Consider the following 57,399-nt stretch of genomic DNA (forward strand, 5'->3'; position numbering starts at 1 on the left):
GCACCAGGCATGCCGCATGCTGCTTGAACTCCGGGGAAAACGTACGTCTCTGCTTGCTCATCAAACACCTCTCCATGGCGAGCATTCTCGCCTAAATCAGTGTCCGGGTACATTAAACCACTACACTTTGCCGCAGGAATGCGTGACCGTGTAGGCGTAGGAACTGGTGGCCGTCCCGACGAGAATACGCACTAGGCGCTATTTCCGACCTGGCTGAGTGCGTCAATGCGGATTCGTCAATCGATGAGTTCGCTGCAACGAATGTATTGCGCCAAGACGGGGTTCTGTCGAAGCTACCAGACGATGGCGAGGCGCGAAGCAAAGTCGTAGCGGAAATTCAGCGCACCCTGAGTCAGTTCGCCAAGAACGTATTGCATCCTGAAGCAAAAGTCCGAGACGTCGTGGGGCCTTTGCTAGATTTGGAGCTTTTTGATGTGGATAGCAGGTTCTACAACGCGTATCGGGATGAGACGGCGGTACCGCCACCTCCTGCCGTCAAGTCTCAAGAAGATGTGGAAGACAGGCGCAAGCGTGGATGGGATGCATTGTTCAGAACGCCTTGGAAAGAAATTTGTAAATACCGAGCCTATTTGAGGGGAGAAATGGAACTGGCTACTCACCAGGTCGTTAAGGGATCGGAGTTCAAGCACGTAATGGTGGTTATGGACGATACGGACGCCGGTGGCTTCCTTTTTGCGTATGAGAAAGTTGTCGGCGGTCAGGCGCCGGGCAAGAGCGATTTGAAAAATATGGAAGAAGGTAAAGAAACTTCTATCGACAGGACACTGAGATTGCTCTACGTCACATGCAGTCGGGCTGAGGAAAGTCTTGCTCTGATTCTTTGGGCAGCAAATCCAGGAGCGGCTATTGATGCGGTCAAGGCGACGGGTTGGTTCCTCGAGGGAGAGACCCAGGGGGTGTAATAATTGAAGAGCCGCCAGTGACTTACACTGGTACTTTACTCGTCAGCGCCAATGGGGCGGAATGGTCAGTCCGAGCACTCGCGAAATATTTTCGAGCGCGGCGATAATTTCGCCGTGGCGATTCTTGTCATAGGCATCGCCAGAATCCCGCTGCGATAGAATGATTTTCAACTCAGGAAGATTGTGCAGGTCCAATGCATAGAGATTCCTCCACGTCAACTCACCAAACAATTTGTATACTACTTCAGTGCCGTCTCGATCACTAACCAATCGCTTCGGTCCAAACAACTTTAGTAGTTTCTCTTCAGCCTCATCTTTCGTTTCGACGGTATGTAAATGTTGCAATGGAGCTCCAACGGAGAGAGTTGATTCGATGCCCCGGCGCGGAGAAACTCCGTCCCGCCGAGCAGATTGTCCGGAATTTTGATTGTCGGGATCCAGGCTGTCAACAACCATTGATCGGTTTGATCAGGGCAAGTGGGGCGGGCAAAGCCCGTCCCGCCCTTCATAGCGTACCTGCCAATCCCAAACTAGGATCGAGATCGGGCCCGACGCTATCTCACGTCGAAGCCATTCATTTCAAAACCGAGAACAGCTTCTTCAGGTAGCTGCTGGCTCCGTCCTCCATGAAGAGTACATGGCGACTTTCCAGCTCGGCCTTCTTCGCCGTGTCTCCAACGTTTAGCAGGTCTGAGAACTTGGTAGGTGAAAGGACGAAAGCATTCAGAACAAGCGGCGGCTCACCCGCTTTGGTTTGTCCCGCTAGCGTGGCCTCCAGTGTTTTCACTTCCTTATAGAGACCCAACTTTGGGTGAGACAAGTCGAGATTGCGAAGCCCTTTAGGATCGACAAAGGTCAGCCATTGCTTACCGCTTGTGTCATCCACCAGCCAGAGCAGGAAATCTGGATAAAAATTCCCCGCTAGCGCGAAGCCCAAACCCTTCTCTTCACGATCAGCATTGCGTAGCAGGTACAGGCTGCGCTCTCCAATCGCTTGCTTTCCGTCAGCAGAGTTGTAGAACGCTTCCAGGTCGCGAACGAAGTCAATCTCACTCTGCGCATCGAAGGCCAAGGGGCGGAGTTTTAGTGGCACCGCATCCTTGTCCACCAAAGACAAAAGAGGATAGTACAGATGGCGGTCAAAGCTGATCGCGACCATGCTATTCGCTTCCCATTGGCTGGCTTCTCCGATCTTTCCGTCCGCTACAAGCTTTTTCAGCGCTTCCAGCTTTGCCAAGTACGTCAGGCCATCGTCTGTGTTCTCGATCTCGATCTGATAGAGTTCGAGCATTGATCCGTGATTTTCATCCATGTAGATGATGTCGTAGAACTGGCCTTCGTAACCGCTCTTCAGAGCTTTGTAGAAGCGGTCTGTGTAGTCGGTCAGTAGCCTTATCAGGATGTCCTCATGTTTGCGGATGTCAGCGAAGGTGGTCACGCTCAGCTCCATCGCAGGGATGAACAAGGTGTACCAATCGTTCGCGTCAGCGCAGAAATCGATCAGCTTCTGGCGCTCCAGCCGCAGGTTACTCCAGCTTCGTTGCAACTTGTAGTCCTGCAAGGCCAGATAGATGCGATCCCAATCAAACATAGGGAACAAGTCCGTTTTCAGTTTGCCTTTGTTTCTAGCCTCCGTGGTAGCGATTACCCCCCTGTCCTTGCTAGACAGTGCCTCCACTCGTGGATACAGGTCGAGCACCACGTGGGGCGCTTTGATCTTTCCCTGAAATTCCGCTGGGATTTCGTACAACCAGGGGAAGTGAGTTCGCTTGAAACCCAGCTTTTGGTTGTCCTTGTAGCCATCCTTTAGTGCAAGCGTCTTAAGCGTCCCCTTAGGAAGGTTGGCTTTGGTCGGGAAATCTAGTTCTAAGACTTCGTCACTTGGAGTAATGCCCTCCTCGCGCAGGTAGTCTTTAAACGCTGCCATATAACTAGCGCGCACGCCAAAAACGTTGAGCGTCTCAAGTCTATCCAAGTGCATTCCCTTAGGGCGATCTTGCGGCAAGGTGCGCTTGAGGGAAAAGCCTTTTCCCTTTAGACGCACGCCGCGCCCGAACAATTGGATGATCTGCGAGCCTTCACCCTGGCCCATGTTCAGTAACCCCATTGTCGAAACACGCCAACTGCTCCAACCTTCCGTGAACTTACGTGATCCGATCAATAGGTTGAGGCCGCTTTCCTTGTTGTTTAGTGTGCCGAAGAGCGCACCGCCAAAGTCGTCTCGTTCGCTGTCGAATGCTTTCTCACCCTCTGCTTTCACGAAGAAGCCCGCGTCGTCACCTATATTAATAAGACCGAATGGTTCTGCGTCACCTATTCTCAACGCCAGTTCGCCCTTGCTGCTCTTAATGTTGACCAGCTTCAGGCGCTGTTTGGCCGCTGCATTGAACACGCGCCGCAAAATATCTGCGTATAGCTCGTCCGTCTTCCCAGAAAATTCCATTAAGGCGGTAAAGCGCCCGCTGAAGATATTATTGCCCTTGGCATCCAGAATCTGCGCCCTATCAGCAATTAGGTCGGCCAGCCACTTCTTGATCTGCACGTCATCATTAACGAAGGAAGCAAGGAAGTTCACAACATCCAAGATGTCCGATTCCTCGCCCAATACAGTGTTGCCTACAAATACCCACAGCGGCTTTTCGATGTTGAAGTCGGCAAGTTTGTCACGGTGTGTGCTCCATAGCCAAAGCTGCTGGTAGAAGGCGAGCAGGCAGGCAGTGAAGTATTTTTCCGCGTTGTCCGTCTGTTCGTAGGCTTCGCCGTTCATGTTGAGGATTAGCGATTCCTTACCGTAACCGTCTTCGTAGAAAAACTTGTACGAGTAGTCGAATAAGATGCATTTGGCGTAGATCTCACGCGTGGCGGTGATACGCGCACGGCGCTTCTCCTCGCCAGTCAGTGCTAGTTGCGCCAACTGACTATCGTCCAGTTTCTTCAAACTGGTTGTTTCGAACAGCATCTTGGAGCGTTTCTTCTGGATGTCCTCCTCCGCCGCAGCTACCGTCACACCCTTAGCAACGGCTTGACCGAATGTGGCTGAGTACTCGAAAGCAAAACCTCCACGGACCAGAGCGTCACGCCGCGCCATCCAGGCGCCTGCAGCCGTTCCCGTACCGCGATGCCCTTCGTCCACCAGCACTAGGTTGTTCCCCTCGAAGGCGTCCACGGCAACGGTCTTGTCCCCCATCTCGTCACCCAATTTGTTGATATCGATGATCTCAATGGTGCCGCGCGCCGGGCTCTGCGCTTTATTGAAAAACTGCGAAAAAGCGAAGCCCGACAGGTGAAGCTCCTCCAAATGCTGGCGCGACAGACCTTCGTTTGGCGTGAGCAGAATTATTTTGCTAGGGTAGTGGTCACTTCGACCAGCCTGGAAATAGTGCAGGTACTGTCTTATGTTGACATGCAGAAGGAGTGTCTTACCACTACCGGTGGCGTTCCAAAAAGCGACCTTATTCAGGTCGTCCGCATCGAAATCGCGAAACGGCTCCGCTCCCGCCTCTGTACGGTATCGCGCCATCTCGTCGTTCAACCCATCGAGCAAGTCCTGGCGGCGATTGAAATACCAGTCCAGATAAAGTTCAGTGAACAGCAGCGAGAGGTACTGGAAGTACTTCATCTGCAATTCATGGCCTTCCAACTTGTTACGCTGGTGGGTGATGGCCTGCCAATGGCCTACGAGGTTTAGGTCGTAGCGCCGCAGGTCGCTTTCGGGCACACGATTGGGATCGAAGAGGCCACGAACCAGTTCGTGGAAGAACATTGTTTGGCCGTCCTCGTCAATACCCTCGAAGCGGTCATCGCCCAATCGCGTCTTCAGAGCGCTGAGTGTGCCTCCTTGGAAGAAGCCTAGTACCCAACGGTTTAGCACCAGTTCCTGATGGAAGCTACGCTTCTTTCCTGCGCCTTTCTTGATGGTTCCGCCACCTGTTGCGGCTGTGCTTTTAGGAGCTCGAGCCATCACGCCCCCTCCACCGAGAACATGTGCCCAAGGAACTCAGGCTCGATCTGGCGGAGTTTGAGCGTACGTGTCGAGCCGCCTTCCTCAGCGGTCTGAGTCAGCACTGTCGGGATATTGTGGTCTCCATTGATGTAGACAACATCAAATTCATTGTCCGCTGGATTGATTGCAAGCTTGTCACACAACCTATTAACACCTTCGTAGTCCAGCAACTCACAGTCGCGCCACAGAACGAGACAGCTCTCACCGCTGGGAAGTGTGCCAGTGATGGTAGCGAAGCCTCGTTGCGGCTGGGAGTCAATGTTTTTCACTCGCAGGCCGATCAGGTAGTTAAATGTTTCAATCAGATCGATCTTGCGCGGCTCAAAGGCGCCAGCCGAATCTACAGCCACATTCAAGGTGTAGTCGAAGGGCTTTTTGAAGTCTGAAATTGACAGCAAGGAGTCACGACTTTCCACGTCCAGCATGTAATTCAACAGGTAGTCTTCTTGAGCTTGCTGCGGCAGTGCGTTCAATAGATCGCCCTGCGCAGAGGTGCGACGCAGTTGAAGATTGTTGAGGGTGTCTTCATAGCTTTCAAGCCTGATGACTTTAAGACAGTAAGAGACGCCTGTCTCGGGGGCAGTCGGACGGCCCTCTTTCCAGCGGGCGGAGTAGATGGCCTTTATGGCTCTCGATTTCGTTACAGTCTCGAAGTACTCGCCCTGCTCGACAAGAATGAAGCCGAGCTTTGCTTCCGAACCTGCCGCTTCCGCTTCACGACGTAGTTCGATTACTGCATGAGCAGTTGTGCCACTACCGCCGAAATAATCGAGCACTATTGCATCTTCGTCCGCTTGGGTAGCTAGAGTAATGCATTTTTTAACCAAATTTATCGACTTCGGAAAATCGAAGCGCTTCTCGCCGAGCATATCGATTAGCAAGCTATTACCATAATTTCCAGCATCGAATTCACCACCGCTCCAGACTGTCTTCGGAACGGTTTGTTCATGGGTGACGAATAAATCCCACTCTTCGCCAACTTTGATTGCAGCAATGCGGTCGAGGTTCTGACGAATTGAGTCAAGTCCGAAATTCCAGCGGCGTTCGACACCCTCTTGGTCAATTGGCCATATTTCGATGCGTCCATCCGGGAAAGCTACATTCTTACCGGTGGGGCTGAAGTCTTCATCCGGCACCGTACCGACGTCAACAACTTTGCCATCTACGATATAGATCGGATAGAACGAAAGTCGTCGGTCAATACGTCGTGAATTCTCGCCCCACCTGCGCATTTTGCGTGGGGTATCGTTTTTCTCCAGAGTCCGCGCAACAGTGGACAGTCCGTCACGTGTTAGGAACAACGCGTATTCGTGAGTTCGATTGAAATTGCGGGTAATGGAACCCTTCGGATTATGAACGACCGTAACTTTTGAGAGTGTATGTTCCGGTGCAGTCTGCTCCAATACGGTGCACAAATTGACCATTTCGGAATCATCGATTGCCACGGTTTTCATGCCGTCGAACTGAAGGAGATTCATGCCTTTACGCAATCGGTCTTGCATCAAGCTCATCCAGGACGAATGCTTGTACTCATTCTTATAAAGAATAGGCGTGGAGTTGGTGTTGTACGGCGGATCAATGTAAATATACTTGATCTTCTCCCGGTACTTCTCTTGAAGAAGGTTCAGAGCTTGGAAATTATCGCTGTGAATAAGTACGCCGCTAGTAGCTTCATCAATAGACTCCACTTGACTAAGCAGCCTGGCCTTGAATTCTGGCGAAAAGAGAGCGGTATCAACCATCAGATACAGCCTGGTTTTTAGATCATCAGCCGTACCTGCCCCAGTACCATCCCACATACCGAATTGTTTCCACTGCCCCCATTGGCGCTCATTCGCCACAACTTCCGGCCACAATTCTTCCGGCACTCTGTCCAAGGTGATGCAGTAGTGACTGGATACTACAAATTTTTTCTTCAACCACAGCTTCTTCTGAAAATCCTCTAGTTGCGCAAGGAAGGTGATCAGTTCTTGCGCAATGGAGCGTAAGCATTGGATAAGCCGCAGTGATTTTTCGATATTGGCAATTGAGTCAGCATTCTGCACATCGTCGAGGTGCATTACTTCGTTCTTAACGTAAAAATCCAGCTCACGAAACAAGAAACCACCCAAGTCCTTATGGATGAAGTAGTCGGCGGTGTTTCTGGTGGTGTAGTCGGCCAGGTGCTTTTCCAGCAGCGTGCGCTGTGGATTCTTATCTGTCGGTGCACGGTTACCCAAACTCAGCCAGCGCGATTTCACGGTCGCATCGGCTAGCACGATTTCCACAGCTTTTTTTACCAGTGCCTCCTGCTTTGTGCCCTTGGGTTGGGGCAAATATTCGAAGCGTACGATCAGTGCCTTTCCGTTCGTTCCGTCTACTTCTTCCACCGGCAGGATAACTTCCTCGTATTCATCGCCGTTATCATCGACGCGCGAGAGAGTCTTGTTCTCGGCTAGCGCGAAGCGACGCTCCTTGTCGTTGTCTTTACGGTTATCCTTCGCTGTGTCGGCAGCTACCAGACGGAAATGCACAGTACGTCCATCGTCGAGCTTCAAGCTGTAATTACTGAAATTCTCGCCGCTCTTGGTGTAATACTGGTCCTTGTTGGCCCAGTGAAGCATCACTTCCTCACCAGCGTAGGGAATGGCGTAGGTGTCGCCCTTGTACCGACGCTGACTAATGAAGTCCCCTTGCTCGTAGTAGCGTGAAAAGAAGGTCAATAGGTGTGAGAACGCTGCATTCTCATGCTCGCTCTCACCTGTAGTGGCAGCGTACAGGCGAGCGCGCAGATCCTTTACTTTGGGAAGGTCATCTGGATTTGCACCGAGTGCCTGTGCCTGTTTAATGGCTTCGTCCAGGTCTCCCTGAATTTGGTGTGCGTTGGCGGCGTTACCTGCCGAAAGAGCGGCTTGTACTTTCTCGGGCAATCGATTTTCCAAGTACTCGTTGATCTCGCCGGCACGGGCATTGAGGACGCGATAGATGCCGAAGTCGAGCTCAGGACGGTCGATTTGGAAAATCTCGCGCAGCTTGGCGACGAGTTCTTGGAATTTTGGGTTGTTCTTACTGGTCATGGCTTGCCCAATTTCGGAATCCTAATGAATCGTGTGTTTATGTGTGTTCTAGATGACTTGCCAGCGAATGCTGAACAATGTCTCGTTGCTCGTTTTTTCTTGCAGCCTCTGCTGAAGAGTTGAAATCAGCTCGTCGCGCTTTGCGATGATTTCGTCCTCGACAGCGAAGATCGCTTGCCTCTGGTGGCGCTGCTTCCGCTCCAGTTCCGAGAGCTCGCGTTGGATGCCATCCTGCTCCTGCAATGTAGAGGCCTTGCGCGCGTCACGCTTCAACTGCGCGATGCGGGCTTTGGTGTTCTTCAATGCATCCTCTGCGGCCAGCAGTTTGTCATCAGCCCAGCGCTCTAATTTATCTCGCTCCTCATTGAACAGGCGCTGATTGCCCTCCAGTACATGCGCTATGGTAGCGGCGACGGCTCGCTGGCTGTTAGCGATCAATGATTCCGGCGGCGTAGTGTGCAGAGCGACAGGCATTTCCGCCGACGGAATTGTCATCAGCTTTTCGCAGGTTTCCTGATCCAACGGTTCACCATCGTCGGTAACGCCGGAGAACAGCAATGCTTCGGTCCTGTCGTAGGCCAACACTTCCAGTCGAGCCAACGTAAGCCAGCCAGATTTCCCACGCAGCTTCTCGATTACGGAAATGCGTGCGCCATGCTTGCTGTAATCCAGGCTTACCGTGGCGGTGGGCGTATGGGCAGCTAGGCCGGAAGCGATGCTCCACTCGCCCAGCGGGTGGCTTAGTCGGTAGGCGTGGGCCAGCATGTCAGGCTGTGCACCGCCACGAATGAGCTGGTAGCGTCCAGGCGAAATGCCACTAGGTGGCTCACCAAGAGAAAACGCGTACGACGGCTCGTCGAATTTCGCGCGATCGCTAAGGGCATAACGAGTGACACCCCAGAACCAACGGCCTAGTTTATCAAGCCGAGCTTCCGCTTCGTCCAAACGCAGTTTGAGGCGGTCATGGACGTCTTCGTCGAAGTTTTCCAGCAACTGCGCCTGAGTTTCCTTAATGCGTCCAGCTATGACTTCTTCCAGCTCCGTCTGCAGCTTGTTGAACGCGGACTCAATCTGCTCCGGCTGACGGCAAGTATCGTAGATCTGGAGTACGCGCTTTTCGAAGTCAAGGCCACCTTCGATACGCCCCAGCACTTCGTCGCTTGCGCCGAACACGCCGGAAAATAGACTGAACTTCTCGGTGAGTAGTTCTAGCACGCGCTGATCTGCTTGGTTGCGTGTGTTGAGGAAGTTAATGACTACTACATCGAAGCGCTGACCGTAACGGTGGCAGCGACCAATGCGCTGCTCAACGCGCTGCGGGTTCCAAGGCAAATCGTAGTTGATGATGAGCGCGCAGAACTGGAGGTTGACGCCCTCTGCTGCGGCTTCGGTGGCAATCATGATCTCGGCACCGCTACCATCGTCCTTTCGGAAATGGTCGATAAGCGCGGTGCGCTTGTCCACCTGTGGCGAGCCCGTGACGCGGTCCGTACCCTTGAATTCCTCCAGCCAGCGATGGTAAATGGCGGCCGACTCTTCGTGAGCGTTTGTGCCGGAGAACAGCGCCAGCTTGCCTACGTAACCATTGGCCGAGAGAAAGCGATGCAAGTATTCCTGGGTGCGCCTTGACTCCGTAAAGATGATAGCTTTACGCGGGGCACCTAGTTCGGCCATCTTGCCAAATCCCAGTGCAAGTCCTTTGAGCAGGGCCTGAGCCTTAGTGTCGGTTTGCAGCGCACGAGCTGAATCGATGAAGGCAGTCAACTCCTCTATCTCTGCACTGATGGCATCGAAAGTCGCGTCTGAATCGGGCTTGTCGATCTTGACCGCATTTGGCGCGAGATCAACAGCAGCGATATCGTCCCGGGCTTCCTCTTCAAGATATTCCTGCTCCAGATCGTCTTCAGCGATGAGCTGCTCGATCAACGCGGTTCCGTCGTCTTTTGGCACGCCTCCCGCCAACAATCCTTGCAGCCGCTCGCGGATGGTGGCTAGAGTGGCAGCAACTGCGTGCGAGCTGGAAGCCAGCAGCTTACGCAGAATAAGCGCAGTAAGGTGACGCTGCTGTTTGGGCAGGGCGTAAGAATCGTCCTTTTGTAGGAATGTTGAAATGCGCTCGTAGAGCGCCTGCTCGTCATCTGTAGGGTTGAACGGTTGGGTCAACGCTTTGCGCTCGGTGTACTTGATGTACTCTAGCACGTCACGCCGCAAGGTTCGTTTGGTAAAACTCGCTATGCGCTCCCGCAGCTCGTCCATCCCCGAAGTGCTGTTCAAGAACTGCTTCCGGAAGGCAGCCTCATCGCCAAAGAGGTGATCGTCGATCAGTGTAGAGAGGCCATATAGTTCCATCAGCGAATTCTGGAGCGGTGTAGCGGTGAGCAGCAGCTTCTTGCGGCCTTGCAATGCGCGCTTAAGTGCCTGCCCGGTGCGGTTGCTGGTCCGATGCGCGTTGCGCAACTTATGCGCTTCGTCGATGATCACTACGTCCCATGGCACGGCGCGCAACTCAGCCTCCAGCCTGGCAGCGAACTGGTAGGACATGATTATGACCGCCTTGCCAACCAATCCCTGCAAGGTGGTAAGGATGTCGCCCGTAGACTGTTTGCGCATAGAGACCGCATCCACCACAGTCGATGGTACGGCGAATTTGTCCTGCAGCTCCTGCGCCCATTGTTTGCGCAGACTGGCAGGGCAGATGACCAGAAGTCGTCGACGACGTTCTGCCCAATATTGGCAGACGACCAATGAAGCTTCGATGGTTTTACCCAGGCCAACTTCGTCGGCGAGAAGCACGCCTTCTTGCAAAGGGTTACGCAGTGCGAACAGGGCCGCCTCGATCTGGTGTGGATTTAGATCAACACTGGCGTCGAAAAGCGATTGGGAAAGCCGGCCTACGCCGTCGGCAGCATGCCGCCTCGTCAGCTCATGGGCGTAGTACTTGGCGTGGTAAGCTGAGATCAATATGCGGACTCCGCCTTATCTAGACGGATAGCGACCAAGGCCTGATTCAACTTACTGACGTGCAGCAACACTTCTTGGGTGATAGACATTGCTTGCTCCTAATCAAATCTAGTTTTGATAGTTGTTTTGATAGCTCGCAATGAATTACAATCAATCTTCCCAATAAAATCAAACACTTACTATTAACTTGTGGCGGAAGCGGTGAGATTCGAACTCACGAACGGCTCACACCGTCGGCAGTTTTCAAGACTGCTGCCTTCAACCACTCGGCCACGCTTCCTAAGTGTGCAGCATTATACAGATTTCTGGGGGCAAAACCACCCGTATGCCGATCAGGCCGCGCGGCTCGACTGGTCGGGCAGCCAATTTTCCCGCAAGGCGCGCTCAAACGCTTCCGCTTCCAGCGGTTTGGAGAAGAGATAGCCCTGCACTTCATCGCAGCCGGAGTTCTTCAGGAACGCCAGTTGCTCCACCGTTTCGACGCCTTCGGCAATCACTTTATGCTTGAGTTGCTGGGCGATGCTGATGATGGTGTTCGCAATCGCGCAATCGTTGGTGTCGGCCGGGATGCCGACGGTGAAGGAGCGGTCGATCTTCAGGGTGTCGATCGGGAAGCGCTTCAGGTAGGACAGCGACGAGTAGCCGGTGCCGAAATCATCCAGCGACAAGGTCACCCCCATGGCCGTGATCCGGTCCATGATGCCGATCACCCGGTCAATATTGTTCATCAGCGTGCTTTCGGTGATTTCCAGCTCTAGCCACGATGGTTCCAGTCCATAGCGCTTCAAGGTCTCGCTGACACGCCCCGGCAAGGCCGCAGTAAACTCGCGCGCAGATACATTGACCGCCAGCCTTATCGCCGGCAAGCCCGCATGCTTCCACGCCTGCGCCTGCGCACACGCCGCTTCCAGCACCCATTCGCCGACCTGCACCACCAGTCCGGTCGCTTCCGCCAGCGGGATGAATTCGGACGGCGGCACCAGCCCACGCACCGGATGGCGCCAGCGCACCAGCGCTTCGGCGCCGATGATCTTGCCGTCGGGGATGGCGTATTTCGGCTGGTAATGCAGCAGCAATTCACCATTGCCCAGCGCGTTGCGCAAGCCGGTTTCGATGCGCATGCGCTCTTGCATGCCCTGGTTCATGTCCTGGCTGTAGAAGGCGATGTGGTCGCCGTCCTCGCCGCCCTCCTGCTTGGCGCGGTACATGGCGATGTCGGCCAGCCGCAGCAGGGTTTCGGCGTCGCTGCCATCCTGCGGGTAGACGCTGATGCCGATGCTGCCACCGACGCGCAGGTCGTGGCCTTCGATGATGATCGGTTCGTTCAGCGTGGCCAGCAGTTTTTGCGCCACCATGCTGGCCTCGAAGTGCTGGCCGATGTCGAACAGGCCGACCGCGAATTCGTCGCCGCCCAGCCGCGCCACCAGATCCTGGTCGCGCAGCACGGAGCGGAAGCGGCGCGAGACTTCCACCAGCAGTTCGTCGCCGATGGCGCGGCCCAGCGTGTCGTTAATCAGCTTGAAGCGATTGAGGTCGATGAACAGCACACAGCCATGCGCCTTGTTGCGCTGCGCGACCATCAGCGCCTGGTCAACCAGCTTGGTCAGCAGCGTGCGGTTCGGCAGGTTGGTCAGCGCGTCATAGTAGGCCAGATGGTGGATGCGTTCCTCGGCCGTCTTGCGTTCGGTAATATCGGTCAGGTAGGCGATCAGGCCAATCGAGCGGTCGTTGAGGTCGCACAGCGGCGAGAGCGACAGGCTGGCCCAGAACACCTCGCCGCTCTTTTTTTTGCGGCGCACCTCCATCAGCCGGCCGCCCTGCTCCAGGAAGGCGTCGTGGAAGCCGATGTCTTCATCATCGTAGAGGAACAGGATGTTGCGCCCCACCGCTTCCACTGCGGTGTAGCCGAACAGCCGTTCCGCGCCCTTGTTCCAGCTGATGATGAAGCCGTTCATGTCCATGGTCAGCACGGACTCGTGAATCTGGTCGAGGATCTGCGCCTGATGCTGCAGCTGCGCTTCTACCTGCACATAGGCGTGGGTGGTGCGCTGCGCCACCGAATGCACTTGCAGCACGCTGCCAGCCAGGCTGGCCAGGCTTGCCAGGTGCTGGCGGTCCAGCTCGCTGTAATGCTCGCGGCCGGACACCACGAAACGGCCGAAGAAATGCTGGTCGAAATAGATGTCCTGGCTCAGGCTGGGCACCGCGTCGTCATTGGCCGCCTGCGCAGCTTCCAGCGGCGGATGCAGCAGCAGCGACGCCGCATCGGCCGGGATGTATTCGCCCAGCGGGCTGTTCAGCACGGCGCGGACGATGCGCCCGAGTTCCTGCGTCAGCGCAGTGCCGCGCAGACGCAGCACCGCGTCGCACAAGGCCGCGCTGCTGCTCAGGAAATCGGAGACGGGGTGCGCGAGCATGGCTTAGATATTCCTGCTCACCTGAATCGCCCAGTGGTAAGCCTGTAGCTGGGCTTCCCAGTAGACTTCGTGGCTGATGCCGGCCTGTTGCAGCGCGGCGACGTCCTGCCGCTCCACCAGCTTGAGCAAATCGCCCAGCGGGCCGGCGCGGTCCAGCAGCGCCATGACCACGTCCAGATCGAGGCTGAGCGCGGCGACGATTTCGGTCATCGGCATGGCCAGCAGCACGTCCAGCAGCGAGAATACGCCGGCCACAAACGCCATATCCTGCTGATCGCGATCCCAGCCCTGCGCCTTGGCCAGCACTTCCATCATCGAAGCGCGCACAGCCGCTAACGGCAGCAGCGGATTGGCCAGGCCGTCATCCTGCTGGCGCGCGTACAGCAGCAGCTGCAGCCAGCGCTGCAACTGGCGGCGGCCCAGCACATTGATCGCCTGGCCGAAGCTATGAATCGGCGAACTCAGCGCGAACGCGGCCGAGTTCACCAGTTTCAGCAGGTGGTAGGCCAGCGCCGGATCCTGTTTCAGCAGCACTTCCAGCTCGCGCGAATCGGCGTCGCGCGCCAGCAGGCCCAGCAGCGCCAGCAGGCGCTTGCGCGAGGTGCCGTCGCCGACGTGGTTGTCCTGCGATGGGTGAGAAGCGAAGTCGCCGGCGAACCAGCTAAAGCCGGCCTTGGCGCAATCGGCGATACGTTCTTCGCTGTGCATGCCAGTCGCCAGATGCGGCCCTGGCTGGGCCACCAGCGCCAGCACCGGCGGCAGCGTCAGCGACGCGTCCACCATCAGCGAACGGGCGCCGCACATGGTGGCGGCCGAGCCTTCAGCCACGCCTTCCAGCATGACGCGGTAGCCGGCATCGGCGTACGCGGCGAGTTTTTTTTGCACGGCGACTTCGGTGCAAGCGGCAGCGGGCACGCGCAGGATGATGCGGCTGGCCGGCAGCGTCTCCAGCTGGGACTGCTCCAGCAGTTGCGGATTCGGTACGGGAAGGATGCAATCCATCGGCGCCAGCGCGGCAAACACGTCTGGCGTTTTTAGCAAGGTAAGCGCCGCCTGGAAGGCGTCGCCAGCGTCCGGCGATACCTCAAAAGTCAGTGCCACCCACTCATTCTGAGCGTTGGATACTGCTTGCAATTCCACCAGTGGAAACAGGCTGATTTCAGGCGCAGACATCAATATCTCATCAGGGTTGTGCGCGCCATCTTAGTTCAACAATTAACTTAAGGCAATCTAATACCAAAAAGATAGTAGAGCCTTGAGCAAGGTGACCAGTGCTATACCAATCCCCGGCGCGCTTCACGTTTTATTTTACACAATAGCAAGATTTCTGCGGTCGGAAAAGAATATAGCAGATATTGCCGTGCAAACACGTTCTATTAGAAATTGCTTAATGGTATTAGAGTTGTCTGTCGACTTTTTTGCCACACTGACTATATTGACACGGCTGTCAGTGTGCGTTCTGCACGGCAAATCGTATCAACTCCGCCTGGCCTTCGATGCCCAGCTTACGCTTGATATTCAGGCGGTGGGTTTCAACCGTGCGCACGCTTAAATCCAGCGCGCGGGCGATCTGCTTGTTCGACTCGCCATTGGCGATATGCCGCAGCACCTCGTGTTCGCGCGAAGTCAGCTGGTTATCCTGGTTCTGCGGCTGGGCCAGCTGGCGCGCCAGCGCGGCGCTGTAATAGATGCCGCCCGACATCACCGTCTCGATCGCCACCACGATGTCCTTGCCGGGCGCATCCTTCAGCACATAGCCGCGCGCGCCGGCCTGGATTGCCTGCGACACGTATTCCAGCTTGTCGTGCATCGACAGGATGAGCACCGCGATGCGCGGGAAGGCTTGCTTGAACAGCGCGGTTGCCTCGATGCCGTTGGCGCCGCGCATATTGATGTCCATCAGCACCAGGTCGATCGCATGGCGCGCGGCCTGCTCCAGCGCTTCGGCTGCGCCGCCGGCTTCGGCCACTACCTCGAATTGCGGCATCGCCTCCAGCCGCGCGCGCAGGCCGTCGCGCACCAGGGGGTGGTCGTCCACCAGCAGTATCTTGATCGTATTCGTCATATGTAATTAACTATTGTTAGCGGCGTAAGCCATCACCATGGTGCCATCGGTCGAGGACAGAATTTCGAAATGGCCGCCGATCGCGTCCATCCGCTCCATCATATTGCGTAATCCTATGCCGCGCTGCGGATGCAGGGCGATGCCCTCGGCGTCGAAGCCATGGCCATCGTCGCGGATGCGCAGCGTCACGCCGGCCGCCTCGCCGGTCAGCGTGATGTCAATGCGGCTGGCGCCGGCGTGGCGCTCGATATTGGTCAGCGCCTCCTGCGCCAGGCGGAACAGCACGGTGTTGGCCACATCGGGCAAGCCGTCGGTACAGCCGGACGCCTCGAAGTGTACCGGAGTGCCGCTGCTCAGCGTGTACTCCTGGCCCAGGTGATGCAGCGCGGCGGCCAGGCCCAGATCGTCGAGGATGGCCGGGCGCAGATTGTGCGAGATGCGGCGCACCTCGGCCATCACATTGCTGAGCTGGTCGGCGGCGTGCTCGAACACCGCCTGCGCGGCTTGTTGCTGCTCCGGCCTGGCGGAAGTCAGTCGTATGATGCCTGCCTCAATTTGCAGCTTGATCGACACCAGCCACTGGCTGATCCCGTCGTGCAGGTCGCGCGACAGCCGCGCCCTCTCTTCTTCCTGCGACTCCACCACCCGCTGCGCCAGCACCTTGAGCTTGGCGTCGGCCACCCGCAATTCACTGATATTCAGCGCCAGGCCGGAGCTGGCCACGGCCACCGCAGCGGCAATCGCAATTCCGGCAATCCACAGCATGGTGCTATGGATATTTGCCGACTGCTGGACGTCGATCTTGGCCAGCGCCTGGTCGACATCGTCGAGATAAATGCCGGTGCCCATCATCCATCCCCACTTGGGCATCGCGATCACATACCCCAGCTTGGCGACCGGCTTATGGGTGGATGGCTTGATCCACATATACCGCTCCAGCCCGCCACCGGCGCGGGCGCGTTGCAGCAGATTCTGTATGGTCAGCTGGCCATGCTGGTCGCGCAGGCCAAACAGATTCTGCCCGACCAGCTCAGGCTGGCGCGGATGCATCAGCGTATTGCCCTGCATATCGTAGAGGAAAAAATAGCCGTCATCGCCATAGCTGAGCGAAGACAGGATGCGCATCGCCTCCTCGCGCGTGGCCTGATCGTCGCGGCCGGAATCGTAGAGATGGGAAATCGAATGCGACGCCAGCGCCACGTAATGCTTGAGTTCAGCTTCCTTGCTGCTTAAATAGGCCTGCTGGATGGTGGCGCGCTGCTGCTGCGCCAGGAGCACCGACTGGTGCCGCACCGCCAGCGCGATCGCGCACAGTGCCAGGATCAGCGGCGTAATCGCCAGAAAAATCACTTTTTGCCGCAACTTCATCGGCCCGCTCCCTCATATTCTTGTAACCCGGATTCTACGCTCCCGGACGCCCGCCGGCCTACGTAGTGGTACGCAGCACGCTTGCGTAGTGCTGCGCTTGATCCTGTTATTCATTTGCTGAATACTAGACATAAGTTAGTCCGGGGTCCGTTCTGCCAAACGTACACGAGCTCGTGTACGTTTGGCAGAACTGACCCCGGACTAAAAAAGACAACCTTGGAGGAAGCATGAATACTGCACCAAATACCCTGGCCAGCAAGCTGGGGTGGGCTGCCCTGGCCTTGTTCGGCGCAGCCGCGCTGGGCGTGGTCGCCCTGCACCGCGGCGAATCGATCAGCGCGATCTGGATCGTCATCGCCGCCGTCTGCATTTACCTGATCGCCTACCGCTTCTACAGCCTGTATATCGCCGACAAGGTGCTGGGCCTGGACCCGCGCCGCATGACGCCGGCCGCCCGCCTCAACGACGGGCTCGACTATGTACCGACCAATAAGAATGTGCTGTTCGGCCACCACTTCGCCGCCATCGCCGGCGCCGGCCCGCTGGTCGGCCCGGTGCTGGCCGCGCAGATGGGCTATCTGCCGGGCATGCTGTGGATCTTGGCTGGCGTGGTGTTTGCCGGCGCCGTGCAGGACTTTATCGTGCTGTTCATTTCGATGCGCCGCGACGGCCGCTCGCTGGGCGACCTGATCAAGTCCGAGCTGGGCCCGATTCCCGGCAATATCGCGCTGCTGGGCACCTTCATGATCATGGTCATCATCCTGGCGGTGCTGGCGCTGATCGTGGTGAAGGCGCTGACCGGCTCGCCTTGGGGCAGCTTCACCGTGATGGCCACCATCCCGATCGCGCTGTTTATGGGGGTTTATTCGCGCTTTATCCGCGTCGGCCGCGTCGGCGAGGTGTCGATCATCGGCTTTATCCTGCTGATGGCGGCCATTTTCGGTGGCCAATGGGTGCAGGAGAATCCGGCGCTGGCGCCGATGTTCACTTTCACCGGCACCGAACTGACCTGGATGCTGATCGGCTACGGCTTCATCGCTTCCGTACTGCCGGTGTGGCTGCTGCTGGCGCCGCGCGATTACCTGTCGACCTTCCTGAAGATCGGCACCATCGTCGGCCTGGCGCTGGGCATCATCATCGTTGCACCACAGCTGCAAATGCCGGCCTTCACCAAGTTTGTGGATGGCACCGGTCCGGTATGGTCGGGCTCGCTGTTCCCCTTCCTGTTTATCACCATCGCCTGCGGCGCCGTGTCCGGCTTCCACGCGCTGATTTCGTCCGGCACCACGCCGAAGATGATCGAGAACGAAAGCCATGCCCGCTTCATCGGCTATGGCGCGATGCTGATGGAATCCTTTGTTGCCATCATGGCGCTGGTAGCCGCCTCGACCATCGATCCTGGCATTTACTTCGCGATGAACTCGCCAGCCGCGCTGCTCGGCAGTACCGCTGAGTCGGCAGCCCAAGCGGTGTCGCAGATGGGCTTCTACATCACCCCCGACATGCTGATCCAGACCGCCAAGGATGTGGGCGAACACAGCATCATTTCCCGCGCCGGTGGTGCACCAACGCTGGCAGTGGGCATGGCCCACATCCTGTCCAACGTGCTGGGCGGCCGCGAGATGATGGCCTTCTGGTATCACTTCGCCATCCTGTTCGAGGCGCTGTTCATTCTGACCGCCGTCGATGCCGGCACGCGCGCCGGCCGCTTCATGCTGCAAGACCTGCTGGGCACGTTTGCGCCATCGCTGAAGAAAACCGATAACACCTTCGCCAATCTGGTCGCAACCGGCCTGTGCGTTGCGGCCTGGGGCTACTTCCTGTACCAGGGCGTGGTCGATCCACTGGGCGGCATCAACACCCTGTGGCCGCTGTTCGGCATCGCCAACCAGATGCTGGCGGCGATTGCGCTGATCCTCGGCACCTGCGTGCTGTTCAAGATGAAGCGCGGCCAATACGCCTGGGTCACCATCGTGCCAACCATCTGGCTGCTGCTGTGCACGCTGACCGCCGGCTGGCAGAAAATCTTCGACGCTAATCCGAAGATTGGCTTCCTGGCCCACGCCGCCAAGTACCAGGCCGCGCTGGATGAAGGCAAGATACTGGCGCCAGCCAAATCGATCGCGCAGATGCAGCAGGTGATCTTCAACGATTACCTGGACGCCTCGCTGGCCGGCTTCTTTGTGATCGTCGTGCTGAGCGTGCTGATCTTCGGCGCCCGCACCATCATGACCGCACGCGCCAACAGCAAGCCGACCGTCAAGGAAAGCCCGCTGGTGCTGTCCACCGCCAAGGTGCAATGATGTTGGGCGATATCGCCAAGGCCGGCCGTTATCTCGGGCAGAGCGTGCGCCTGATGATGGGCCTGCCCGACTACGATACCTATGTCACCCATCGGGAAACCACGCATCCCGGCGAGCCTTACATGACCTACGAGGAATTCTTCCGCGAACGCCAGGAGGCCCGCTACGGCGGCGCAGGCAAGCGCGGCGGTTGCTGCTAAATCAAGACCGGCTCCCAGTGAGCCGGTTTTTTTTCGACCAGAGGGAACTTTGCGGGGTGCCCATGCATCTAACCGGCATGAGCTACAACTATCAACAAGCATACGCCCGCAATCTGGGCTGGGTTACCGCTGCTGAACAGGCTGCCTTGCGCGGCAAGCGGGTTGCGATTGCCGGCATGGGCGGGGTTGGCGGCGTGCACCTGCTGACGCTGGCGCGGCTGGGCATCGGTTCTTTTCATCTCGCCGACTTCGACACGTTTGACATCGCCAACTTCAACCGCCAGGTCGGCGCCACCATGTCCTCGCTGGGCCGGCCCAAGGTCGATGTGCTGGCCGAGATGGCGCTGGATATCAATCCGGAACTGACGCTGCGGCGTTTTCCCAACGGTGTCGGCAGCGCCGAGCTGGCCGACTTCTTCAACGGTGTAGACTTGTATGTGGACGGACTGGACTTCTTCGCCTTCGAGGCGCGCCAGGCGGTGTTTGCCTCCTGCGCGCGGCTGAATATTCCGGCGATCACCGCAGCGCCGCTGGGCATGGGCACGGCGCTGCTGAACTTCCTGCCCGGCCAGATGACGTTTGAAGAATACTTCGGCTGGGCTGGCCAATCGGACGATGAGAAAGCCCTGCGGCTGCTGGTCGGCCTGGCACCGGCCGGGCTGCACGGCGGCTATCTGGTCGATCCGTCGGCCATCAATTTGAAGGAGCGGCGCGGCCCGTCGACCATCATGGGCTGCGAACTGTGCGCCGGCGCGGCGGCCACCGAGGCACTGAAAATCCTGCTGCAACGCGGCGATGTGCGCGGCGCGCCCTGGGGCTATCAGTTCGACGCCTTCCGCAACAAGCTGGTGCGCACCTGGCGCCCCGGCGGCAACCGCCATCCGCTGCAACGGCTGGCCATGATGCTGGCGCGACGACGCCGGCCCGGAGGCAATACATGAGCACAATGGAGCAGATACTCGACCTGGCGCGCTGGGCGCCCAGCGGCGACAACACGCAGCCATGGCGCTTTGAAGTGCTGGACGAACACCGGCTGGTAGTGCACGGCCACGACACGCGCGAGCATTGCGTCTACGACCTCGACGGCCATCCCAGCCAGATGTCGATCGGCGCGCTGCTGGAAACCATGGCCATCGCCGCCAGCACCTTCCAGCTGGAGCTGCGCAGCATGCGCCACACCGATACGCCGGACAACCGCCCCACCGTCAGCATCACGCTGACGCCCTCGCCTGGCATGCCCGCCGATCCGCTGGCAGACGCCATCCTGCGCCGCAGCGTGCAGCGGCGCGCACTGAGCCGTCGCCCGCTAACGGCCAGCGAAAAGTCCGCGCTGTCGCTGGCGCTACCGCCCGGTTACCGCGTGCATTGGCTGGAAGGCGGCCAGCGTGTGGCCGCCGCCAGGCTGATGTTCCGCAACGCCAAGCTGCGCCTGACCATGCCGGAAGCGCATCAAGTACACACCTCCATTATCGAATGGGATGCGCGCTACAGCGAGGACCGCATCCCCGATCAGGCGCTGGGCGCAGACGCGCTGACCACCAGGCTGATGCGCTGGGTGATGCAGGACTGGCGCCGCGTGCAGTTCTTCAACACCTGGCTGGCTGGCACGCTGGCGCCGCGCCTGCAAATGGATCTGATCCCGGCACTGGCCTGCGCCGCGCATTTTGTGCTGGTCGCCGAACACCGCCCACAGCGCATCGACGATTACATCGCCGCCGGCCGCGCCATGCAGCGTTTCTGGCTGACTGCCACCATGCAGGAGCTGCAACTGCAACCCGAGCTGACGCCGCTGATCTTTGCCCGCTATGTGCGCGAGAACCGCATCTTCTCCAGCACGCCAGGCATGCAGCAGCGCGCCGCCGCGTTGTCGCGCCAGGGCGCGGCGCTGGTCGGCGCGGAGGACTGGGACGCGGCTGTGTTCATGGGCCGCATCGGCGCAGGCGCGGCAGCGGAATCCCGTTCGCTGCGCCGGCCGCTGCACGAGCTGCTGATGGCGGCGCAGTGAGGCGAACAGCATGCGCGCCATCAAGCCCGGCCAGATCATCGTCTTTCTGTGCCTGCTGGCGCTGATACTGCTGCTGGGTGCGGGCAGCGCTGCGTTGCTGTCGGGCGTGCTGCCGCCGGGAGAGTTCCGCGCGATCGCGCTGGTGGCGGCGACGCTGCTGCTGGTCTACCTATACGCCTTCATGGTCTACCGCTGTTTTCTGCTGCTGCTGCCGCTGCGCGAAGGCGTGGTGGCGGAAAACTCGCGTGACGAGCTGGCCGCCAACGTCAACATCCTGTTCTACCTGCTGCTGTTCAATTCGCTGATACGCACCCACTTCATTCCTGTGCCATTGCAGCGCCTGATCTACCTGGCGCTGGGCGCGCGGCTGGGCGTCAACACCTACAGCGCCGGCGCGCTACTCGATCCGCCACTGACGCGCATCGGCAGCAACACCATCATCGGCCACGACGCGGTGATCTTCGCCCACGTCATTGAAGGCGCACGACTTGAACTTAAAGCCGTCGTCATCGGCAACACCGTCACCATCGGCGCCAAGGCGGTGGTGATGGCCGGCGTGTGCATCGGCGACCACGCGATTATCTCGGCCGGCTCAGTGGTCACCAAGGACACGCAGATTGCCGCTGGTGAAGTCTGGGGCGGCGTGCCGGCGCGGCGGCTCAAAGCTGCCTCGGCGCAAGCGTGACGGATTTCTTTACACACGCCGTGGAATCCGCGCCCTACCTGATCGCAAGCCATTGATTTATAAGGATCTCACCGCACTGGCAAGGCTTTTGCTCTTCACTGCTTACGGTCCCGATTCCCGGGACCCTTTGAGGAGCACACATGAAAACCTACCACTCCGCGCTGGCTGTCGCCATGCTGGCCGCCACCATGCTGGCGCCGCTGACCGCCAGCGCCGGCCCCACCCTGGGCTTTGATCCCAACGGCACCGGCACCTACACCACCTATGCCGACCTGTGGACCAATGTCACCGACACCGGCCTCGCCACCGGCTTCATTCCCGGCGCGATTGTCGGCCCCGGCGCTTCCGCTCCCTACCTGACTGAGCTGCGCTCGCAAATGGTGGTTGGCACTATGTCAAACAGCAACATCCCCGCCATCGTCACGCCCGCCGGCCTGAACAGCACCTTTGAAATCAGCAAAGTGGTGCGCTTCCAGGAACTGGTGACGGCGCAAACCGCCACCACCGTCAACTTCGGCATGCCCGCCACCCAGTCAGCCGCGATGGATGTCGATCCGCTGCGCGCCGGCGTGCAAAACCTGGCCATCTATCTGGATAACATCACCGACGGCAGCCGCGCCATTCCGGGCAACGGCGCCAATACCGTGCGCTGCTATGGCGCCGGCTCCACCTCCAGCGGCTGCGGAGCTGGCGGCGATGGCGACGGCATCCTGATCCTGTCCGGCCACCTGGTGTTCAACGAAGCCAGCTTCAGCGCTTCCGGCGCGGTCGGCACCGGCTCCTTCGATTCGCGCTTCATGATCGATTACGTCGATCCCAACTACCTCGACGTCGTCACCGGCTCGATCTTTGTCGACAAATTCACCGGCACCACCAACGTGCCCTCCTTCTTCACCCCGACCATGATGTGGGACGGCGCGACGCCCACCACCGTGCCCTTCCTCAAAGTGGACTCGTCGCAAAGCTTCGCCACCATTCCCGAGCCTGCCACGCTGGCGCTGATCGGGCTGGGTTTTGCGGGTCTGGCGCTGGGCACGCGCCGCAAAGTGCAGTCCTGACCGCAGCAACGCAGCAACAGCCGTAGTGGGCTTTTCATAGCGGACCCGGCGCAACAGCGCCCTGTCCGCTTTTTTTGCCTCTGGCTAACAGCTCGTTTTTACCTCAAAATGGAGATTAAATCGTCTAACCGGAGAAAACTTTGCGTGTGATTCAACAAAGTCTGCCCCTGCGCCTGTGCGCCAGCGCAGTCACCCTGGCACTGGCCAGCATGGCTGCACCGGCCAGTTTTGCGCAGGATACCGAGCAAGTGGTCGTCGTGACGGCCCAGAGCCGCAGCCAGCAGGTGCAGAACGTGCCCATCGCCGTGCAGACCTTGTCCGGCGCCTCGCTCAAGGACATGGGCAATGGCAACCTGGCCGATGTGGATACCTTCGTCCCCGGCCTGTCCATCGACACTTCACAATCGACGCGGCCGTCGATCTTCCTGCGCGGCGTTGGCACGCAGGACTTCGGCATCGGCACCGACTCGCCGGTTGGCGTGTATATCGACGGCGTCTATGCCGGCAAGACCGGTGGTTCGCTGTTGAATTTTAACGACATCAAACGCGTCGAGGTGCTGAAAGGCCCGCAAGGCACGCTGTTCGGCCGCAACGCCGCAGCAGGCGCCATCTCGGTGGTCACCAATGAGCCGACGCAACGGATGGAAGCCAACGGCTTGCTGCGCGTCGGCAGCCAGCACACCGTCCACGCGGAAGCGCTGTACAACACGCCGCTGAGCGACAATCTCGCGCTGCGCATCTCCGCCATCAGCCAGGAATATGACGGATGGGCACGCAATGCCTACAACGGCAAGCGCATGGGCGACGAAGGCGACCGCGGCCTCCGCGCCGCGCTGCGCTGGCAAGGCGACTCCGCGTCCGCCACGCTGAGCTGGGAGCACGAGGTGATGCGCGCCAGCGGCCCGGCGGTATTTTCCGTCACCGGCAACAAGATCAATTACGCCGGCCCATCGACCTGGACCAATCCATTCAACACGCAGCTGAACAACGATGCCGAGCCGAATATGCAGGGCCGCACCTTTGACGGCGTCACGCTGCGCGTGGAGAAGCCGCTGTCGTTCGCCACGCTGACCAGCACCACCGCCTATCGCCATTTCAATTCGCAGAACTGGCAGGACAATGACGCCGGCGCCAACAAGGCCACCGATCTGTCCACCGGCAATGTCGAATCGAACAGCACCTGGCAACATGAATTCAAGCTGAGTGGCCAGAGCGGCGCCATCGACTGGGTCAGCGGCGTCAGCGCCTATCGCGAGCGCGCCACGTCGATTCAGAGCGTGTCCGCCACCACCACCTCGCTGGACACGCTGATCAGCCGCGCCGCCGGCCTGTCGCCCTACGCGACGCTGACCGCACTGGCGCAAGGCCTCGGCAAGGCGACCGGTAACGCCGCGCTGCAAAGCGTCAGTCTGATGGGCAATCCGTGGACCGAAGCCATCTACGACAAAGGCGAATACCGCGCCTACGCCGTCTATGGCGACGCCATCTGGCATGTCACCGACAAGACCAATCTGACACTGGGCGGCCGCTACACCCACGATCAGAAATCCTTCAGTTGGTACAACCCGGCGCGCGTGGCGCCCGGCCTGGACACCACGCTGGCCGCGCTCAACAAAGCCAACTTCTTCCCGACGCTGGTCGGCGCCAAGCTGCTGACGGCGCAGCAAGCCGCCTTGCTGCAAGGCGTGACCGCCAATAACATTCAGTTCACCAATCCTGGCTCGTCCAAGGCGGCCTTCACCTCGTCGCGCAGCTGGGACAATTTCAGCCCGCGCGTGGTGCTGGACCAGCATCTGACGCCTGATCACATGGCCTACCTGTCATGGAGCAAAGGCTATCAGGCTGGCGGCTTCGACGGCGTCGGCGTCAACGGCCAGTACGACGAAGAACTGGTCACCAATCTGGAAGCGGGCATGAAAGGCGCCGTGCGCTCAATCGGCCTGAACTATGCGGCCTCGGTGTTCCACTACAAGTACACCAACCTGCAAAGCCTGACCCTGGTGCCAGCCAGCGCCACCAGCGGCATCCCGAGCTACCAGATCGTCAGCAGCAACCAGGGTGCCACCGGCGTCGATCTGGAAGCGCAATGGAAGCTGAACCGCATCTGGCGCCTGAGCGGCTCGCTGGAATACCTGGACCAGACCTATGACACGTATGTCGCCCCAACCGGCGTCAACCTCAGCGGCCAGCCGGCCGGTGCGCCTTATCTCAGCGGTTCGGCCGGTGTGGCCGCCAGATGGCCGGCATGGAACGGCAATGCGGACTTTAACCTGATGTACGGCTACAAGGGCGAACAGCGCTGCAACACCGATACACGCCAGACCGGCACCTGTCTGCAGACCGGCGAAGTCGGCGCCGGCAAGGCGCGCGAGCGGGTCGATATGCGCCTGGGCTGGTCGGCCCCGTCCGGACGCTGGGGCGTTGGCCTTGTGGTCAACAACCTGACCAACAAGCAGTACGTGTCAGTCAGCACGCTGGGTTCGGCGGTCGGTTCGCCGTATGTCTACATCACCAAGCCGCGCGTTATTGCGCTGGAGCTGCGCGCGCAGCTGTAATCGTCAGACGGCTGGTCCGGGCAACTGGGCCAGCAACCCTTCCAGCCGCGCACCGGCGTCGTAGTGTTCGAACTGCTGCGCTACCGCTTGCGCCGCCACGCGCGGTTCCGGTTCCAACAGCAGGCGTAGCGCCGCATCGCGCACCTGCTGCTCGGTCAGCCGGTCCGAGCGCAACAGTATTCCAGCGCCGCTGCGCAGCACCCCATCCATATTCAGGTATTGATCCAGATTGCCGGCGATGCCCAGCACAGGAACGCCTGCGGCCAGGGCCTGCTGGCTGGTCGGGCTGCCGCCATTGCAGATCACCAGCCGCGCGCGCCGCGCCGCCAGTTCTCCGGGCAGGTAGCTGGCGACGCGCGCATTCTCCGGCAGCTGTTCGGGCGCGCCGGCGCCGGCGGTGGCGGCCATCACAGTCAGCGGCAGCGAGGCCAATGCTTGCAGCACCAGCGGCAGCAACGCGCCCTGCCCTGAGCTGCCCAGCGTGACGTAGGCGATATCTCGCCCATGCGGCAAGGCGTCCCACCACGACGGCAAGGCCGTCGGCGGCGACCATGTCACAGGACCGAGGTAGGAATGCGTGCGCGGCAAATCGTGTGCACGGAACATTTCGGGCGTGTCGGTGTACAGCACATAGTCGGCGTCCGTATAGATGCGCCGCAGGTCCCATCCCAGCGATGGCAGGCTGTAGCTGCGCCGCACGCGGTTCAGTGGCCGGCTGTGCAAGGCAAACGCCATCGGCCGCACAAGACTGAACAGCCGCTGCGCCAGCGGAACCGGCAGCCAGCGCGACAGCGGAATCGCCGGCACGCGATAGCGCTGCGCCACATAGGGGCTCCAATAGGCATTGATCAACGCCACGTACGGCACCTGCATGTGGCGCGCGCTGACCGATAGCGACAGGCGAAAATCGCCGATCACCACGTCCGGGCGCACCTTCTGCAACAGGCGCAGGTCGTCCAGCACATATTGCGCCAGCGTAGCGTCGTCATACACCGGCTGGCCTTTCGCCAGCGCCGCCAGGAATTGCGCGCTGGAGATGCTGTGCACGCTCCACAGGCTAAGGTCGCTGCCTTGCAGGAAGGCGTCATAGCCGGTCGCACAGGCAAAGTGCACTTCGTAGCGATGCCGGTCCAGCGTCTGCGCCAGTGCCAGCGGACGGCCAAGGTGCGCCAAGGTCACTGCCTCGGCGACAAACAGGATTTTTTTGCGTTTCATTCCCCTAGCTTGCAACGTTTATCGGCGCCTTCTTTGAGCCAGCGCAAACGTGCGCGATGTGATGCAGATCAATGTAGAGCTCGCCTGATGCAGATATTTTTCTTATTGGCATTTATGGATGGGCGCACGCGATGTTTCACTTTGAACGTTCCGGTCTGAGCCAGAAACTCACCCTCATGTGCGTACTGTCCACTGGCAGTGCGCTGCTGGTGCTGCTGGTGTTTGCCGCCACCTCCGTGCACAGCCGCAGTGAAGATGAGCGTCAGCAATTGTCAGCGCTGGCTGGTGTCATTGGCAGCAATAGCCGGATCGCGCTGATGTACGCCGATGTCGAGCAGGCACGCCTCACGCTCGCCACGCTGGCGCTTGAAGAAGACATCCTGCAAGCCGCGCTGTATGACAGCCGGGGCAAGCTGCTGGCGCGCTACCTGTCGCCACGGCTGCCGTCCGGCCAATTGAGTCCGGAACAACTGGCGCTTGCAGCCGCTATGCCCGATCTGCACGCTGATCGCAGCGGCCCGTTCTGGTCGCCAGCGCTGCGCATCCAGCGCGTACTGCGCGATGGTGACACGCCTGCTGGCGTGGTGATGGTCGAAGCCTCGCAAACAGGAATTTGGCTGGACATTCTGAAAAACCTCGGCGCCGCCATTACGGCTGCGCTGCTGACGTTCATGATGGCGCTGCTGACGGCGGCGCGCTTCAAAGGTAGCATCGCCGAGCCGGTCGGCAAGCTGATCGGGGCGGCACAGCAGGTCAGCCGTGGCCAGCCGACGCCGCGCATCCCCCATCAGCGCGACGACGAACTGGGCGCACTGATCGACAGCTTCAACGATATGCTGGCCCAAGTTGAAGGCCGCGACGCCGCGCTGGCCGAATACCGCGATCAACTAGAGCGCCAGGTCAGCGTGCGCACCGAGCAGCTGGAGAAAGCCAAAAACGCCGCCGAAGCCGCCAGCCAGGCCAAGAGTGCTTTCCTGGCCACCATGAGCCATGAAATCCGCACGCCCATGAACGGGGTGCTGGGCATGACCGAGCTGCTGCTGGCCACCCGCCTCAGCGAACAGCAACGCCACTACACCAGCATGGTCAAGCGCTCCGGTGAGCATCTGCTGGTGATCATCAACGACATCCTCGATTTCTCCAAGATCGAAGCGGGCAAGCTGACGGTGGAATACATCCACTTCAATTTCCGCGACCTGCTCGATGATATCGACAGCGTGTTTTCACCACAGGCCCAGGCCAGGGGCTTGCAGCTGGAACTGGACATTGCCCACAACATTCCACTCAGCGTTTGCGGCGATCCGAACCGGCTACGGCAAGTCATCTTCAATTTGCTGGGCAACGCCATCAAGTTCACCGATGCTGGCCAGATCACCGTCAAGGTCGCGGTGGCGCGCGAAGATGCGCAAGCGGTGGCGCTGCGCTTCGAGGTGCACGATACCGGCATCGGCGTGTCCGCTGAAGCGCGGGCGCGCATCTTCGACTCCTTCTCGCAGGCCGATGGTTCCACCACCCGCAAGCACGGCGGCACCGGACTGGGCCTGGCGATCTCAAAACAACTGGTAGAGCTGATGGGCGGCACGATAGGCGTCGAGCATGCGCTAACTCAAGGCTCGGTGTTTTGGTTTGCCGTAAATTTTGACAAACGCCGCGTCGATATTGACGACCCCTCTACCGCCACCCAAGGAATTCGCGCTTTGATTGTCGATCAACATCCCGCCAGCCGTGCCGCGCTGGAGCGGCAACTGGCGTCCTGGGGTATCGCTTGCAGCTGCGCCGGCGCGATCGAGGCACTGCCCGAACTGGTACGGGCGGCCAATGACGGCCATGCCTATGATGTGGTGCTGCTCGACATGGAACAGCCGCGCACCTCCGGCCTGGCGCTGTGCGACGCGATCCGTAGCGCGCAAACGCCGGTGCGCACGGTGCTGCTGAGCACCGAACGCAACGCCGCCGACTACGTCCAGCAGCGCGAGGCTGGCGTCGCCTTCCAGCTGATCAAGCCAGCGCGCGAATGCGACCTGTACGACGCCGTGGTAACGCCGATGCGCGGGCGTGATGCGCGGCCGGCGCTGGCCCCGGCCGCGCCGCCGGTCAGCGCGCCCAGCACCGGCGGCGCGCCCGGTCCACGCTCGCGCCAGCGCCGCAAAGTGCTGCTGGCCGAGGACAATCCGGTCAATGTGGAAGTCGCCAGCGCCATGCTGGAAGGCCTCGGCCTGGAGGTCAGCCGCGCCCGCAACGGCGAGGAAGCGCTGCACTCGGCACAGGCCGACGACTTCGACCTGATCCTGATGGATTGCCAGATGCCGGTGATGGATGGCTTCGCCGCCACCGGTGAAATCCGCCGCCACGAACAGCAACGTGGCCGCGCGCGCAGCCTGCCGATCATCGCCATCACCGCCAACGCGCTGCAGGGCGACCGCGAGTCCTGCCTTGCCGCCGGCATGGACGACTACCTGAGCAAACCCTTCACCCAGCAGGCGCTTGGACAGACGCTGTCCCGCTGGATCAACCTGCCACGCGTGGCGCCTGCGCCTACGGAAGCGCCGCCACCGGACAACGACATCATCCAGCAACAGGCCCTGGAGCATATCCGCGCGCTCAGCCCGGCCAATGGCGACGCGCTGCTGGAGCGTGTGCTGCAAGCCTTTCTGGACGACACGCCACGCCATCTGCACACCATCCGGCAAGCCATCGCCAGTGAGGATGCGGGCCAGATGCGCAAGGCTGCGCACAGTCTCAAATCCAGCAGCGCCAATGTCGGCGCGCATGCACTGGCGCAGCGCTGCAAGGAACTCGAACAGCTGGGACGCAACCACACCACCGCCGGCGCCGCTGCCTTGCTGGCTGATATGGAACGATCTTTCCAGGCCGCGCGGCAGGCGTTGGGAGCATTACTGGAAAAGGAATTCTGATCATGGCTACTTCCCCCAAGCGCGGCCTGGTGCTGGTCGCAGACGACGATCCCACCATGCGGCTGCTGATGCTGGAAATGCTGGCGCAGGTCGGCCTGGACGCCATCGAGGCCGAAGACGGTGTCAAGGCGCTGGCCTGCTACCAGAGCGTGTCGCCCGACCTGGTGCTGCTGGATGTGGATATGCCGGGCCTGGACGGCTTTACCGTATGCCGCGAAATCCGCAGACTGGAAACCCATGCCACGGTACCGGTCATCATGGTCACCGGCGGCGACGAGCTGGAATCGGTGACCCGCGCCTACGAGGCCGGCGCGACGGATTTCGTCTCCAAGCCGATCAACTGGCCCATCCTCGGTCACCGGGTGCTGTACGTGCTGCGTGCCAGCGACGCCATCAGCCGCCTGCGCATCGCCGACGCCCAGCATCGCGCCGTGCTGGCGGCGATACCGGATACCTTCTTCCGCATGAACAAGGATGGCTACTATCTGGATTACGAACAAGGGAACGAGGCCAGCAATGTCTGCGCCAGCGAATTGTGCGTCGGCCGCCACCTGAGCCAGGTGCTGCCGCCTGATATCGCCAACAATATGTTGACGCAGGTGCGCAGCGTGCTCGATACGCAACGCATCCAGTCGCTGGATTACGAACTGCCGCCGCCCGGCCCGTCACCGCTGCCGATGCGGCATTTCGAGGCGCGCCTGGTGGCTACCGGGCCCGACGAAGTGCTGGGGCTGGTGCGTGATATCAGCGAACGCAAGCGCAGCGAAGAACAGATACGCCGGCTCGCCTATTGCGATTCGCTGACCGGCATCCCCAACCGCCAGGCCTTCCTGGAAACGCTGGAAGCCGAGCTGGTGCGCTCGCGCAAGGCCAACAAGAAATTTGCGGTGCTGTTCATGGACCTGGACGCGTTCAAGCGCATCAACGACACGCTGGGCCACGATGTGGGCGACCAGCTGTTGCAGGCCGTCTCCGAGCGGTTGCGCGACACTACCCGGCCGGGCGACCTGGTATCGCGCACCGAATCCGGTACCAACCTGGCGCGGCTGGGGGGCGACGAGTTCACCATCCTGATTCCCGATCTGGAACGGGTGGAAGACGCGCTCAACGTCGCTCATCGCGTCAAGGAGGCGATGCGGCGCCCTTTCATGCTGGAGCCGCATGAAATCTTCGTCACCGCCAGCATCGGCATCTCGCTGTATCCGCAGGACGGCGAAGATAGCAACTCGCTGCTCAAGTATGCCGACACCGCCATGTACCACGCCAAGAACTGCGGCAAGAACAACGCCAAGCTGTACAGTGCGTCGATGACGATGCAAATCATGAGCCACGTCAAGCTGGAAGTCGGACTGCGCAAGGCGCTGCAAAACGATGAGCTGTACTTGCTGTACCAGCCGCAGATCGATGTCGCCAGCGCACGCATCACCGGCTGCGAAGCGCTGGTGCGCTGGCGGCATCCCGAGCGCGGCGTGATCTCACCGACAGAATTCATTCCGCTGGCAGAGGAAACCGGCCTCATTGTGCCGATTGGCGAATGGGTGCTGCGCGCCGCCTGCCGGGAGGCGATAGCGTGGCAGGCGCCGGACAAGCCGCCGGTGCGGGTGGCGGTGAATCTCTCCGCCAAACAATTCAAGGATGAGAACCTGACGCAGATCGTGCTGTCAGCCCTGCACGACACCGGCCTGGCGGCCGAGCTGCTGGAACTGGAGCTGACCGAAGGCACGCTGATGGACGACGCCCGCGCAACCATGGTGACGCTGGAACAACTGCGCGGCATCGGCGTGCGCTTGTCGATCGATGACTTCGGCACCGGCTACTCGTCGATGAACTATCTGAAGCGCTTCGACGTGCGTGCGCTGAAGATCGACAAAAGCTTCATCAGCGGCCTGCCGCTGGATTCCGAAAACGCCGCCATTACCCGCGCCATCATCGCCATGGCGCACGGCCTGAAAATGGCCGTCGTCGCCGAAGGCGTCGAAACCGACGCCCAGCTGCGGCTATTGGAACAATACGGTTGCGACATGGTCCAAGGCTATTACCTCGGCCATCCTTCTACACCCGACACCATCAACCGCATGCTTGCCAGCCAGTCCGCGCTGGCGATGACATGATCACAATCAGCGCCAGGTGTTGCATACGATCCCGGATTAGCCCTTACAGCACGCCATCCTGCTTCATCGCGGCGATGGCCTCGGCGCTGTAGCCGAGGGATTGCAGGACTTCGTCGTTATGCTGCCCCAGCGTCGGGCCCAGCCATTTGGTGTGGCCCGGCGTGGCGGAGAGTTTCGGTGAGATCGCGGGCAGCTTGACCGGCGTGCCGTCGGCGAACTGGTGCTGCTCGAACATGTCCCGTGCGAGGAATTGCGGATCGCTCATCATGTCGCGCACCGAGTAGATTTTGCCGGCCGGGACGTCGGCCGCTTTCAGCACCTCCAGTGCGCTGGCTATGGTTTGCGTGCCGCACCAGGCCTGGATCGCAGCGTCGATCATCTGCGTGTGCTTGACCCGGCCATCGTTGCGCTCCAGCTCGGGATTGCCGGCCAGGTCGATACGCCCCATCGCCAGCACCAGCCGCTTGAAGATCGCATCGCCATTGCCGGCGATGACGATGTTCTCGCCATCCTTGGTGGTGTAGGTATTGGACGGCACGATGCCAGGCAGCGAACCGCCGGTGCGCTCGCGCACCACGCCCGCGTGATCGAACTCCGGCACCAGCGATTCCATCAGGTTGAACACAGACTCATACAAGGCCACGTCCACCATCTGCCCCTCACCTTTCAGCTTGCCGCCGGTGGCGTCGCGGTGGCGCAAAGCCATCATCGCGCCGATCACGCCATGCAGCGCCGCCACCGAATCGCCTATCGACACGCCCACCCGCACCGGCGGACGGTCCGCATGGCCGGAGACATAGCGCAAGCCGCCCATCGATTCGCCGATGGCGCCGAAGCCCGGCAAATCCTTCATCGGCCCGGTCTGACCGAAACCGGACAGGCGCACCATAATGGTGGAGGGATCGACGGCCTTCAGCTGCTCATAGCCAAGCTCCCACTTCTCCAGCACGCCGGGACGGTAATTCTCGATAATGATGTCAGCTTCCAGCGCCAGCTTGCGCGCGATCTCGCGACCTTGCGCATGCTTCATGTTCAGGGTCAGCGATTTCTTGTTGCGCGACTGCACCGACCACCACAGCGAGGTGCCGTCTTTCAGCACCCGCCATTTGCGGATCGGATCGCCGCCATCGGGCGACTCGACCTTGATCACTTCCGCGCCAAACTCCGCCAGCATGCGTGCACAAAAAGGGCCCGCGATCAGCGTGCCCAGTTCCAGTACCTTGATGCCCTTCAGCGGGCCGGAAGTGTTTTGAGAGGTCATGTCGCCCTTCGATCCAGCATGGCGCGGGCTATGGTGCCCGCATCTACATATTCGAGCTCACCGCCGACCGGCACGCCGCGCGCAAGGCGGCTGACGCGCAGGCCGCGCGCCTTCAGCATCTCGCTGATGTAGTGCGCAGTCGCCTCGCCTTCGTTGGTGAAATTGGTGGCCAGCACCACTTCGGTGACCAGCCCGTCGGCGGCGCGCGCCACCAGCTTTTCCAGGTGAATGTCTTTCGGGCCGATGCCGTCCAGCGGCGACAAGCGCCCCATCAGCACGAAGTACAGGCCCTTGTAGGTCAGCGTCTGCTCGATCATCAGCTGATCCGCGGGCGTCTCGACCACGCACAGCAGGCGGCGGTCGCGCTGCTCGTCGCTGCAGGTGTCGCACACGTCTTCTTCGGTGAAGGTATTGCACATCGCGCAATGATGCACGGCGCTGACCGCCTGATGCAAGGCGCGCGACAGCATGTCGGCGCCTTCGCGGTCATGCTGCAGCAGATGGAAGGCCATGCGCTGCGCCGACTTCGGTCCGACGCCGGGCAGCCGGCGCAGCGCCTCCGTCAGGAATTCCAGCGACTTGGCCATGGTGCCTTAGAAAGGCATCTTGAAGCCGGCTGGCAGATTCATGCCGGAGGTCAGGCCGCCCATTTTTTCGGCGGCGGTGGCTTCTGCTTTGCGCACGGCGTCGTTGAAGGCGGCGGCCACCAGGTCTTCCAGCATGTCTTTGTCGTCAGCCAGCAGCGATGGATCGATCTGCACGCGCTTGACGTCGTTCTTGCAGGTCATGACCACTTTGACCAGGCCGGCGCCGGACTGGCCTTCGACTTCGATCAGCGCCAGCGATTCCTGGGCTTTTTTCATGTTGTCCTGCATGGCCTGGGCTTGTTTCATCAGGCCGGCGAGTTGGTTCTTCATCATGGTGGAATTCTCCGTGTTGCGAGGTTAAAGAAGTGATCAGGCAGCCGCTGCCGCGCCAAATTGCGGCGGCACGATGGAGCTTGGGACAACCCAGGCGTCCAGTTCGCGGATCATGCTGTTCACGAAAGGATCGTTGGCGATGGTCTGTTCGGCCGCGCGCTGGCAGGCTTCGCGGTAGGCATGCGCCTCGGCGCTGGCGGTGTACCAGACGGCGCCCAGTTCGCTGTCGACACGTACCGGGCGGCCGAAGCGTTCGCTCAGTGCGCTGGTCAGCTTCTCGATATTGCCCGGTGTGCGCCAGGTTTCGATCGGCACGCGCAAGGTGAAGACAGCGGCGTTGCCTTCAATGCCGCAGCGGACCATCTCGGCTTGCATGGCCAGTTGCTGGGCCGTGCCACGCAATGGCAGCGCGGCGGCGACTGCCGGCCAGTTGCCGTCCCAGTTCAGTTCTGGCACCGGGGTGACCACGTATGCATAAGGGGCCTTGGCTGGTGCAGGCGCCGCGCGGGCCGGCATGGCGATCGCGTGCGGGTCATCCGGCTGCCCGGCGTGTGCCGATGGGGCGGCCGACGGAGCTGGCGCGTACGGGTGCGAGGACGGTGCGGCGATGGCGCTGTCGTCCGAGAACTCGGTGACCCACGGTGGCAGGTCATCGTCCTCGGCAGCTTGTTGTTTGGCTTGCGGTGCAGGAGCGAGCTGTTGCGGCGCAGCCTGTGGCTGAGCAACGCGGACAGGCGCTTCCAGAACAGCGGCGCCACCGTCTGCGGCTGGCGGCATATCTTCCCATGGCGCAGGTCGTGCAGGCGCAGCCATCTGCGCACTTGGCGCGGATGCAGCAGCTGCGGCAGGCGCTTGTGGCGCGGCGGCGGCTTGCGCTGCGGCTGGCGTGTGAGCGGCGGAAACAGGCGCGGCTGGTGCCGGACTGCTGCTGGCCGGACGCGCGCCGCCCGGACGGGAAGCAGCGCGTGCAGCTTCCAGCGCGGCGTTGATGGCTGCACGGGCTGTGCTGATCGGCGCTCCGGAAGATGGCGCCGGTGGCGCGCTCGGCGCAGCCGCTACAGCCGCAGGTGCCGCAGCAGGCATCGCCGGAGCCGGTATTGCAGGCGCAGCCGAAGGTGATGCGGCGCTCGCGGCGGCCACTGCTGCCGCAAGCGGCGATGGCGGCGCGGCCGATGGCGCGGCGACTGCTGATGGTGCGGTGGCGGACAACGCCGCTGCTGCCGGAGACGGCGCAGTTGCCAATGCTGCTGGCGACGCCATTGGCGTCCCGGCTGCCGGCGCCGATGGCGTCGCGTTGTTACGCGCTATTGCGGCCGCGCCGGAGATCACCGACGGCGGCACCACGCTGGCGTGGCTGGCTTGCACATTCGCCGCCGCTCGGGCTGGCGAAGCGCCGGCTGCGGCGCGGGCCGAAGCCATCGCCGCCTGGCGCGATACCGCAGGCGCTGCCGCTGGTTGTCCCTCTGCCCCGCCTACGCCGGGACGAAAGGCCAGCATCCGTAGCAGCGTCATCGAGAAACCGGCATATTCATCCGGCGCCAGGCCCAGCTCATTGCGGCCGTGCACAGCGATCTGGTAATACAGCTGCACCTCTTCCGCATCAAACGCCGCCGCCAGGCGCACGATATCAGCGTACTCAGGCAAATCCTCCGGCAACGCGGCAGGCACCGTCTGCGCCAGCGCAATCCGGTGCAGCAAGGTACCCAGATCCTGCAAAGCGCCGTTATACGACAGGCTGCGCGTCGCCATCTCGTCGGCCACCGCCAGCAGATCGGCACCGTCGTGCGCGGCTAGCGCATCCAGCAGACGTATTAAATAAGACTGGTCCAGCGCACCCAGCATGCCCTGCACAGCATCCAGCGTCACCGCACCGGCCGCATAGGCAATCGCCTGGTCGGTCAGCGACAGCGCATCGCGCATCGAACCATGCGCGCCAGCCGCCAGCAAACGCAGCGCCGGCTGTTCAAAGGTAATCGCTTCCTGGCCCAGAATATTTTCCAGGTGGCCGATGATGTGGCCCGGCGGCATCTGCTTCAAATTGAACTGCAAGCAGCGCGACAGCACCGTCACCGGAATCTTTTGCGGATCGGTGGTCGCCAAAATAAATTTGACGTGCTCCGGCGGTTCCTCCAGCGTCTTCAGCATCGAATTGAAGGCGTGGTTGGTCAGCATGTGCACCTCATCGATCATATAGACCTTGAAGCGCGCATTGCTCGGCGCGTAGACCGCCTGCTCCAGCAGCTGCGCCATTTCATCAACGCCACGGTTGGATGCCGCATCCATCTCGATGTAATCGACAAAGCGGCCGCTATCGATAGCGGTGCACGCCTCGCACACGCCGCACGGCGTCGCGGTAATGCCGCCATTGCCATCCGGGCCCACGCAGTTAAGCGACTTGGCCAGAATCCGCGACAAGGTGGTCTTGCCGACCCCGCGCGTGCCGGTAAACAGATAAGCGTGATGCAGGCGGCCGCTATGCAAAGCATGCGTCAGCGCGCGAACCACGTGCTCCTGGCCGACGAGGGTTTCGAAGTTCTTCGGGCGGTATTTACGGGCGAGGACTTGATAGGACATGCTGGGATTTTACCGTAGATAGCGGATGCCAAAGCGGCCATTGTAACAAGTCGAGACTGGATTAGGTAAGTCCACCATTCCGCTCTACAATTTGTTTTTCTTTTAACATGCAAAAAATGAAAAAATACGCTCTGATTCCGCTGCTACAAGCCGTCCGGCGTGGTGCTGACCCTGGTTCACGGCAGCGAGCGGCAAGCGTTGCCGGCGCTGTCGCCGGAGTTTCGCCTGACGCTGGCGCCGAATCCCAAATGGATGACGGACGACACCAAAATCATGACCAGCCTGCCGAAAGAAGAAAAGTCCGCCATCAACTACGACGTGCTCACGCCACTGCCGGAAGGTGTGCAGTGGAACTACACGCCGGTAATGAGCAGCGTGGGCCAGATGAACCAGGCGATCAAGACAATGGCCGGCGCGCTCAGCATGTTTGCGCCCAGCGTCAAGCTGGTGGTGTTCAAGTTCGCCCACCCTGCCCAGTTGAAGGTCGGCGGCGCCACCTATAACACCGACGCCAAAAATCAGATCAAGCTGAAGCCGGAAGCCGCATGGCTGAAGGAAAATCCGCTGATGGCGGCGTCCGAACGCCCCTTACGAAGCCGAACTCGACGGCGAATGAAAAAAGCCATGTGATCCGTTTCGGAGCACATGGCTTTTTCTTGAATAAGGAGGCGAGCCTGATCTGCGGCACTTATGGTGAACGGCTGTGGCTGCTTCGTTCCCGACCTGACCAGGTTGACCATGCCACAATGCGCAGGGGCCCGCCAGACTGCATTATACCTTACAGCCCCAATTCCTGCCAAATCTGATCGACACGCGTTTTCACCTCCGGCGACATGGTAATCACCGTGCCCCACTCGCGCGTGGTTTCGCCCGGCCATTTATTGGTGGCGTCGATGCCCATCTTGCTGCCCAGGCCGCTGACCGGCGAGGCGAAGTCGAGGTAATCGATCGGCGTATTGTCGACCAGCGTGGTGTCGCGGGTCGGATCGACGCGGGTAGTGATGGCCCAGATCACCTCGTTCCAGTCGCGGATATTCACATCCTCATCCACCACCACGATGAACTTGGTGTACATGAACTGGCGCAGGAAGCTCCATACGCCGAACATCACGCGCTTGGCGTGGCCAGCATACTGCTTCTTGATCTGCACCACCGCCATGCGATAACTGCAACCTTCGGCCGGCAGATGGAAATCGGTGATCTCGCTAAACTGCTTTTGCAGCAGCGGGATAAATACCTCGTTCAGCGCCAGGCCCAGCACGGCCGGCTCATCCGGCGGCTTGCCTGTATAAGTAGAGTGATAGATCGGATCGCGGCGCATGGTGATGCGGTCGATGGTGAATACCGGGAACTGGTCCTGCTCATTGTAATAACCGGTGTGGTCGCCATACGGCCCTTCCAGCGCATGCTCGTAGCCGGACGGATGGTTTTCATCAGGATAGATATGGCCTTCCAGCACGATCTCGGCCGAGGCTGGCACGCGCAGCTCGCTGCCGATGGCCTTGACCAGCTCGGTGCGGCTGCCGCGCAGCAGGCCGGCGAACTGGTATTCCGACAGCGAATCCGGCACCGGCGTCACCGCACCTAATATAGTAGCGGGATCGGCACCCAGCGCGACGCACACCGGATACGGTTTGCCCTTGCTCTGTATGGCGTGCTCGCGGAAGTCCAGCGCGCCGCCGCGATGCGCCAGCCAGCGCATGATGACCTTGTTCGGACCCAGCACCTGCTGGCGGTAGATGCCCAGATTCTGGCGCTTCTTATTAGGACCTTTGGTAATCACCAGTCCCCAGGTAATCAAAGGCGCCACGTCGCCAGGCCAGCAGTGCTGAATCGGCAATTTCGACAAATCGACATCGGCCCCTTCCCACACGATTTCCTGGCACTTCGCGCCGCGCAGTTCTTTCGGCGCCATATCCCAGACAGCCTTGACCAGCGAGCCCAGGCCCATCAGGTCCTTGAAATCCTTCGGCGGCTCCGGCTCTTTCAGGCGCGACAGCACATGGCCGATCTTGCGCAGTTCACTGACATCGCTGGCGCCCATGCCCAGCGCCACGCGCTTCGGCGTGCCGAACAGATTGGCCAGTACCGGCATGGTGTGGCCGGTCGGATTCTGGAACAGCAAAGCCGGTCCACCGGCGCGCAAAGTGCGGTCGCACACCTCGGTCATCTCTAAATGCGGCGAAACAGGGGTCAAAATGGGTTTAAGTTCACCCATTCCTTGCAGTTGAGAAATAAAATCTCGCAGGTCGGAATATTTCATCGGTTTTTAATATTTTCTTACATTAAAGCGTACTGTTTAAAAATACAGGTCAAGTGGTTGATTTTATTGGTTTTCCACCGAACACAAGGCAAAATTCTAGATTTAAAAGTTATAAAGACGGTTGTCGTTAGTATTGACTTGATATAAAACGCCTCATACAATCCACCCTACTTGAAGAGAGCAGGTCTCTGGACCTCATGCGGACGACATAAAGTCGGCACTCATTCATTCACGGAGTCGGGGCTCCACATGACATTTTAAGGAGTGTTTTCAAAAGGCGTCTGCCTTCCTCCCCGAAAGTAGTTGTATTGCATTCTGGTTGACTCCCGTTGGAGAGATCAGCAACAAGCAAGCAATGATGGCGCTCCCATCGCACGCTCCCAGCGGCGAAGAGCGAATATTTCTGATGCACGGCATGAGCATTACCTGGTTTAGCTGCGTTTGACGCTGGCGGGGACCTGCTTTTACGGACATTTCAGGGGAACTTTATGATTAATAGCTTCACCGGTGCAACTTCGTTTGCCCGTTCCATGGCTAGCCAGCCAGCCGCGTGGTTCTCCACGACGCGCATTTCGGCAAAGGGCGTGTTGACCACCGCCCAACACACGCTGACCATTGTTGGTGTGACCGCTTTAGTAGTGATGGCAGTACTGTTTGTCCGTCCTGATCTGGCCAAAGCCCTCAGCGACAGCCTGAACCGCACGCCGGAAGCCGAAGTGCCAGCCGTCATCGCGCCGCCGCTGTCGGCCCTGATGGAAGCACCAGCAGCCGCTACCGCGACGGCTACCGCCAGCAGTGAACCGCTGTCGGCTGAAGACAAAGCCCTGCTGGGTTCGGAAAAACAGCAGAAATGGGTAACCAGCTGGTTGTCCAAGCGCTACCGCGTGGCGGGCGACGCCACCAATATGCTGGTGTCGACCGCCTATCTGACGGCGCGCGAGATCAAACTCGATCCGCTGCTGATCCTGGCGGTAATGGCGATTGAATCGGGCCTGAACCCGTTCGCTGAAAGCCCGATGGGCGCGCAAGGCCTGATGCAAGTCATGTCGAAGGTGCACCACGAGAAGTTCCAGGAAATGGGCGGCCTGCAAGCCGCACTGAACCCGGTCGCCAACATCCGCGTCGGCTCGCTGATCCTGAAGGATTACGTAACCCGTGGCGGTTCGGTGGAAGCTGGTCTGAAGACCTACGTCGGTGCTGCCGCTTTCGCTCACGATGATGGTTATGGTGCCCGTGTTCTGGCGGAATACAGCCGCCTGAAACAGGTTTCGACAGGCAAGAAAGTGCCAACCTTTACTCCGGTAATGGCCGCAGCCCAGCCTAAAGCCGCAGCGCCAGTCGCTGCAACCGAGAAATCGGTAGAGGATACGCAGATCGCTGGTCTCTGATCAGCCCTGCTCCGCACGAAAGCCGCCTTGGTCAGGCGGCTTTTTTTATTTGAACACCTCTTTCAACGACGCTGCCTCGGGCACGACGTCACTCCACTCTGCCAGTTGCGCTAGATTGGCTTTTGCCAGCTTGCTGCGGACTGTTTTGGGTATCGGCCCGAACCGCCGCGTGAGCTGGCGCTCCAATTATGCGCGCCTTGCGCCAGCCATGCTGAAACAATAACTTAGTGAGTTGCCACTTGGCGGCATAGAGCTCATCCGCATCATGTCGGGCCTGCTGCGTGACCAGGTGCGCCAGCGCGGCTTTCCACGGCAGGTCGTAACGGGCTGAGGTGGCGTTTGTCATCCAGCCAGTCTAAAACCACCTGTCACTTGGCCATGTTGAGATAAAACAAAAGCGCTAACGGTTTATGAGCAAGGACCAACGACCAGTTTGCCGGTGTCGCGGAAAGGATCGCGGCCGCCGCTGAAGTTGTTGGAGGCGGCGCGGTAGCACACGGCACTGCCACCCGGCAGAATGAACTTGGTAATGCGCGTGCCGTCCGCTGCAATGATCTCCACCTGGCGCGCCCCGCCGCCGCGATACGCCTTGGCGATGGCTGTACCCAGCGCGGTGTCGTCGTTAACCAGCTTGCGGTCGCGCTGGGTAAAGGATTCTTTCAACGCCAGCTTGTCAGCCGCCGCCGCGCCTTTGATGGCGCGCTGTTTCAGATCATCCTGCGGCTTCACCGGCAAGGCAAACGGGTCGGACGGCAGCGTGGGCGCCGACTCGGTCATCGCTGCCGCCTCCGAGGACGGCGCGTCGGCCGGCATGGCCGGCATGCTGATCGCCTGCGGCGTCCTGGCGGCGACTGCGGCGGCAGGTACCGGAGCCGGTGCCATGCGCACGTGCGCCGGCGGCTTCGCAGCTGGCTGCGCAGCCAGCGCAGGCGGTTTAAATGGCGTCAGGAGGTAGGTAATCGGCGCATGCGGCTTGTCAGCCAGCGCCAGCGGCCGCTGCGGCGACTTCCAGACCAAAAACGCCAATAGGTGCGCAGCGGCGATAACCGCCAGCCATCCACGCCGCCGCCAGCTGGGTCGATGCAATTCGATGATGCCGCTCCAGATTACTGAAAAAGCAATTCTGCGCAGCGCACGTTAGCAATGTCAATCCAGAAATAAAAAAAGCCACCGCACGCTACCGTGGGTGGCCTTTAACGATACCGGAAACGCTTAGCGCTTCTTGTCGGCGGCGACTTCTTCCGGACGCAGCTGGGCGGCCAGCTTGTCCAGCACGCCGTTGACGTATTTATGGCCGTCGATGCCGCCGAACGACTTGGTCAGCTCCACCGCTTCGTTGATGACGACGCGGTAAGGAATTTCCAGATTGTTCTTCAGCTCGTACGTACCGATCAGCAGCACCGCGTGCTCGATTGGCGACAGCTCGGAAACGCCACGGTCCACCAGCGGCGCGAACGCTGCGCGCAGCTCGACCGACGAACCGATCGCACCGTTCAGCAGCACCGTGAAGTGCTCGGCATCGGCCTTATCGAAGCCGTGCGCGCCGCGGATGTGGTTGACCACCGTCGAGGCGGATTCATTGTTCAGCAGCCACTGATACAACCCTTGCAGCGCGAACTCGCGGGCGCGGTGGCGCGGCGTGCGGTTCTTACTTGGGTTGGCGTGCAAAGTCTTCTCGTTCATGTTCTACCTTTTATTATTAATTACTCGTCGTCGCCCTGATCCTGGTTCAGTTCTTCCAGGGCGATGGTCAGATTGGCCATCTCAACGGCGACGCGGGCGGCGTCGGCGCCCTTGACGGCCATGCGGACTTCCGCCTGCTCGTCGTTCTCGGTGGTCAGGATCGCGTTGGCGATCGGAATGCCGTAGTCTAAGCCGATGCGGGTGATGCCTGCGCCCGATTCGTTCGACACCAGCTCGAAGTGATAGGTCTCGCCGCGTATCACCGCGCCCAGCGCGATCAGCGCGTCGAACTGCTGCGACTCAGCCATTTTTTGCAGCACCAGCGGCACTTCCAGCGCGCCCGGCACGGTGACGTGCAGTACATCTTCGTCCGCCACGCCCAGGTGCTTCAGCTCGGCCAGGCAGGCCGACAGCAGGCCGTGGCAGATGTCTTCGTTAAAACGGGCTTGTACCACGCCAATGCGCAGGTCTTCGCCGTTCAGATTGGTTTCGTAGCTTCCTACGGTCATGATGGCCTCTTGTATGTTGGTTGAATTAGTTAGGTTTGGCAACGTAGCCGGTCACTTCCAGGTTGAAGCCGGTCATCGACGGCATCTTGCGCGGGCTGGCCAGCAGCTGCATCTTGCAGACGCCGACTTCGCGCAGGATTTGCGCGCCGATACCGTAGCTGCGCAGATCCATGCTGGCCGCACGGCCCTTCGGTTTGGCGTCCATCGGATTGCACAGCGCCTCGAACTGGTTGAAGAACTGCTCGGCAGTCTCTTCGCAGTTCAGCAGCACGATCACGCCACTGTCGGCAGCCTTGATGGCCGCCATCGACGAGGACAGATTCCACGAGTGGGTGGTGGCTTCCGATTCCAGCACGTCCAGGATCGACACCGGCTGGTGCACGCGCACCAGGGTTTCCTTGCCCTTCTGGATTTCGCCATGCACCAGCGCCAGGTGGGCCGAGCCGCTCGGCTTGTCGCGGTAAGCGATCATGCGGAAGTCGCCATGCGAGGTCTTCAGCGTACGCTCGCCGGCTTTCTCGACCAGCGATTCATTGCGGCTGCGGTAGTGGATCAGGTCGGCGATGGTGCCGATCTTCAGATTGTGTTCCTTGGCGAACTCCAGCAGGTCCGGCAGGCGCGCCATGGTGCCGTCGTCCTTCATGATTTCGCAGATCACCGAGGCTGGCGTCAGGCCGGCCATGGCGGTCAGGTCGCAACCGGCTTCAGTATGGCCGGCGCGCATCAGCACGCCGCCTTTTTGTGCTTTCAGGGGGAAAATGTGACCTGGCTGGACGATGTCCGACGGCTGTGCATCCTTGGCCACCGCCACCTGGATGGTCTTGGCGCGGTCAGCGGCCGAGATGCCGGTGGTCACGCCTTCTGCGGCTTCGATCGACACGGTGAAGTTGGTGCCGAAGGCGGTGCCGTTTTTCGACGACATCATCGACAGTTCAAGCTGGTTGCAGCGTTCTTCGGTCAGCGTCAGGCACACCAGGCCGCGCGCGTATTTGACCATGAAGTTGATGGCTTCCGGCGTGACGAAGTCCGCCGCGAGCACCAGGTCACCTTCGTTTTCCCGGTCTTCTTCATCGACCAGGATCACCATGCGGCCAGCGCGCAATTCGGCGACGATTTCTTCGGTGCTGGAAATTGACATTTTTAATCCTTCAAGACTAAGCGAGAGTATTTCATTAACCCGCTATTTTAAAGGATTTAAGCCTTCCCTACCGTAAAACCCCGCTTTTATCCGCCTTTTTCGATAAACCGCATGGTGTTTCGATCAATATTTCTGCTAGTGATTGACCTTGCCCGGCAAACTCAGCTTGCCGGAAGCGACTTTGAACACATCGACAATGCACAGCAGCGGCGCATGCACGCTGGCGTTGACGCGCAGCGCCGAAGTCACGCCGTCAAAGCCGGCCGCGTTCACCACGCCGATATCGTCAAACGGCACTTTCACCTCCAGTGTCTGGCCCTTGAAGATCGGGCTCCAGCCGGGGCTGTCGAGCAGGATGGGGAAACCCGGCCAGGTCTTGGGCAAGCGCGGCTTGGCGCCGGGTGGAATATCCACCACCTTCAGCGCGCCTTTGCCGCACTGATCGTCCGGCGCCAGCACCACCCAGTGCGAATGCCACAGATTGCCGTCGTTCTTCGGGTCGCCATCACCATTTTCGTCGTACAGCGGGGTGTCGTCAAAATCCGGATGCGCGGTCACGGCGAACGCCAAAATGCCGGCCTTGGGCTCGAAGCCGACCACCGCCGGATCGATGGTAGTCGGCCAGACATAGGAAAACACCGAACTGCCAGCTAGCTTGCCGGTTTTGCTCGGCTTGCTCGCGCCCGCCTTCCCTGAAACGGCGATATGGAAGGTGGCGACATTGCCTTCGGTGGTGATTTTGGTGTGGAAGATATCGAAGTCCGCCTTGACGCCCTTGCCTTTCTCGCTGGTGATACCGCCCTCATGCGCGTGCGCCGCCATCGCCGACCACAACAGCAGCGCCGTACTCAGGAATTTTTTCATGATTTCTCCGGATGAATGGCCGGACCATCCGGCCTTGCATCGGATTATCAAATTACTGCCGGCAAATGACACAACCCTATGGTGGTAGACTTAGCTGAACTATGGGAGCCGCCATGCACATCAGCGCATTACCCGCCGGGATGATCGTCTTGCTGTTGCTGGCAGGAACGACGTATGCGCAGGACAAGCAGCAGATCGCCCAGGGCCAGCGCATCTGGCAGAAACGTTGCACGGAATGCCACGCACTGGATACCGATGAAACCGGCCCGCGCCATCGCGGCGTGTTCGGCCGGCAGGCGGGCAGCATCAAGGGCTACGATTATTCGCGCGCGCTGCGCAAATCCGGCGTGCAATGGGACGCCGCATCGTTGGAGCGCTGGCTCAGCGATCCTGAGAAATTCATCCCCGGCCAGAATATGGACTACCGCGTGCGCAGCAAGACCGACCGCGATGCGCTGATCGCCTATCTGCGCAGCCTGTCGCAGCCCTGATTTCGTCCCCTCTCTCTCCTGGCAAGTCCACAATCCCCCTGATCAGGGGGAGCCTCCGGCAGCATCGTTGCCCCATCGCCGCACGGTGGAAAAAATTCAGGCAAGCTGGTTCGCACATCACCAACCCTTGGAGAAATGACGATGACTACCCAAACCAAAAGCAGTGTCCTGTCCACCGGCGGCGGCGCGCGGCTGCTGGACCCGGCCGATACCGTAGTGCTGCTGCTCGACCACCAGTCCGGGCTGTTCCAGACGGTCAAGGATATTCCGGTCGCCGACCTGCGCCGCAATGTCGAGATGATTGCCAAGCTGTGCACCTTGCTGAAGATTCCGGTGATCACCACCGCATCGGAACCGGCTGGCAGCAACGGTCCGCTGATGCCGGAAATCCATCAAGCCGCGCCACACGCCGTCTACGTGCCGCGCAAGGGCGAGGTCAATGCCTGGGATAATGAAGACTTTGTCGCGCAGGTGCGCTCAACCGGCCGCAAAACGCTGGTGATGGCCGGCGTTTGGACCAGTGTCTGCGTGATGTTTCCCGCGCTGGACGCGGTCGCCGCAGGTTACGATGTGTACGCCGTGATCGATGCGTCCGGCGACCCGAGCGAGATGGCCTCGCGCGTGTCGGTGGCGCGCTTCGTGCAGGGTGGCGTCAAGCCAACCAGCAGCAACGCCTTGCTGTCGGAGCTGCACCGCACCTGGGCGCGGCCGGAAGCCGCCGAACTGGCGCAGCTGTATGGCCAGGTCGCGCCAAATTACGCGGCGGTGGCGGAAAGCTATGCACGCGCGCAGCAAGCCGCGCGCGATGCGCTTTAAGCGGCAGAGACCGACACCATGCGCTCGACGTAGCGGGCGATCAGGTCAATCTCCAGGTTGACCTTGGCGTCCACCGTCAGGTGCTTCAGCGTGGTCATGGCGATGGTGTGCGGGATCAGGTTGATCGAGAACTGGCACACCAGATCCTTGCCTTGGCCGATATCATGGATGCGATTAACGGTCAGCGACACGCCGTTGACCACGATCGAGCCCTTGTAGGCCAGGAACTTGGCCAGCGCATGCGGCGCTTCCACCACCAGCTCCCACGATTCGCCGACCGGCTCGAACTTGCGCACCACGCCCAGGCCATCGACGTGGCCAGACACCAGATGGCCGCCGAGGCGCTCGTTCAGCGTCAGCGCCTTCTCAAGGTTGACTTCGGTCAGCGTGTCCAGACCGACTGTCTTGCTCAGGCTTTCCCGCGAGACATCGACGCGGAAATTGGTGGCGTCCTTCTCCACCACCGTCATGCAGGCGCCGTTGATGGCGATCGAGTCGCCCAGCGCCACATCGGCCAGCGGCAAGCCGCCGGCGTTGATGTCCAGGCGCACGCCTGCAAACGAGCCGCCTTCAAGCGGCTTCACCGATTCAATTTTGCCGACAGCGGCGACGATACCAGTAAACATAATTCTTCCTAATGAGTGAATCGGGCAAGGATACGCAAATCTTCGCCGATCTGCTTAACCTCGTGAAATTTCAAAGACTGCTTGCCGGCCATGTCGGTCAGCGCCGGCAGCGCGAACATGCCTTGTGCATCGCCCAGCAGCGTAGGCGCCAGATAGACCAGCAACTCGTCCACGCAGCTTTCGCGTATCAGCGAGCCATTCAGCTTGCCACCGGCTTCAACATGCAGCTCGTTGATCTGGCGGCGGCCCAGCTCGCGCATCAGCTCAGGCAGATCGACCTTGCCGCTAGCGTTCGGCAGCATGATCACCTCATGCCCCACCGCCGCCAACGCGGCTTCTTTCTCGGGATTGCCCACTGCTGCGGCAATCCAGGTGCCGCCTCCGACCAATATCTTGGCGGACAGGTCAATATCAAGCCTGCTGTCGACCACGATGCGGCGCGGCTGTCGCGGCGTATCGACTGCGCGCACGTTCAGTTGCGGATCATCGGCATTGACGGTGCCGATGCCGGTCAGAATCGCGCAGGCGCGCGCGCGCCAGTGATGGCCGTCGGCGCGTGCTTCCGGCCCGGTGATCCACTGGCTGACGCCGTTATGCAAGGCGGTCATGCCGTCCAGGCTGGCGGCGGTCTTCATGCGTACCCACGGCAAACCGCGCGTCATGCGCGAGAAAAAGCCGATATTCAGCTCATACGCCTGCTCCGCCAGCAAGCCGACGCTGGTGGCAATGCCGTTGGCGGCCAGTTTGGCCATGCCCTGCCCGGCCACCAGCGGATTCGGATCTTCCATTGCCGCCACCACGCGGCCCAGACCGGCGCGCACCAAGGCGTCCGAGCACGGCGGCGTGCGGCCGTGATGATTGCAAGGCTCCAGCGTCACATAAGCGGTGGCGCCGCGCACATCATGGCCGCGCGCCTGCGCATCCTTCAGCGCCTGGATTTCGGCATGGTCGCTGCCCGCCTGCTGCGTCACGCCAGCGCCGATGACCACGCCATCGCGTACGATCACGCAACCGATATGCGGATTCGGCGCAGTCGTGTACAGCCCCTTGGCCGCCCACGCCAGCGCCAGCGTCATGCCCTCAAGATCATTACTGATATCCACTTTGCCCTTGCTCAATTTACCCACACGAATTCGCGCCATTATAAGCAAACGGCACTCGCCGTGCTTATTCAGCAAATAAGCACTTTATGTTGTACTCTTTAAAATCAGAGGAAGCCATGAGGTACAGCGAATTCCAGCGCTGGTTGCTAGCACAAGGCGTACAGATCTTAATGGCAAGTTCAGTATCTTTCCTTCTGTCACGGCACCTGGCGACGCCTTTGTCACGCTTCCTCACTCCGAGGCAAAAAATCCTGGACTGGAATCAAAAAATCAACTTCGGCTAATCTGCTACGCTGTTGCAGGCCGATCCTTCGGCGCCTGGGTCGCAAACGCGTACCCGGCCTAGCATATTGATGATGATGTTGCGGGCGTTACGGCCCTGTTTCAATGACAGCGTGCCCCAGCGCGCGGTCAGGCTGCTGGCGGCGCTACAGGTGCGGCCGGCAGCGTTGTAGGCGATATAGGTAGGCGCATTGCCGGAGGTGAATCTGGAGGTGACGGTGATATCGTCCCGCAGCGCGTCGTGCCGGTATAGCAGCGGCTCGTCGGCATCCGGGCGGCGGTTGCCGTTGTGGTCGATGAAGACAGCCCAGCCGCTTTGCCATTCGGTGCTGCCAGCATCTAGTGGCGCCATCATCACTTTGCCGCCGCGTGCCATGGCTTGGGAGCGTGTGAGGTCGATTGCGGCCTGCAAATCGGCGGTGGCGGCTTGCAGGCGCAATCGCTGTAGCGCTTGCTGGAAGGCCGGCGCGGCGACGCCAAGCAGGATGCTCGCCAATACCAGCACGATCAGCAACTCAATCAGCGTGATGCCTGCTCGGCGCTTCATGGCCAGCATCCTGTGGCGGTTCCGGTGGCGAGACGCATGCCGGTGCTGGTCAGCTTAAGCGTGCGACAGTCTTCGTCACGGAAATGCTGGTCTACAAGCGCGGTGCCTGGCGTGGCGATAATCTGGAGGCATTGCGAGATCGGCTCGGCATCGCAGGCCTTGCCTTCCAGTTCGTACGCACTGGCTTTCGGGTTGGCGCCGCTCCACCACTGGAAGCGACGCGCCTCCGGCTCGGTGGCGCCCGCAGAGAAAGCGATATAGGTGTTGTGCTGCGTGTGGAAGCGCTCCTGCTGCATCATCAGTTTGAGCAAGGCTGACTGTGCTTCGTTGCGGCGCGCACGGACAATATGTTGCTGGTAGGCCGGCATTGCCTGTGTTGCCAGCAAGGCGATGATCACCAGCGCGACCGCCAGCTCAATCAGGCTGAAGCCCGTGCGCTTCATTTTGCGGCCTCGTGCAATTCACGCCAATTGGCGATTTCGCGCCAGCTTAATCGGCCCACGCGGCGCCTGGTTTTCAGGCTGCCAGTGACAGCAAGCCGGCCTTCCCCTGTAACCTGCACCACCGCATAGTCTTTTTCCTGGCTGATCTTCCCTTGCGCGTCGCGGGTACTGATGGTGGTGGACTGCGGCAACAGCAAAGGCACAGGCGCATAGTCCGGCAGCATGGCGCCGGCAATCGTTTCACCGTTCGGCAGGCGCGCGGTGAATATGCCATCGTCAGGCAATCCGGTAAGAACGTTCAGTACATAGCTGCGGCTATGCGTCGGACTGCACATATCGGCGCCGGGCAGCACTGTGTTGAACAGCACAGCGCCGTCCGCCAGCACCCCTGCATGCAGGCTGCGCTCCGACGGCTGGCTAAAGTCGATGAACCAGCCCTTGCTAGCCGGCTCCATGGGAAGATCCTGGCCGTCAAGAAAACGCTGCGTCAACTGGCTGCGCCCGCTCACCTTGTCCGGCAACACATCGATAATCGCGTAATAGGATTGCTTGGCGTTGCTGCTGCGGTCAGCTGCCTCGATCAGTTGGCCAGTGCCGAACAGGATGAGATAGCCGCCGGTTTGGGCGTACGCCAGCAAAGGCTGCTCCGTGATCGGTTGCGCGCGGCCACTGGCGTCGCGCGCGGTGAACAGCTTGTCGGCGCTCCACGGTGTGACGCTCAGGTCGAAACGCCATAAATTGCCTTGCAGGTCGCCGGCGTAGGCATAGCGTACTCTGCCTTCGCCATCATTCAGCAGTACTGGCGCGCTCAGCGCTGCCGGCTCCTTTGTTTCGATGCGATAGTAGTTGCTGTTGCGCTGCCATCCTTCGTCGCGCGGCTTGTCGAGCGACAGCAGGAACAATGCACCCGCTTCCGCATTCATGCCGCCGGCGACAATCGCAAACTGTCGCTCAACATCCGAACGCACACGCACCCTGGCGATTTGCGGCAAGCTGATGACGTTGCCCATCAAGGAGTCGTTGTGCTCGCCGAATTCCCACAAGACGCCGCGCCCAAGCACAAATCGCGCAGGATCTGCGACATCCAGAGCGAAAACACCTTTCGCACCGCCGCCCATGCCGGAAACGAGTAGGCCTTTCTGGTTCACGCTGGCAAGACCATCGACATACGCGCGATGCTGATAGGCCGGACTGGCAAGATGATGCAATTGCGCGAACAAGGCGTCAGGCACATAGGCGAACAGTTCAACGCCAGTGGTGGCGTCAAAAGCATGCAGCATGCCGTCATTGGCGCCCAGGTAGACGGCCGCACGCCGGTCCACCTGCCCGGAGTAGACCGGCGTGCTGTGCACCGAGTCGCCCAGGACGCTGCTGCGACGCCGGAACAAGGTGCCCTCCAGCGTACGATCGCCACGCAGATAGGCGAGGCGCTTTTCGCCAGCCTCGTCATCAAGATCAAGCAGCGCCTGCTGAGCGGCCGATAAAGACAGCCACGCAAACGGCGTCATCTCCAGCGCGCCATTCGGCTGCACCGTGGCGGTGTAGATTTTCCGCTGTCCGGGTGGCGTGCCGTTCAGTATCGCTCCGGCATCCCATGACAGCGTGGTCGACGCGCCAACACCACCCGCTTCCGGCGATAAAGCATAGCGAGAGAAGTTGCCGCTCCAGTCGCCGATCTTCACCGTTGCCTGATAAAGCTCGCCTTGCCGCAGCAGCACCGGCCCCGAAGCCTGCCCCGAGGTGCAGTCCGCCGCAACAGGCTTGCTGCCAATCTCCAGGGCGGCCGCGCTAGCCCACGCTGTGCAAGCCACCAGCGCCACCCATATCATTCTTCCGTTCATGGCATTTCCTCTGGCTTGCTGAACACGCTTTGCAGCACCACTTCGGCTTCCTGCCCCGCGCCAAATCCGATGGCGGTGACGCGGTAGCAATACTCCGGCGGCGCGGCAGCAGATGCATCGCCGCCAGGCTGGTGACACATCATCCGCTCAATCACATAGCGCGGCTTCTTGAATGGCAGGAAGCCCTCGCCTGTCGGCATCACCGCCGATGTGTAGGCGCCATAAGTGACGCTGCACGCGCCGCCATCCTCTTTCCCGGACAGATCAACCTCCTGCCAGGCAGGCGGCTCGCCGGCGGCGGCGCGCTGCCGCAAGCCGACACCTCCGCCACCACACTTGCCGGCAAACGCATCGCCGCCATTAAACGCGGCACGCCGTGCCGGATCGCCGCTTGCCCGAATATCCCGTTCAGCATCTGCCAAGGCATCCTCCGCCGTCAGAAACGCCACCTCCCGATCGCGCTCGCCACGCGCCGCTTTCTCGCCCTGCAAAGCCAGCTGCGCCGCCGACACGCCCAACACCATCACCATGATCAGCAGCATCAGGCTGACCAACAGCGCTATCCCTCGCTGCCGTTTCATGATTCACCCATCCCGGTTGCGCAAGGCCACTGTCATGCTGAATATGCGCCGCGCCCGCAGGCGTTCGGCTGGCGGCAGACGGCCCTCTTCCACCCGCACACCAACATCCTCTGGATGCGCGTCGGCGTAAGTCGCGCCAAACAGATCGAAGCGCGCCGCCAGCGTATCCGCCCGAGAATTCACCGAGCCTTTCAACAGCAAGGCCAGCTTCACACTGCATACCCGACGCCATGCGTCGGCAGCCTTCACCGCAGTGGCGTTCAGATAGGTATTCGGCACGCCGTCGAGCGGCGTATCCAGATCCACGCCGTACAGCACCTGAAATGATTCGATGCCCCGCACCACGGCGTCCGCGCCCCAGCCGCCGGCCCCGCGATATTTGCAGCGCAGCTCAGGTTCGCCATCTGCATCGGCAGCCACGTAGAAGACGCTCCAGCCGCGCACCCCGCCAGGCACGGAAAAGCCACCGCAGTGGACGCTCGCGCCGTCGTCCGTGCCGGCGAAGCGCAAGGCCAGCACATCACTACCGTTGATCACCGGCGGCAAAGGGCTGCTGACCCCATCACTGCTGCGGCTGACGCTGGCTGCGTCCAGTCCGTCCACGGACGCCGTGTCCAACACGGGTGGTGCCGCGCCGCTATCCCAGTTCACATAGGCGGCTTGCCGTATCGCGTGCGCCATCATCGACAAGGCATATCGCCCGCTGTCGCTGAGCCACACGTTATCGCTGTGATTGCGATAGTTGCCGCTGGTTCCTACCAGCAGTCCGCTGGCCAGCAAGGCGACCAACAGTCCCAGCGTAATGGCGATCAGGAACTCGACCACGCTCCATCCTTGGCGGCGCTTCATGGCGTTGCTCCCACCGCCATCGCCACGCCGGGCAGATATTCGCCTTCCGCATCGGTCTGCGGCGTACCGTCTGGATGCTTGCCGCGCCAGCCGACTTTCACCACCACGGGCGCGGCTGCACCACCCACGCAGGCCCATTGCAATTTGCCGCCGCTCCACAGGCCACTGTCCCGGCAGACCACCACCCGGCCAGCAGGCAGGTTCTGTCTGGCCGCCAGCTTGGCGTCGTACATATCGGAGAAAGCAAGCTGTGCCGCGTCGCAAGCACCGCCATGGCAATGCGCCAATGGCGCGGATGGCACAGGCTCGGCCAGCGCATCGTAATTCAGCGTCAGATAGGTTGCGGACTGCGAAGGATTGGTGCGCATGCGCTCCGCCAACGAGGTCGCCAGTTGCGTCGCATGCGACAGCAGCACCGCCTGATGCCGCGCCCGCAGAGCGCCCAGCTGCAAGGCCACGCCGCCGATGATGCCCAGCGCGAGCACCAGCACCGCAATCAGAATTTCCAGCAGGGTAAAGCCGCGTGCACGCATGGCACACCTCCGCAAGTCGTGGAGACTGCCTTAGAAGTTAGCAGCGGCGACAGCAGAGAATATGAGGTGGATCAAACGTGCGCTAGCCAGGTGCCAGCTGAGTGCCAGCAAATGCTAGTTTTTGCGTGGCGACTTGGGCTCCTGGCCCACTTCGGCAATCGCATCCTGGAACGAGGCCAGATCCTCGAAGTTTTTATAGACGGAGGCAAAGCGGATGTACGCCACGTTGTCGAGGCGCTGCAGCTCTTGCATCACCAGCTCGCCGATGTAGCCGGTTTCCACTTCGCGCTTGCCGCTGGTCAGCAGCTTTTCTTCAATCGACGCGATCGCGGCGTCAACAGCTGGGGCCGCTACCGGACGCTTGCGCAAGGCCAGCTCCAGGCTGCCGCGCAGCTTGGCCGCCGTGTATTCAGTACGGCTGCCGTTTTTCTTGACCACATACGGCATCACCAGTTCGATGCGCTCATACGTGGTAAATCGTTTATCACATTTACCGCAGCGCCGGCGCCGGCGTATGGAGTCCCCTTCCTCGGATACGCGCGTATCGAGAACCTGGGTTTCTTCATGCTGGCAGAACGGACATTTCATAGTAGCGCTAACTTAAATAGCCGTGGTCCCGGCGTTCGCCGGGACCACGTGCTGTTGGGATTACTTGGCGTAGACAGGGAACTTGTCAGCCAGAACCTTCACCGCCGCTTTCACGCGCTCGATGGTGGCCGCGTCATGCGGATTATCCAGCACGTCTGCGATCAGGTTGCCGACTTGTTCCGCCTCCGCTTCCTTGAAGCCGCGGGTGGTCATCGCTGGCGAACCCAGACGCACGCCCGAAGTCACGAATGGCTTCTGCGGATCGTTAGGAATGCCGTTCTTGTTGGTGGTGATGTGGGCCGAACCCAGGATCGCTTCCGCTTCCTTGCCGGTCAGGTTTTTCGGACGCAGGTCCACCAGCATGACGTGCGATTCGGTACCGCCCGACACAATGCGCAGGCCGCGCTTGATCAGGGTCTTGGCCAGCACGTCGGCGTTCTTGATCACTTGCTGCTGATACTCTTTGAACGCAGGCTGCAGCGCTTCCTGGAAGGCCACCGCTTTACCAGCGATCACATGCATCAGCGGGCCGCCCTGGATGCCAGGGAAAATCGCCGAGTTGATGGCCTTCTCGTGCTCGGCCTTCATCAGAATGATGCCGCCGCGCGGACCGCGCAGCGATTTGTGCGTGGTCGAGGTGACAAAGTCAGCGTGCGGCACTGGATTAGGATACAGGCCAGCGGCGATCAGGCCGGCGTAGTGGGCCATGTCCACCATGAAGTAGGCGCCCACCGATTTGGCGACCGCGGCGAAGCGCTCGAAGTCGATCTTTTTCGAGAACGCCGATGCGCCGGCGATAATCAGCTTAGGCTTGTGTTCCTTGGCCTGGGCTTCCATGGCGTCGTAATCGATATCTTCTTCAGCGGTCAGGCCGTAGGAGATCACATTGAACCATTTGCCGGACATATTCAGCGGCATGCCGTGGGTCAGGTGGCCGCCTTCTGCCAGCGACATGCCCATGATGGTGTCGCCCGGTTTCAGCACGGCGAAGAACACGCCCTGGTTGGCTTGCGAGCCCGAGTTAGGCTGCACGTTGGCGGCTTCCGCGCCGAACAGTTTTTTAACGCGGTCGATCGCCAGTTGCTCGACGACGTCCACGTACTCGCAGCCACCGTAGTAGCGCTTGCCCGGATAGCCTTCGGCGTATTTATTGGTCAGCTGCGAACCTTGCGCTTCCATGACGGCTGGCGAGGTGTAGTTTTCCGAAGCGATCAGCTCGATATGGTCGTGCTGGCGGGTGTTTTCGTTTTGAATGGCGCCGAACAGCTCTGGGTCTACGCTGGCGAGGGTGTGGTCTTTTGCGAACATGAAAAAACTCCAATCGAATGAGTAACTTATTACTGGCAGTTGGATCGAAAGAGAGAAGCCATAGCGGACCGGCAGCCTCTTCGTGCTTTCCATCGAGGGCTGCCCAGGCGAACGGCTGTTGAAATCTCACGTTTCCCGGTGGATACCCACCTTTCGCGGACGGTCTCAAACGCACCATTCCAGTGCAATTTTGAGCATCATTCCAGCTTTTCGCCAGTTACGTGAGACGTAATGGAAGCCAGATTGTATTGGATGCGCCAGATTTGAGCAAGAAAATGAGTTACCTAAAAGGCAAGACAACCTCCGCCGCTGTTTGCGGCTACAATTTTGTCCACCTTTCCACTCCCACCAAGGACAGATCATGATCGTCTTCATCACCGGCGCCACCGCCGGCTTCGGCGCCGCAATGGCCCGCATCTTCGCCAAAAACGGCCATAAAGTGCTGATCAGTGGCCGCCGCGAAGACCGTCTGCAGGCGCTGTCCACCGAATTGGGCGACGCCGTCCGTCCGCTTGTGCTGGACGTGACCGACAAAGCCTCGATCCAGGCGGCGCTGGACGGCCTGCCGGCCGAATGGCGCGCTATCGATGTGCTGATCAACAATGCCGGCCTGGCGCTGGGCGTGACGCCGGCGCACACCTCGTCGCTGGAAGACTGGGATACGATGATTGCCACCAACGTCAGCGGCCTGGTGGCCATGACCCGCGCGATTCTGCCCGGCATGGTCGAGCGCAACAGCGGCACGGTGATCAATATCGGCTCGATCGCCGGTTCGACGCCTTATCCGGGCGGCAATGTGTATGGCGCGACCAAGGCCTTCGTCAACCAGTTCACGCAGAATCTGCGTGCCGACCTGGCTGGCACCGGTGTGCGCTGCACGAATCTGGCGCCAGGCCTGTGCGGCGGCACCGAGTTCTCGAATGTGCGCCTGAAGGATGACGCGGCGGCCGCCAAGGTCTACGAAGGCACCACCCCGCTGAGCGCCGACGACATCGCCAACACGGCCTACTGGATCGCCACCCTCCCCCCGCATGTCAACATCAACCGGATTGACATGATGCCAACTTGCCAAGGCTACGGCCCGCTGAACATCAAGCGCAACGTCTAAGAAACTAGCTAAGCCTCCCGACACTTAAGGGAGGCTTAGTTTCCAACCGTGCATGAAATAATTTCGTAAGGCATTGTTACAATACTTGGCAATGACAAGGAAACCGCTTTATTGTTCCTGGCGAACCTTTGCGCTCCAGTTGATAAAATTCAACCAAAACAACAATATCGCGTAGAATGTTGCTCAATCATTTAAGCAGTCAAAACAACATGCCAGCAGATTTCATCTGGAACGTGCGGGTCTACTACGAAGACACCGACGCCGGCGGTATCGTCTACTACGCAAACTATCTCAAATTCTTCGAGCGGGCCCGCACCGAGTGGCTGCGCGCGCTCGACGTCAACCAGCACACATTGCTGGAACAGCACGACACCCTGTTCGTCGTCAAAAGCGTGAGCGCGGAGTATCATGCGCCTGCGAAGCTGGATGATGAACTAAAATTAACGGTTAGCATCGAAAAGCTTGGCCGCGCCTCCATCGTTTTCCACCAGGAAGCGTGGCGCGGCGAACAGTTGCTGAACACGGCCCGTGTCAAAGTGGGCTGTGTCGACGCCGCCCTGCGCCCGCGCGCGGTGCCTGCGGTCGTTGCCGAAAAAATGCGCTCTACCAGTACCACCACCCAAACCGATTGATAAACAATGAACGTCACCCAAGACCTTTCTTTCCTGTCCCTCATCACCAATGCGCACCTGATCGTGCAATTGATCATGGCGCTGCTGTTCATCATTTCGCTGACCAGCTGGACCTATATCTTCAGCAAGCTGTTTGCGATCAAATCGGCGCGCCGACTGACGGTGGAATTTGAAAAGACCTTCTGGGCCGGCGGCAACCTGCACGCCCTGTACCAGAACGCCGGCAAGGACCGCGCCAACAGCGGCCCGCTGGCGCGCATCTTCGAAGCCGGTATGGGCGAGTTCATCAAGTCCAAGGCCGCCTTCGCCGCCAACCGCGACAACCTGGACGCCGGCGCCGTGCTGGACAGCGCCCGCCGCGCCATGCGCGCCGCCTTCCAGCGCGAGATGGATGCGCTGGAATCGCACCTGGCCTTCCTGGCCTCGGTCGGTTCGGTATCGCCGTACATCGGCCTGCTGGGCACCGTGTGGGGCATCATGAACGCCTTCCGTGGCCTGGCCAATGTGCAGCAAGCCACGCTGGCTGCTGTCGCGCCAGGTATCGCGGAAGCGCTGATCGCCACCGCCATCGGCCTGTTTGCGGCAATTCCGGCCTTCGTTGCCTATAACCGCTTCTCCTACGACGTGGACCGCCTGGCGATCCGTTTTGAGAGCTTTGTCGAAGAGTTCTCCAACATCCTGCAGCGTCAATCGCGTTAATCACTATGGCCTCTTCCTTCTCCAGCAGCATGCGCGGCGGCCGTAGCCGCAAGCTGAAGTCCGAGATCAACGTCGTGCCGTACATCGACGTGATGCTGGTGTTGCTGATTATCTTTATGGTGATGCCGTCGGCCAACGACCCGAGCGTGGTGGACCTGCCGCGCGCGGAAAAATCCACCAAGCCGCCGAGCGACTTCGTGCAGATCGTGCTGAAGCCGAACGGTGCGCTGTCGATCGGCATCAAAGGCAAAGGCGAAGACGCGCCGGAAACCGCACCGAACCGCGATGCACTGGTGCGCAAGCTGCGCACCATCCATACCGAGTATCCGGACTATCCAGTGCTGATCGCCGGCGACAAGGACAGCAAGTACGACGACGTCATCCAACTGATTTCAGAAGCGAAAAAGCTGGGCATCACCCGCGTAGGGCTGTCCACCAAGTAAATGCAGAATATGAAACCCGCAACTGCTGGCGGCCCGTACAAGGTTCCGCGACAACACAATGGCTTGCGC

48 protein-coding genes, 1 tRNA gene, 1 other RNA gene and 1 riboswitch (1 of these 51 only partly in view) are annotated in these 57,399 nt (G+C 60.4%); of the genes, 19 read left to right on the plus strand and 31 right to left on the minus strand.

All coding sequences use genetic code 11. The features are described 5' to 3' along the window. Positions 1 to 266 precede the first annotated feature (266 nt). Positions 267 to 923: a hypothetical protein gene (locus KW842_RS24515; protein ID WP_218306750.1), complete on the plus strand. Its 657-nt coding sequence runs from the start codon at positions 267 to 269 to the stop codon at positions 921 to 923. 42 nt (positions 924 to 965) lie between these two features. Here the strand turns inward: KW842_RS24515 and KW842_RS24520 are convergent, their stop codons facing one another. The 9 genes from KW842_RS24520 to KW842_RS24560 form a co-directional block, all read right to left on the minus strand. Then, positions 966 to 1,379 carry a hypothetical protein gene (locus KW842_RS24520; RefSeq protein ID WP_218306751.1) on the minus strand — a complete coding sequence of 138 codons (414 nt, stop codon included), beginning with the start codon at positions 1,377 to 1,379 and terminating at the stop codon, positions 966 to 968. Between the two features lie 118 nt (positions 1,380 to 1,497). Then, a complete protein-coding gene (locus KW842_RS24525) occupies positions 1,498 to 4,884 on the minus strand; it encodes a DEAD/DEAH box helicase family protein (RefSeq protein WP_218306752.1) in 3,387 nt (1,128 codons plus the stop codon). Further along, on the minus strand, positions 4,884 to 7,982 hold the full coding sequence (locus KW842_RS24530; RefSeq protein WP_218306753.1) for a DNA methyltransferase: 3,099 nt from the start codon (positions 7,980 to 7,982) through the stop codon (positions 4,884 to 4,886). Before KW842_RS24530 ends, KW842_RS24525 begins: the two co-directional genes overlap by 1 nt. A gap of 48 nt (positions 7,983 to 8,030) precedes the next feature. Beyond that, positions 8,031 to 10,943, minus strand: a complete 2,913-nt coding sequence (locus KW842_RS24535; protein WP_218306754.1) for an SNF2-related protein — start codon at positions 10,941 to 10,943, stop codon at positions 8,031 to 8,033. Positions 10,944 to 11,133: 190 nt separating this feature from the next. After that, a tRNA-Ser gene (locus KW842_RS24540) sits at positions 11,134 to 11,223 on the minus strand. 52 nt (positions 11,224 to 11,275) lie between these two features. Next, positions 11,276 to 13,360, minus strand: coding sequence for a bifunctional diguanylate cyclase/phosphodiesterase (locus tag KW842_RS24545; RefSeq protein ID WP_218306755.1), 2,085 nt, complete (start codon positions 13,358 to 13,360; stop codon positions 11,276 to 11,278). Between the two features lie 3 nt (positions 13,361 to 13,363). Beyond that, on the minus strand, positions 13,364 to 14,533 hold the full coding sequence (locus tag KW842_RS24550; RefSeq protein ID WP_218306756.1) for an EAL and HDOD domain-containing protein: 1,170 nt from the start codon (positions 14,531 to 14,533) through the stop codon (positions 13,364 to 13,366). A 274-nt stretch (positions 14,534 to 14,807) separates the two neighbouring features. Continuing rightward, positions 14,808 to 15,425, minus strand: a complete 618-nt coding sequence (locus tag KW842_RS24555) for a response regulator transcription factor (RefSeq protein WP_218306757.1) — start codon at positions 15,423 to 15,425, stop codon at positions 14,808 to 14,810. A 6-nt stretch (positions 15,426 to 15,431) separates the two neighbouring features. Beyond that, positions 15,432 to 16,793 (minus strand): cache domain-containing protein, encoded by a 1,362-nt coding sequence (locus KW842_RS24560; protein ID WP_218306758.1) that lies wholly within the window; start codon positions 16,791 to 16,793, stop codon positions 15,432 to 15,434. 227 nt (positions 16,794 to 17,020) lie between these two features. Here KW842_RS24560 and KW842_RS24565 point away from each other — a divergent pair, with 227 nt between their 5' ends. The 7 genes from KW842_RS24565 to KW842_RS24595 all read left to right on the plus strand — a co-directional run bounded on the left by KW842_RS24565 (position 17,021) and on the right by KW842_RS24595 (position 25,599). Continuing rightward, positions 17,021 to 19,096 carry a carbon starvation CstA family protein gene (locus tag KW842_RS24565; RefSeq protein ID WP_218306759.1) on the plus strand — a complete coding sequence of 692 codons (2,076 nt, stop codon included), beginning with the start codon at positions 17,021 to 17,023 and terminating at the stop codon, positions 19,094 to 19,096. Beyond that, positions 19,096 to 19,296 carry a YbdD/YjiX family protein gene (locus KW842_RS24570; protein WP_218306841.1) on the plus strand — a complete coding sequence of 67 codons (201 nt, stop codon included), beginning with the start codon at positions 19,096 to 19,098 and terminating at the stop codon, positions 19,294 to 19,296. Before KW842_RS24565 ends, KW842_RS24570 begins: the two co-directional genes overlap by 1 nt. A gap of 62 nt (positions 19,297 to 19,358) precedes the next feature. Then, positions 19,359 to 20,237: a ThiF family adenylyltransferase gene (locus KW842_RS24575; protein WP_229223884.1), complete on the plus strand. Its 879-nt coding sequence runs from the start codon at positions 19,359 to 19,361 to the stop codon at positions 20,235 to 20,237. Beyond that, positions 20,234 to 21,301, plus strand: a complete 1,068-nt coding sequence (locus KW842_RS24580; RefSeq protein WP_218306760.1) for a nitroreductase family protein — start codon at positions 20,234 to 20,236, stop codon at positions 21,299 to 21,301. The genes KW842_RS24575 and KW842_RS24580 overlap by 4 nt, the downstream gene beginning before the upstream one ends. Before the next feature lie 10 nt (positions 21,302 to 21,311). After that, positions 21,312 to 21,986: a DapH/DapD/GlmU-related protein gene (locus KW842_RS24585; protein ID WP_218306761.1), complete on the plus strand. Its 675-nt coding sequence runs from the start codon at positions 21,312 to 21,314 to the stop codon at positions 21,984 to 21,986. A gap of 140 nt (positions 21,987 to 22,126) precedes the next feature. After that, on the plus strand, positions 22,127 to 23,044 hold the full coding sequence (locus tag KW842_RS24590; protein WP_218306762.1) for a PEP-CTERM sorting domain-containing protein: 918 nt from the start codon (positions 22,127 to 22,129) through the stop codon (positions 23,042 to 23,044). A 146-nt stretch (positions 23,045 to 23,190) separates the two neighbouring features. Next, on the plus strand, positions 23,191 to 25,599 hold the full coding sequence (locus KW842_RS24595; protein ID WP_373925237.1) for a TonB-dependent receptor: 2,409 nt from the start codon (positions 23,191 to 23,193) through the stop codon (positions 25,597 to 25,599). A 3-nt stretch (positions 25,600 to 25,602) separates the two neighbouring features. On the opposite strand, the gene KW842_RS24600 is transcribed toward KW842_RS24595, so the two are convergent. Continuing rightward, entirely contained in the window at positions 25,603 to 26,814 is a 1,212-nt protein-coding gene (locus tag KW842_RS24600) for a glycosyltransferase (protein WP_218306764.1), read from the minus strand. A gap of 131 nt (positions 26,815 to 26,945) precedes the next feature. Between KW842_RS24600 and KW842_RS24605 the strand changes: the two genes are divergently transcribed. Continuing rightward, positions 26,946 to 29,729, plus strand: a complete 2,784-nt coding sequence (locus tag KW842_RS24605) for a response regulator (RefSeq protein ID WP_218306765.1) — start codon at positions 26,946 to 26,948, stop codon at positions 29,727 to 29,729. 2 nt (positions 29,730 to 29,731) lie between these two features. Next, on the plus strand, positions 29,732 to 31,840 hold the full coding sequence (locus KW842_RS24610) for a bifunctional diguanylate cyclase/phosphodiesterase (protein ID WP_218306766.1): 2,109 nt from the start codon (positions 29,732 to 29,734) through the stop codon (positions 31,838 to 31,840). Between the two features lie 43 nt (positions 31,841 to 31,883). Here the strand turns inward: KW842_RS24610 and KW842_RS24615 are convergent, their stop codons facing one another. The 4 genes from KW842_RS24615 to dnaX are packed head-to-tail and all read right to left on the minus strand — an operon-like array spanning position 31,884 to position 36,595. After that, entirely contained in the window at positions 31,884 to 33,101 is a 1,218-nt protein-coding gene (locus KW842_RS24615; protein WP_218306767.1) for a CaiB/BaiF CoA-transferase family protein, read from the minus strand. Further along, the gene (recR, locus tag KW842_RS24620; RefSeq protein ID WP_218306768.1) at positions 33,098 to 33,688 is read right to left on the minus strand and encodes a recombination mediator RecR; all 591 of its coding nucleotides are present in this window, start codon (positions 33,686 to 33,688) and stop codon (positions 33,098 to 33,100) included. The genes KW842_RS24615 and recR overlap by 4 nt, the downstream gene beginning before the upstream one ends. A 6-nt stretch (positions 33,689 to 33,694) precedes the next feature. Beyond that, positions 33,695 to 34,021: a YbaB/EbfC family nucleoid-associated protein gene (locus KW842_RS24625; RefSeq protein ID WP_090191704.1), complete on the minus strand. Its 327-nt coding sequence runs from the start codon at positions 34,019 to 34,021 to the stop codon at positions 33,695 to 33,697. A gap of 36 nt (positions 34,022 to 34,057) precedes the next feature. Beyond that, positions 34,058 to 36,595 (minus strand): DNA polymerase III subunit gamma/tau, encoded by a 2,538-nt coding sequence (gene dnaX / locus KW842_RS24630; protein WP_218306769.1) that lies wholly within the window; start codon positions 36,593 to 36,595, stop codon positions 34,058 to 34,060. A 159-nt stretch (positions 36,596 to 36,754) separates the two neighbouring features. Here dnaX and KW842_RS24635 point away from each other — a divergent pair, with 159 nt between their 5' ends. After that, positions 36,755 to 37,225, plus strand: a complete 471-nt coding sequence (locus KW842_RS24635) for a hypothetical protein (RefSeq protein WP_218306770.1) — start codon at positions 36,755 to 36,757, stop codon at positions 37,223 to 37,225. A 34-nt stretch (positions 37,226 to 37,259) separates the two neighbouring features. Here the strand turns inward: KW842_RS24635 and ffs are convergent. Continuing rightward, positions 37,260 to 37,358, minus strand: an RNA gene (ffs, locus tag KW842_RS24640) — signal recognition particle sRNA small type. A gap of 15 nt (positions 37,359 to 37,373) precedes the next feature. After that, positions 37,374 to 38,858 (minus strand): 4-hydroxy-3-polyprenylbenzoate decarboxylase, encoded by a 1,485-nt coding sequence (gene ubiD, locus KW842_RS24645; protein WP_218306771.1) that lies wholly within the window; start codon positions 38,856 to 38,858, stop codon positions 37,374 to 37,376. Positions 38,859 to 39,346: 488 nt separating this feature from the next. On the opposite strand from ubiD, the gene KW842_RS24650 reads away from it, so the two are divergent. Continuing rightward, complete coding sequence (locus tag KW842_RS24650) at positions 39,347 to 40,246, plus strand: lytic transglycosylase domain-containing protein (protein WP_218306772.1); 900 nt, start codon at positions 39,347 to 39,349, stop codon at positions 40,244 to 40,246. Positions 40,247 to 40,654: 408 nt separating this feature from the next. Here the strand turns inward: KW842_RS24650 and KW842_RS24655 are convergent, their stop codons facing one another. The 5 genes from KW842_RS24655 to KW842_RS24675 all read right to left on the minus strand — a co-directional run bounded on the left by KW842_RS24655 (position 40,655) and on the right by KW842_RS24675 (position 44,440). Further along, a complete protein-coding gene (locus KW842_RS24655; protein ID WP_218306773.1) occupies positions 40,655 to 41,272 on the minus strand; it encodes a hypothetical protein in 618 nt (205 codons plus the stop codon). Between the two features lie 186 nt (positions 41,273 to 41,458). Next, positions 41,459 to 41,929, minus strand: a complete 471-nt coding sequence (gene nusB, locus KW842_RS24660; RefSeq protein ID WP_218306774.1) for a transcription antitermination factor NusB — start codon at positions 41,927 to 41,929, stop codon at positions 41,459 to 41,461. A gap of 20 nt (positions 41,930 to 41,949) precedes the next feature. After that, entirely contained in the window at positions 41,950 to 42,438 is a 489-nt protein-coding gene (gene ribH, locus KW842_RS24665; RefSeq protein ID WP_154367982.1) for a 6,7-dimethyl-8-ribityllumazine synthase, read from the minus strand. 25 nt (positions 42,439 to 42,463) lie between these two features. After that, the gene (gene ribBA, locus KW842_RS24670) at positions 42,464 to 43,576 is read right to left on the minus strand and encodes a bifunctional 3,4-dihydroxy-2-butanone-4-phosphate synthase/GTP cyclohydrolase II (protein WP_218306775.1); all 1,113 of its coding nucleotides are present in this window, start codon (positions 43,574 to 43,576) and stop codon (positions 42,464 to 42,466) included. Positions 43,577 to 43,711: 135 nt separating this feature from the next. Beyond that, on the minus strand, positions 43,712 to 44,440 hold the full coding sequence (locus KW842_RS24675; protein ID WP_229223885.1) for a hypothetical protein: 729 nt from the start codon (positions 44,438 to 44,440) through the stop codon (positions 43,712 to 43,714). A gap of 113 nt (positions 44,441 to 44,553) precedes the next feature. Here KW842_RS24675 and KW842_RS24680 point away from each other — a divergent pair, with 113 nt between their 5' ends. Together KW842_RS24680 and KW842_RS24685 are read left to right on the plus strand one after the other, a co-directional pair. Next, positions 44,554 to 44,931, plus strand: coding sequence for a cytochrome c family protein (locus KW842_RS24680; protein WP_229223886.1), 378 nt, complete (start codon positions 44,554 to 44,556; stop codon positions 44,929 to 44,931). Between the two features lie 141 nt (positions 44,932 to 45,072). Continuing rightward, on the plus strand, positions 45,073 to 45,747 hold the full coding sequence (locus KW842_RS24685; protein ID WP_218306776.1) for an isochorismatase family protein: 675 nt from the start codon (positions 45,073 to 45,075) through the stop codon (positions 45,745 to 45,747). Here KW842_RS24685 and KW842_RS24690 read toward each other — a convergent pair. From KW842_RS24690 to glyA, 10 genes are all read right to left on the minus strand, one after another. Then, positions 45,744 to 46,373 (minus strand): riboflavin synthase, encoded by a 630-nt coding sequence (locus KW842_RS24690; RefSeq protein ID WP_218306777.1) that lies wholly within the window; start codon positions 46,371 to 46,373, stop codon positions 45,744 to 45,746. The genes KW842_RS24685 and KW842_RS24690 overlap by 4 nt on opposite strands. 8 nt (positions 46,374 to 46,381) lie before the next feature. Continuing rightward, the gene (gene ribD / locus KW842_RS24695) at positions 46,382 to 47,476 is read right to left on the minus strand and encodes a bifunctional diaminohydroxyphosphoribosylaminopyrimidine deaminase/5-amino-6-(5-phosphoribosylamino)uracil reductase RibD (RefSeq protein ID WP_373925233.1); all 1,095 of its coding nucleotides are present in this window, start codon (positions 47,474 to 47,476) and stop codon (positions 46,382 to 46,384) included. A 280-nt stretch (positions 47,477 to 47,756) separates the two neighbouring features. Then, positions 47,757 to 48,305, minus strand: coding sequence for a GspH/FimT family pseudopilin (locus tag KW842_RS24700; RefSeq protein ID WP_229223887.1), 549 nt, complete (start codon positions 48,303 to 48,305; stop codon positions 47,757 to 47,759). Next, complete coding sequence (locus KW842_RS24705) at positions 48,302 to 48,748, minus strand: type IV pilin protein (protein WP_218306779.1); 447 nt, start codon at positions 48,746 to 48,748, stop codon at positions 48,302 to 48,304. The genes KW842_RS24700 and KW842_RS24705 overlap by 4 nt, the downstream gene beginning before the upstream one ends. Continuing rightward, positions 48,745 to 50,589 (minus strand): pilus assembly protein, encoded by a 1,845-nt coding sequence (locus tag KW842_RS24710; RefSeq protein WP_229223888.1) that lies wholly within the window; start codon positions 50,587 to 50,589, stop codon positions 48,745 to 48,747. The genes KW842_RS24705 and KW842_RS24710 overlap by 4 nt, the downstream gene beginning before the upstream one ends. Continuing rightward, positions 50,586 to 51,170 carry a PilX N-terminal domain-containing pilus assembly protein gene (locus KW842_RS24715; RefSeq protein ID WP_218306780.1) on the minus strand — a complete coding sequence of 195 codons (585 nt, stop codon included), beginning with the start codon at positions 51,168 to 51,170 and terminating at the stop codon, positions 50,586 to 50,588. Before KW842_RS24715 ends, KW842_RS24710 begins: the two co-directional genes overlap by 4 nt. 3 nt (positions 51,171 to 51,173) lie before the next feature. Beyond that, positions 51,174 to 52,019 (minus strand): PilW family protein, encoded by an 846-nt coding sequence (locus KW842_RS24720; protein ID WP_218306781.1) that lies wholly within the window; start codon positions 52,017 to 52,019, stop codon positions 51,174 to 51,176. Continuing rightward, positions 52,016 to 52,552, minus strand: a complete 537-nt coding sequence (pilV, locus tag KW842_RS24725; RefSeq protein ID WP_218306782.1) for a type IV pilus modification protein PilV — start codon at positions 52,550 to 52,552, stop codon at positions 52,016 to 52,018. Before pilV ends, KW842_RS24720 begins: the two co-directional genes overlap by 4 nt. Positions 52,553 to 52,666: 114 nt before the next feature. After that, a complete protein-coding gene (nrdR, locus tag KW842_RS24730; protein ID WP_218306783.1) occupies positions 52,667 to 53,140 on the minus strand; it encodes a transcriptional regulator NrdR in 474 nt (157 codons plus the stop codon). A 60-nt stretch (positions 53,141 to 53,200) separates the two neighbouring features. Next, positions 53,201 to 54,448: a serine hydroxymethyltransferase gene (gene glyA, locus KW842_RS24735; RefSeq protein WP_218306784.1), complete on the minus strand. Its 1,248-nt coding sequence runs from the start codon at positions 54,446 to 54,448 to the stop codon at positions 53,201 to 53,203. A gap of 94 nt (positions 54,449 to 54,542) precedes the next feature. Further along, a riboswitch (ZMP/ZTP riboswitch) is annotated at positions 54,543 to 54,679 on the minus strand. Between the two features lie 130 nt (positions 54,680 to 54,809). On the opposite strand from glyA, the gene KW842_RS24740 reads away from it, so the two are divergent. From KW842_RS24740 to tolA, 5 genes are all read left to right on the plus strand, one after another. After that, positions 54,810 to 55,556 (plus strand): SDR family NAD(P)-dependent oxidoreductase, encoded by a 747-nt coding sequence (locus KW842_RS24740; RefSeq protein ID WP_218306785.1) that lies wholly within the window; start codon positions 54,810 to 54,812, stop codon positions 55,554 to 55,556. Between the two features lie 209 nt (positions 55,557 to 55,765). Continuing rightward, positions 55,766 to 56,188: a tol-pal system-associated acyl-CoA thioesterase gene (gene ybgC, locus KW842_RS24745; protein ID WP_218306786.1), complete on the plus strand. Its 423-nt coding sequence runs from the start codon at positions 55,766 to 55,768 to the stop codon at positions 56,186 to 56,188. A gap of 6 nt (positions 56,189 to 56,194) precedes the next feature. Beyond that, positions 56,195 to 56,887, plus strand: coding sequence for a protein TolQ (gene tolQ / locus KW842_RS24750; protein ID WP_218306787.1), 693 nt, complete (start codon positions 56,195 to 56,197; stop codon positions 56,885 to 56,887). A gap of 5 nt (positions 56,888 to 56,892) precedes the next feature. Next, positions 56,893 to 57,330, plus strand: coding sequence for an ExbD/TolR family protein (locus KW842_RS24755; protein WP_229223889.1), 438 nt, complete (start codon positions 56,893 to 56,895; stop codon positions 57,328 to 57,330). A gap of 9 nt (positions 57,331 to 57,339) precedes the next feature. Further along, positions 57,340 to 57,399 carry the 5' portion of a cell envelope integrity protein TolA gene (tolA, locus tag KW842_RS24760; RefSeq protein ID WP_218306788.1) on the plus strand. 858 nt of this gene lie beyond the right edge of the window, so only the first 60 of its 918 coding nucleotides appear in the window; its start codon is at positions 57,340 to 57,342; its stop codon lies beyond the right edge, outside the window.

The organism is Duganella sp. sic0402, assembly GCF_019219065.1.
Lineage (GTDB): Bacteria > Pseudomonadota > Gammaproteobacteria > Burkholderiales > Burkholderiaceae_D > Rugamonas.

What these genes read in the sequence shown, in the direction of transcription:
- KW842_RS24720 (WP_218306781.1), bottom strand. Translation starts at nt 52,019, where the DNA reads ATGAAGCGCCGCCAAGGATGGAGCGTGGTCGAGTTCCTGATCGCCATT.
- KW842_RS24560 (WP_218306758.1), bottom strand. Translation starts at nt 16,793, where the DNA reads ATGAAGTTGCGGCAAAAAGTGATTTTTCTGGCGATTACGCCGCTGATC.
- pilV (WP_218306782.1), bottom strand. Translation starts at nt 52,552, where the DNA reads ATGCGTGCACGCGGCTTTACCCTGCTGGAAATTCTGATTGCGGTGCTG.
- KW842_RS24580 (WP_218306760.1), top strand. Translation starts at nt 20,234, where the DNA reads ATGAGCACAATGGAGCAGATACTCGACCTGGCGCGCTGGGCGCCCAGC.
- KW842_RS24530 (WP_218306753.1), bottom strand. Translation starts at nt 7,982, where the DNA reads ATGACCAGTAAGAACAACCCAAAATTCCAAGAACTCGTCGCCAAGCTG.
- KW842_RS24700 (WP_229223887.1), bottom strand. Translation starts at nt 48,305, where the DNA reads ATGAAGCGCCGAGCAGGCATCACGCTGATTGAGTTGCTGATCGTGCTG.
- KW842_RS24690 (WP_218306777.1), bottom strand. Translation starts at nt 46,373, where the DNA reads ATGTTTACTGGTATCGTCGCCGCTGTCGGCAAAATTGAATCGGTGAAG.
- KW842_RS24520 (WP_218306751.1), bottom strand. Translation starts at nt 1,379, where the DNA reads ATGGTTGTTGACAGCCTGGATCCCGACAATCAAAATTCCGGACAATCT.
- KW842_RS24625 (WP_090191704.1), bottom strand. Translation starts at nt 34,021, where the DNA reads ATGATGAAGAACCAACTCGCCGGCCTGATGAAACAAGCCCAGGCCATG.
- KW842_RS24715 (WP_218306780.1), bottom strand. Translation starts at nt 51,170, where the DNA reads ATGAAACGGCAGCGAGGGATAGCGCTGTTGGTCAGCCTGATGCTGCTG.
- KW842_RS24740 (WP_218306785.1), top strand. Translation starts at nt 54,810, where the DNA reads ATGATCGTCTTCATCACCGGCGCCACCGCCGGCTTCGGCGCCGCAATG.
- KW842_RS24705 (WP_218306779.1), bottom strand. Translation starts at nt 48,748, where the DNA reads ATGAAGCGCACGGGCTTCAGCCTGATTGAGCTGGCGGTCGCGCTGGTG.
- KW842_RS24680 (WP_229223886.1), top strand. Translation starts at nt 44,554, where the DNA reads ATGCACATCAGCGCATTACCCGCCGGGATGATCGTCTTGCTGTTGCTG.
- KW842_RS24650 (WP_218306772.1), top strand. Translation starts at nt 39,347, where the DNA reads ATGATTAATAGCTTCACCGGTGCAACTTCGTTTGCCCGTTCCATGGCT.
- KW842_RS24565 (WP_218306759.1), top strand. Translation starts at nt 17,021, where the DNA reads ATGAATACTGCACCAAATACCCTGGCCAGCAAGCTGGGGTGGGCTGCC.
- recR (WP_218306768.1), bottom strand. Translation starts at nt 33,688, where the DNA reads ATGGCCAAGTCGCTGGAATTCCTGACGGAGGCGCTGCGCCGGCTGCCC.
- KW842_RS24685 (WP_218306776.1), top strand. Translation starts at nt 45,073, where the DNA reads ATGACTACCCAAACCAAAAGCAGTGTCCTGTCCACCGGCGGCGGCGCG.
- ybgC (WP_218306786.1), top strand. Translation starts at nt 55,766, where the DNA reads ATGCCAGCAGATTTCATCTGGAACGTGCGGGTCTACTACGAAGACACC.
- KW842_RS24675 (WP_229223885.1), bottom strand. Translation starts at nt 44,440, where the DNA reads ATGAAAAAATTCCTGAGTACGGCGCTGCTGTTGTGGTCGGCGATGGCG.
- KW842_RS24585 (WP_218306761.1), top strand. Translation starts at nt 21,312, where the DNA reads ATGCGCGCCATCAAGCCCGGCCAGATCATCGTCTTTCTGTGCCTGCTG.
- KW842_RS24570 (WP_218306841.1), top strand. Translation starts at nt 19,096, where the DNA reads ATGTTGGGCGATATCGCCAAGGCCGGCCGTTATCTCGGGCAGAGCGTG.
- KW842_RS24755 (WP_229223889.1), top strand. Translation starts at nt 56,893, where the DNA reads ATGGCCTCTTCCTTCTCCAGCAGCATGCGCGGCGGCCGTAGCCGCAAG.
- ribBA (WP_218306775.1), bottom strand. Translation starts at nt 43,576, where the DNA reads ATGTCAATTTCCAGCACCGAAGAAATCGTCGCCGAATTGCGCGCTGGC.
- ubiD (WP_218306771.1), bottom strand. Translation starts at nt 38,858, where the DNA reads ATGAAATATTCCGACCTGCGAGATTTTATTTCTCAACTGCAAGGAATG.
- KW842_RS24555 (WP_218306757.1), bottom strand. Translation starts at nt 15,425, where the DNA reads ATGACGAATACGATCAAGATACTGCTGGTGGACGACCACCCCCTGGTG.
- glyA (WP_218306784.1), bottom strand. Translation starts at nt 54,448, where the DNA reads ATGTTCGCAAAAGACCACACCCTCGCCAGCGTAGACCCAGAGCTGTTC.
- KW842_RS24575 (WP_229223884.1), top strand. Translation starts at nt 19,359, where the DNA reads ATGCATCTAACCGGCATGAGCTACAACTATCAACAAGCATACGCCCGC.
- KW842_RS24710 (WP_229223888.1), bottom strand. Translation starts at nt 50,589, where the DNA reads ATGAACGGAAGAATGATATGGGTGGCGCTGGTGGCTTGCACAGCGTGG.
- dnaX (WP_218306769.1), bottom strand. Translation starts at nt 36,595, where the DNA reads ATGTCCTATCAAGTCCTCGCCCGTAAATACCGCCCGAAGAACTTCGAA.
- KW842_RS24600 (WP_218306764.1), bottom strand. Translation starts at nt 26,814, where the DNA reads ATGAAACGCAAAAAAATCCTGTTTGTCGCCGAGGCAGTGACCTTGGCG.
- KW842_RS24550 (WP_218306756.1), bottom strand. Translation starts at nt 14,533, where the DNA reads ATGTCTGCGCCTGAAATCAGCCTGTTTCCACTGGTGGAATTGCAAGCA.
- tolQ (WP_218306787.1), top strand. Translation starts at nt 56,195, where the DNA reads ATGAACGTCACCCAAGACCTTTCTTTCCTGTCCCTCATCACCAATGCG.
- KW842_RS24545 (WP_218306755.1), bottom strand. Translation starts at nt 13,360, where the DNA reads ATGCTCGCGCACCCCGTCTCCGATTTCCTGAGCAGCAGCGCGGCCTTG.
- nrdR (WP_218306783.1), bottom strand. Translation starts at nt 53,140, where the DNA reads ATGAAATGTCCGTTCTGCCAGCATGAAGAAACCCAGGTTCTCGATACG.
- KW842_RS24610 (WP_218306766.1), top strand. Translation starts at nt 29,732, where the DNA reads ATGGCTACTTCCCCCAAGCGCGGCCTGGTGCTGGTCGCAGACGACGAT.
- KW842_RS24615 (WP_218306767.1), bottom strand. Translation starts at nt 33,101, where the DNA reads ATGACCTCTCAAAACACTTCCGGCCCGCTGAAGGGCATCAAGGTACTG.
- ribH (WP_154367982.1), bottom strand. Translation starts at nt 42,438, where the DNA reads ATGACCGTAGGAAGCTACGAAACCAATCTGAACGGCGAAGACCTGCGC.
- KW842_RS24590 (WP_218306762.1), top strand. Translation starts at nt 22,127, where the DNA reads ATGAAAACCTACCACTCCGCGCTGGCTGTCGCCATGCTGGCCGCCACC.
- KW842_RS24605 (WP_218306765.1), top strand. Translation starts at nt 26,946, where the DNA reads ATGTTTCACTTTGAACGTTCCGGTCTGAGCCAGAAACTCACCCTCATG.
- KW842_RS24525 (WP_218306752.1), bottom strand. Translation starts at nt 4,884, where the DNA reads ATGGCTCGAGCTCCTAAAAGCACAGCCGCAACAGGTGGCGGAACCATC.
- nusB (WP_218306774.1), bottom strand. Translation starts at nt 41,929, where the DNA reads ATGAACGAGAAGACTTTGCACGCCAACCCAAGTAAGAACCGCACGCCG.